This window comes from Stenotrophomonas sepilia, from assembly GCF_003244875.1.
GTDB lineage: Bacteria > Pseudomonadota > Gammaproteobacteria > Xanthomonadales > Xanthomonadaceae > Stenotrophomonas > Stenotrophomonas sepilia.
In genome coordinates, this window is record NZ_LXXZ01000083.1 from 1 (window position 1) to 56,167 (window position 56,167).

Here is a 56,167-nt window from a genome sequence, read left to right on the forward strand (position 1 = left end):
CCAGCACGTGGCTGCAGCGTAAAATTTTTATAAGAACCAGCTCCCGCAACAGGACCCACACCGCCTTCGACAGTTTTCCGCGATCTGTTGGAAATTCTCTTGGGGTCAGATCGATTTTGATGTCTGACAGATGTGTCGACCAAGGTCGACACCTACCAACAGCCGCGACGATCTGTCAGAGGTGGGGCGGTGTCGGAGTGCGGGGTGTCAGCCGCATGGATGCGGCTGCCAAGCCTACAGGGACGTACTTGCGGCGTCCCCGCACTCCGACACCGTCCCGCCACCTCACGGAATGCACGCTGTTGCTGTTGCTTCGGCTGTTGCCGTCGCGTCTGCAGGTGCAGGGCTGCAAGCCCTGCCGAACCCCCTCAAATGTCTGTGGGAGCCAGCCCGTACTGCTCGGCGAAGCGCTTGCTGAAACTGGCCGCAGACCGGTAGCCCGCGCGTGCGGCCACGGTCTTCAGCGGCAGGTCGGTGGTGTAGAGCAACTGCATGCCATGCGCCAGCCGGGCCTCGGTGAGCAGCTGGCGCAGGCTGGTGTCCTCGGCGGCGAGCCGACGGCGCAGGGTCGCGCCGCTCAGCGCGAACAGCGCTTCCACATCACGCGATTGCCAGTCGCGAGCCGGTTCGGCGGCGATGCGGTCGCGGATCTGTTCGCCCAGGCTCGGCGCCTGCGGCAGCAGCAGGTTGCCGTGGCCCTGCCGGCACAGGGTCAGTACCAACGAGGCCAGGGCCAGCCGCGCTTCGCTGTAACGGCCGTCCTGCAGTGATTGCCGCCACTGGCGCAGCACCACGCCATGATCGATCAACGGCAGTCGCGCCATCGCATGACCGGCGGCGGGAAGCTCCCCGCTCCACAGCGTACGTGCGGCCGCCAGCACTTCGGCACACAGCGGCACGATGGCGCTGAGGTAGCGGCCACTGCGTGGGTCGGGGGTGTTGACCACATCGATGCGGCAGCGCTGGGTCAGCAGCAGGATGTCGCCGGGGATGAACTCCAGCGACTGGTGCGCGGTACGCACCTGCTTGCGGCCTTCCAGCAGGATCGCGAACTGCGGTTGTGGAATCTCCACCGAGCTGGCGCCATGTTCGCGCCGAGCGGTGATGCACGCATAACCTTCGGCGCGTGCGCAGCCGGCCAGGCTGGCCATCTCGGCCAGCAGTGCGGTGGCCGGTGGCAGCATGGCGGTCATGACACGTGGGCACCGAACAGGCGACCGACGCCGGCCGCCGCGGCCATCGCCAATGCGCCCCAGAACATCACCCGGATCGCGCCGCGAACCGGCGGTGCGCCGCCGGCCCTGGCCGCCACTGCGCCGGTCAGGCACAGGCCGAGCAGGGTACTGGCCGTGGTCATCAGTGCGACCCTGTCGACCGGTGCGAGCAGGGCGGTCAGCACAGGCAGCACCGCGCCGCAGGTGAACGCACCGGCCGAGGCCAGCGCTGCCTGCAGCGGGCGGGCGCGCAGGGTATCGGTGATGCCCAGTTCGTCGCGGGCGTGGGCACCCAGCGCATCATGGGCGGTGAGCTGTTCGGCCACCTGCCGTGCCAGCGCAGGCTCCAGGCCGCGGTGGCGGTAGATCGAAGCCAGCTCCTCCAGCTCGCTGTGCGGATTTTCGCGCAGCTCGCGCCTTTCCATTGCCAGGTCTGCGTCCTCGGTGTCGGCCTGGGTCTGTACCGAGACGTACTCGCCGGCGGCCATCGACATCGCGCCGGCCACGGTGCCGGCCACGCCGGTGGCGAGGATGGTGGTAGCGGAGGCGCCGCCGGCGGCCACGCCGACCACCAGGCCGGCCACCGAGACGATGCCATCATTGGCGCCCAGCACGGCGGCACGCAGCCAGCCGACGCGCTCGGAGCGGTGCAGTTCGGGGTGTCGTGAATGGCGGCTCATGACGTTGAGTGTACGAGGGTCAAGAGGGCGTCGGTAGGATGCTGAAACCCGTCACCGTCGCATGACGCAACGAGGTGCCACGCTATAGTGCGCCCTTGCGATGGAAGGCCGCGAGCCCCACATCCCCCGCCACCGTCCAGCGAGCCTTCCCCTTGTCGAGCCCCAGCCACGTCGCCGATACCCCCATTACCGACCGCTCGCAGCTGGTGGAGGTGATCGCCTCCGGCGAGAAGCCCCGCGCGCAGTGGCGCATCGGCACCGAGCACGAGAAGTTCGGGTTCCGCCTGGATGACCTGCGACCGCCGACCTTCGAGGGGGAGCGCGGCATCGAAGCACTGCTCAACGGCCTGGTCCGCTTCGGCTGGGAGCCGGTACAGGAGAATGGCTGCACCATCGCCCTGCTGCGCGATGGGGCCTCGGTGACGCTGGAACCGGCCGGCCAGCTGGAGCTGTCAGGTGCGGCGCTGGAGACCATCCACCAGACCTGCGTGGAGACCGGCACCCACCTCAACGAAGTGGCGCAGGTGGCCGGCGAATTGCAGCTGGGCTTCCTCGGCATGGGCTTCCAGCCGAAGTGGAAGCGCGATGAAATGCCGTGGATGCCGAAGGGCCGCTACAAGATCATGCGCGCGTACATGCCCAAGGTCGGTTCGCTGGGCCTGGACATGATGACCCGTACCTGCACGGTGCAGGTGAACCTGGACTACGCCACCGAAGCGGACATGGTGAAGAAGTTCCGCGTGTCCCTGGCGCTGCAGCCGATCGCCACCGCGCTGTTCGCCGATTCGCCGTTCACCGAAGGCAAGCCGAACGGCTACCTGAGCTATCGCTCGCACATCTGGACCGATACCGACGCCGACCGCACCGGCATGCTCGACTTCGTGTTCGAGGATGGATTCGGCTACGAGCGCTATGTCGATTACCTGCTCGACGTGCCGATGTACTTCTCCTATCGCGACGGCACCTACCACGACGCCAGCGGGCAGAGTTTCCGCCACTTCATGCAGGGCAAGCTGCCGGTGCTGCCGGGCGCGTTGCCGACACTGCGCGACTGGTCGGACCACATGACCACCGCGTTTCCGGAAGTGCGCCTGAAGAAGTACCTGGAAATGCGCGGCGCCGATGGTGGCCCGTGGAGCCGCCTGTGTGCGCTGCCGGCGTTCTGGGTGGGCCTGCTGTACGACGACACTGCGCTGGACGCTGCCTGGGACCTGGTGCGTGACTTCACCCTGGCCGAGCGCCATGCGCTGCGTGACGGCGTGCCGAAGCATGCAATGAACCTGCCGTTCCGCAACGGCACGGTGCGCGACCTGGCCCGGGAAGCGGTCAGGATTTCCGTGGAAGGCCTCAAGCGCCGTGCTGCGCGCAATGCCGATGGCCAGGACGAGAGCAAGTTCCTGGACGTACTGCAGGAGATCGTCGAATCCGGCCTGACCCCGGCCGAGCGCAAGCTGGCGCTGTTCCATGGCCGCTGGCATGGTGACGTCGATCCGGTGTTCCGCGAGTTCGCGTACTGACCGTCATGCGGGGTTGCCGGCCAGCGGCCGGCACTACCAGAAGAAAAACCCCGGCATTGCCGGGGTTTTTCATTTCCACATCTGCCTTGGCTCAGGCCGCGTTCTTCAACGTCGCCATGTCGATCACGAAGCGGTAGCGCACATCGTTCTTCGCCATGCGCTCCCAGGCTTCGTTGACGTTCCTGATGTCGATCATCTCCACATCGCTGACGATGCCGTGCTCGGCACAGAAGTCCATCATTTCCTGGGTTTCGGCCATGCCGCCGATCGCCGAGCCGGTCAGGTGCTTGCGGCCGAAGATCACGCTGCCGCCGGTCAACGGCGGGTCCAGTTCGGTCAGCACGCCCACCAGGCACATGGTGGCTTCGCGCTTGAGCAGGCCCATGTACGGATTGGTGTCATGGCTGACCGGGATGGTATTGAGCAGGAAGTCGAAGCTGCCGGCGTGCGCCTTCATCTGCGCCGCATCGCGCGAGACCAGCACCTCATCGGCGCCCAGGCGCTTGGCATCGGCGCCCTTTTCCGGGGTGGTGGTGATCATCACCACGTGCGCACCGAGCGCCTTGGCGAACTTCACGCCCATGTGGCCGAGGCCGCCGAGGCCGATCACGCCGACCTTCTGGCCCGGGCCGACCTTCCAATGGCGCAGCGGCGACCACGTGGTAATGCCGGCGCACAGCAGCGGTGCGGCCGCCTTCAGGTCGAGGGTGTCGGAGACCTTCACCACGAAGCGCTGCTCTACCACCACGTGGTCGGAATAGCCGCCGTAGGTCGGTGCGCCGCTTTCGCGTTCACGGCCGTTGTAGGTCCAGGTCGCGCCCTCGGCGCAGTACTGCTCCAGGTCGTGCTGGCAGGCGTCGCAGTGGCGGCAGGAGTCGACCATGCAACCCACGCCGGCGTGGTCGCCGACCTTGAAGCGGGTGACGTTGCTGCCGACCTCGGTGACGCGGCCGATGATCTCGTGGCCCGGCACCATCGGGTAGATCGAGCCACCCCAGTCATCGCGGGCCTGGTGCAGGTCGGAGTGGCAGATGCCGCTGTAGAGGATCTCGATGCGCACATCGTCGGGACCGACCGCACGGCGTTCGAACTCATAGGGGACCAGCGGAGCAGTATGGGAATGGGCGGCGTAACCACGGGCGAGGGACATGGGGAATCCTTGGCAGGGTTTATCGAAAGGCGCTTTACAATACGCCGCGTTCCCAATGGCAAGAAGCGTGGATATCGGCATGATTCATCAAGTGAAACTGCACAATCATGGCCACTGACAACCTTTCCCACCTGGCCGCGTTCGCGGCGGTTGCCCGCCACCGCAGCTTCCGCCGCGCTGGCGCCGAGCTGGCGCTGTCGACCTCGGCGGTGAGCTATGCGATCCGCGCGCTGGAAGAACGACTGGGCGTGGGCCTGTTCCACCGCACCACGCGCAGCGTGGCCCTGACCGAGGCCGGGCAGCGCCTGCTGGAGCGCTTGCAGCCGGCGCTGGGGCAGGTGCATGACGCGTTGGAAGAAATGAACCACTTCCGCGCCGCCCCGGCCGGCCTGCTGCGCATCAACGCCACCCGCGCGGCGGTGGCGACCCAGCTGCGGCCTCGGCTGGCGCGCTTCCTGCACGCTCATCCCGACGTGCGGGTGGAGCTGACCGAAAATGATGGGCTGGTCGATATCGTCGCCGAGGGCTACGACGCGGGCGTGCGCCTGCACGAGTTCGTGCCCGAGGACATGGTGGCGGTGCCGATGGGGCCACCGCTGCGCGGGCTGATCGTCGGCTCGCCGGATTACCTGCGGCGGCATCCGGCGCCGCTGCATCCGCGCGACCTGGCCGCGCATGAATGCATCCGCTTCCGCTTTGCCAGCGGGCATCTGTACAAGTGGCAGTTCGAGCGCGGTGGGCAGGCGCTGGAAATCGACGTGCCCGGACGGCTGACGCTGAGCGAGCAGGGCACCGTGGTCGGCGCGGTGCTTGATGGCATCGGCCTGGCCTACGTGCTGGAAGACACCGCGCGGCCGTACATCGAATCGGGGCAGATGGTGGCGGTGCTGGAAGACTGGAGCGAACCGTTCGCCGGGTTTGCGCTGTACTACCCGAAGCAACGGCAGATGCCCGGTGCGTTGCGTGCGTTCGTGGATATGTTGCGGGAGTGAGGTGCTGCAGGAGTGCCGACCAACGGTCGGCATCTACCGGATGGCGTCCACCAGGACCAGACCAGTAGATCCGCGCCATGCGTGGATTGGCGCCCGCAATGCAGACGGCAATTCATTCGACCAGCGCGTCGTAGCCTTCGCCACTGAACTGGATCAGGCAGAAGCCGTGCCCGAACGGATCGGCCAGCACGGCGATACGGCCCCAGCGGCGCTCGCGCACCGGTTGCTCGAGCATCGCCCCGGCCGCGACCGCACGCATCAACGCGGCGTCGATGTCCTCCACCACCCAGTCCAGGTGCAGCGGGGTCCAGTGGCGCTCGTAGTCACGCACGTCGCCGTCTTCGGTGGCGGCGCTGCCGGCGTCGTTCTGCAGTAGGTACAGTGGCGTGGGTCCACCGAGCAGTTCCACCGCGCCGGGGCCGAGCCGACGACCGATGCGCAATCCAAACGCGGCCAGGTAGAACGTTTCGGCGGCGGCCAGGTCGGGCACGTCGATGTTGATGATGAAGTTGCGGGCAGTGGCGTTCATGGCAGTGATTTCCTGCATCCGGTGGTTGCAGTCTAGTCCCGCCACCTGTTGCTGCCGGTTCATCTCCTGCGAGGATTCGGGCAAGCTGGGCGACCTCTATCGACAAGGACTTCCATGAGCGCACTCTCTGACATCGAACAGGCCACCGGGCAGGCCTTCCCCCCTTTGTTCAAGCAGTTGCAGACAGCAGGCCGATTGAGCTGGGGCAGTCCGCATCCGGATTGGTCCGAGGTGGTGTTCCCGACGCTGCAGGCGGATCCACCGGTGTTGCTATACGCCCAGGATTACGAGCCGTTGGAACACGACGAGCTGCTGGAGGCGTGGCAGGAGCTGACCGCCGAGGACCACTACAATCCCCTGCGCACAGACCTGCAGCTGCTGCCGTTCGCGCGGACCGGCGGCGGCGACAGCTACTGCTTCTGGAGCAACGCGCCCGATTCTGCCGAGCCGCCCGTCGTGCTCGTGTGGCATGACGATGATCGTGCCGATGTGCTGGCCGCCAACTACCAGGATTTCCTGTTCCGCAAGATGGTCGAAGCCGTTGCCGACTACCAAGCGCCGTATACGCTGCTGTCGCACGGCGAGCTGGCCGGCAATCTGCAGCGCTGGCTGCAGAGCCACCAGTCGTTCCTGCGCGGCGACCAGTTCGCGGCGTTGCAGCGGTTGTTCGCCCGCGTTGACGATATTGAAGAAGGAAACATCAGCGAAGACGACGCACAGGCCATCGTCGCTGATGTGATCGGCTTCGAGCGGTTGGACGAGTCGTTCGCTTACGTGCGCGAGGAGGCCTGAACCCGGTAGGCCGGAGCGCCGCCATCGGTCGTGCTCCAGCTACCTATCATCGAACGACCAGATGGCATGGGCCGGCGGCAGCTGGGCCAGCTCGCGGCGGATGACGTGCATCTAGGACAGTGCGGTGGCTGCATCTGGTTTCTGCAGGCACCCGGCGTAGAGCTGCCAAGCAGCCTATTGCGTCAACCCCTCTGCTTTTTGCATATATACTATCCCCCAGTATAGTTCAGAGGTGGCCTCGCCATGCCGCACTCCCCCGAAGAGAAGAAGAAGGTCCTGGCCCGCGTGCGCCGCATCCGCGGCCAGTGCGATGCGCTGGACCGCGCGCTGGAAGCCGGCGCCGACTGCGGGCCGGTGCTGCAGCAGATCGCCGCCATCCGTGGCGCGGTCAACGGCCTGATGTCCGAGGTGATGGAGGCCCATCTGCGCGAGGAATTCGGCCAGCCCGCCGCCTCCGACGAACAACGCGCCGAACGCGTGCGCGACATGAGCGCGTTGATCCGCTCGTACCTGAAATAACGACGGCGCGACGTCGCGCCGCTCACGCTGTATCCCATTTCCGCCTGATCCTGGAGAAGCCATCATGAAGTCACGTGCCGCCGTCGCCTTTGGTCCCGGCCAGCCGCTGCAGATCGTCGAGATCGACGTCGCCCCGCCGAAGAAGGGCGAAGTGCTGGTGAAGATTACCCACACCGGTGTCTGCCACACCGATGCGTTCACCCTGTCCGGGGATGACCCGGAAGGCCTGTTCCCGGTGGTGCTGGGCCATGAAGGTGCGGGCATCGTGGTGGAAGTGGGCGAGGGCGTGACCAGCGTCAAGCCGGGCGACCACGTGATTCCGCTGTATACCGCCGAGTGTGGCGAATGCCTGTTCTGCAAGAGCGGCAAGACCAACCTGTGCGTGTCGGTGCGCGCCACCCAGGGCAAGGGCGTGATGCCCGATGGTACCAGCCGCTTCAGCTACAACGGCGAGCCGCTGTACCACTACATGGGCTGCTCGACCTTCAGCGAGTACACCGTTGTGGCCGAAGTCTCGCTGGCGAAGATCAATCCGGACGCCAACCCGGAACACGTCTGCCTGCTCGGCTGCGGTGTCACCACCGGCATCGGCGCGGTGCACAACACCGCCAAGGTGCAGGAAGGCGACAGCGTGGCGGTGTTCGGCCTGGGTGGCATCGGCCTGGCGGTGATCCAGGGTGCGCGCCAGGCCAAGGCCGGCCGCATCATCGCGGTGGACACCAATCCGTCCAAGTTCGAACTGGCGCGCGAATTCGGCGCCACCGACTGCATCAACCCGAAGGACTTCGACAAGCCGATCCAGCAGGTCATCGTGGAAATGACCACCTGGGGTGTGGACCACAGCTTCGAGTGCATCGGCAACGTCAACGTGATGCGCGCGGCGCTGGAATGCGCGCACCGTGGCTGGGGCCAGAGCGTGGTGATCGGCGTGGCCGGTGCCGGGCAGGAGATCTCCACCCGCCCGTTCCAGCTGGTAACCGGCCGCAAGTGGATGGGCACTGCCTTCGGTGGCGTGAAGGGCCGCAGCCAGCTGCCGGGCATGGTCGAGGACGCGATGAAGGGCGACATCGAACTGGCCCCGTTCGTTACCCATACCATGGACCTGGACAGGATCAACGACGCCTTCGACCTGATGCATGAAGGCAAGTCGATCCGTTCGGTGGTCCACTACTGAGGCGCGTCATGGGCTGGCTGGATGCCCTTCGCAGGCCGCGTGCGGAAGATCCGCGCGCGGCCCTGGTCGACCCGATCGAGCAGGCGTTGCGTGCGCTAGGCTGGGTCGACGGCGAGGTGGGGCCACCGCGTGCGGTGACTTCGGCCTTCGGCATCGACGATGGCATGCCGTTCGAGCACTGGCTTGCGCAGGTATTCCTGCCGCGCCTGCACGAAGCCCGCGCTGACGGCCAATGGCCACCGCGCAGCGACGTGGCGGTGGCGGCGTACCGCAATCTGGATGGCCAGCCTGGCGTCGAATCGCTTCTGCGCCTGCTGTCGCAGCTGGATGAGTTGATCAACACACGTGACGGCTGACGCCGCCGCGCAGGAGAGCACCATGGAATGCATTGAACACCGCGCCTGTTTCGGCGGCTGGCAGGACGTCTACCGGCACCATTCCACCACGCTGGGCTGCGACATGCAGTTCGCCGTGTACCTGCCGCCGCAGGCGGAAACGCAGAAGCTGCCGGTGCTGTATTGGCTGAGCGGCCTGACCTGCACCGAGCAGAATTTCATCACCAAGGCCGGCGCGCAGCGCTATGCGGCCGAGCACGGTGTGATCATCGTCGCGCCGGATACCAGCCCGCGCGGTGATGACGTGGCCGATGCCGAAGGCTACGACCTGGGCAAGGGGGCAGGCTTCTACCTCAATGCCACCCGTGCTCCGTGGGCGAAGCACTACCGCATGCACGACTACGTGGCGCAGGAACTGCCGGCGCTGATCGAGGCGAACTTCGCGGTGACCGATGCACGCGCGATCAGCGGCCATTCGATGGGCGGCCATGGTGCGCTGGTGATCGCGCTGCGCAACCCGGGGCGCTACCGCAGTGTGTCGGCGTTCTCGCCGATCGTCGCGCCCAGCCACGTACCGTGGGGGCAGAAGGCGTTCACGGCTTATCTGGGCGACAACCCAGCCGACTGGGCGCAGTGGGACGCGTGTGCGTTGCTGGCGACGGCCAGCGAGCGCCTGCCGTTGCTGGTCGACCAGGGCGAGGCGGACGAGTTCCTGCAGACCCAGCTGCAGCCGCAGCGCCTGCAGCAGGCCTGCGGCGCAGCCGGCCATCCGCTGACCCTGCGCCTGCAGCCGGGCTACGACCACAGCTACTATTTCATCGCCAGCTTCATCGGCGAGCACGTCGCCCACCACGCCCGCGCCCTGCACGCCTGAGGGCTTTCCGGTAGTGCCGGCCGCTGGCCGGCAACCTGCCGCCGCGTGATTCCCACGGATGCCGGCCAGCGGCCGGCACGACCCTGGCGATGCACGCGGAGCGTCGTTTCGCCGCAGTGGATCACGCCGCTGTGGCGTGCCGGTCCATCACCCCCACGCGCTCCACGCCTGAGGCCTTTCCGGTAGTGCCGGCCGCTGGCCGGCAACCTGCCGCCGCGTGATTCCCACGGATGCCGGCCAGCGGCCGGCACGACCCTGGCGATGCACGCGGAGCGTCGTTTCGCCGCAGTGGATCACGCCGCTGTGGCGTGCCGGTCCATCACCCCCACGCGCTCCACGCCTGAGGGCTTTCCGGTAGTGCCGGCCGCTGGCCGGCAACCCGCAGCCCTGCAATTCCCTGGGATTGCCGGCCAGCGGCCGGCACTACCATGGTGATGCACGCGGAGTGTCGTTTTGCCGCAGTGGATCACGCCGCTGTGGCGTGCCGGCGCGCTATCGTGCGCTCAGACGGCCTTGCGGATCGGGGGGATGCATGCCGGTAGTGCTGGCGCTGCTGTACGTGCTCTGCCATGGGCTGGCCGTGGCGTTCTGGCCGAGCCCGGCGGGCGTGGGTTCTTTCCTGTTCCTGACCGGCGCACCGCTGCTGGCCGCCGCCGCGTGCCTGCTGCGGGCGCAACGTGACCGCGCCGCTCTGGGCTGGCGTTCTACCGCGATGGCACTGCTGCTGTGGGCCGGTGGCATGACGTTCAACATGGTGGATGCGCTGGGTGCCGGCCGGGCTGACTTCACCCCACGCGTCAGCCTGTTGTTGTACGTGCTGTATGGCGTGCCGCTGGTGTTCATCCTGGCCCGGGCACGCCGCGAGCGCCCGAGCATCAGCCTGATCGACGCGGCGATGGCGGCGCTGCTGGGTGTGCTGTTCTTCGTGCACACCGCATCGTTCGCCGCCCGTGTCGAGGTCGACGCCCATGCCATGTCCAACATGCAGCGCATGTTCGACATCCAGAACCTGTGTATCGCCGCGTTCGCCGTGGTGCGATGGCTGGCCGGCGACGTGCCCGAACGGCGCAGGTTCTTCCGTGCACTGGCGCTGTACGCACTGGCCTATCTGCTGGTGGCCTACTACATCAACCACTACACCTCCGATGATGCATTCGGTGCGTTCAACGACCTGCTGATCGACGTACCTTTTCTGCTGATCGCCTGCATGGCGCTGGACACGGCGCCGGACACAGGCACCACGGCACACCCGCGGCTGGCGAGGACGGTGCAGGCCGCCGGTCCGATCATCCTGCCGTTGCTGCTGCTGGTGGTCGGCACGCTGGTGGTCGATCATGCGCGGCCGTTGGCCGTCGCGGGCTTCGTCGTAGCCACCCTTGGTTTCGGCCTGCGCAGCGTCCTGCTGCAGACCGATCTGCTGGAGCGTCAGGCGGCGCTGGATCAACTGGCGCGGCAGGATGGCCTCACCGGCGTGGCCAATCGCCGCGAGTTCGACGCGCGGCTGACCTCCGAGTGGAATCGCGCGCGGCGCAGCGGCACCGAGCTGGGCCTGCTGCTGGTGGATATCGACCACTTCAAGGCCTTCAACGACCGGCACGGCCATCCGGCCGGTGATCGTTGCCTGCAGGCGGTGGCCGGGGTGCTGAAGGGCGTCGCAGGTCGCGGCAGTGACAGCGTTGCGCGTTATGGCGGTGAAGAATTCGCTGTCATTGTGCCTGGAAGCCCACTGTCGGGCGTGCTGGCGCTGGCCGAGCGCCTGCGCGAAGCGGTCGAAGCGCTGCCATTGCCGGAAGGCCCGGTCAGCATCAGCGTCGGCGTGGGCTACCTGCACCCACCGGCGCTGGCCAGTGCCGACCAGCTGCTGGCCGATGCCGATGCCGGCCTGTATGCCGCAAAGCGTGCCGGCCGCAACCGGGTGGTCCTGCATGCGCGCGTGCTGGATGACGAGGGCAACGCGCACGGCACCATGGACTGTTGAGCGGACCAGCCCATGGCGTGTCGCCCGTCCAGGGACATCGCACTGGGTAGTGCCGGCCGCTGGCCGGCATCACCTCGGTTGCCGGCCAGCGGCCGGCACTACCACGGCGTGGCCTCAACGCACGTCGCGCAGTTCCCAGTGGTGGCCGGCCAGCAGGCGCAGGCGCTGCTTGAACACGTCACTGTCGATACGGGTGGTGGCGACCAGGTTGATGCGCAGGTCCTTCTGCTCGCCGGTCACGGTGGCGTCCGGATCGGTCACGCCCCACTGCGGTTCCACCGCATCCGGGTCGGGTTGCTTGGCTTTCCAGCGCTCGAACAGCGTGCCGCTGCGCAGGGCGTCCTGCAGCTCTTCGGCGAAACCGGCGGCGCCCTGCGAATGGAAGGACAGGTCAGGGTCGTTGCCGCGGGCCTTGGACGGGTCGGGCAGGCTGATGTGGTACTGCGCAGGCATGAAGTTCTCCTTGAAGTGCGGCAAGGCTGGCACAACCGTGGTGGAATCGATGTGCAGATTCCAGCCACGGTCGGCCTTCATTCAAACCGATGTGGCCCATCGGCGAAACCCACCGTGACCGCGCCCTTGCCGACATTGACCATGCCGGTCAGGCTCATCACCGATTCGTACACGGTCACGCCATGGCCGGCGCAGACCTCCTTCATCTGTGCGTAGCCGGGCAGGCTGCGCAGCTCATCCAGCTCACCGCCGTAGCTGACGCATACCGTCGGCGTCATCAGCCCGGCACGCACGCGCTGGCTGACCACCGCGAACAGCTTCTGCACGGCACTGTCGAAGCCCTTGATCTTGGCCACCGGCCCGGTCTGGCCACGGTAGCCGTGCAGCACCGGCTTGATGTCCAGCGCGCTGCCCAGTGCGGCGCTGAGCAGGCCGACGCTGCGGTCACCCTTGTGTCGTGCACGCGCGCGCATGTAGTACAGGTCGCGGGTGATCATGTAGCCGTGCACATTGCCGGCCAGTTCTTCCAGCCGTTCGCGGATCTGCTGCACGCTGGCACCACTGTCACGCAGGCGAACCGCCTCCACTGCGGTCACGGCCTGCGCAGCGAACAGGTTCTGGGTATCGAGCACGCGCAGCGCGAACGGCGAGTTGTAGCCCGCTGCCTGCCGCACCGGCTTGTAATCGTTGAGGATGGCGAAGCTGGCCTGCAGCGCATTGTCGTGGATCGGGCTGCGGGTCTTGGTGATGGTCATGCAGAACACGTGGTCGTAATCGATCACCAGCTGCTGCAGGAACAGGTCGCGGATCTGGTTGACACTGAAGGGGATGGTCTCCGCCTCGGCACCGTGCTCGGCCACGTGTGCATGCAGGAAACTCAGCGTGGCCTGCTCATCGCGATGATCGGCCAGAACCGCTTCACCGATTCGTACGGTGATCGGCAGCAGCACGATGTTGTGCTCGGCAATGAAGTCCTGCGGCAGGTCGCAGGCCGAGTCGACGACGATTCCGATGCGCATCCGCGGCTCCCCCTCCAGGGCGGTTGTAGGTTCGGAAACGTGAAATCTATCTCAAATTCTGGCGTGGCGCGCGAGGGAAACGCGCCAGGCCCTGTTCAGCGACTGCGCTGCACGGCCACCGGAAGTTCGGCCAGGCGCTGCCATTCGGGCTGCTGCAGCAGGGCGGGATCGGCCAGCACGGCGGCCATCAACGGATGGGCGTCGTTGCCCCAGAACAGTTCGTCATCGATGACCAGGGTCGGTACGCCGAACACGCCGGCAGCAATGGCGGCCTCGGTGTTCCTCCGCAGCTGCTCCTTGACCGCGGGGGCCGCGATGGCGCTGGCGACATCCTCGATCCCCAGCCGCGCAGCCGGTTCGCGCAGGGCCTCGGCGCTATCGGCGGCATTGCCGTCGCGCCAGATCCAGTCGAACAGCACGTCCACCGCCTGCACGCTGCCACCGGCGGCCAGGCACAGCCGCAGGGCAGACAACGGGTTGAACGGGTGGCCCGGCGGGAACCGCAGCGGTGTTCCTTCGGCCTGCGCAGTCCACAGCAGCTGGCGGTACATGAAGCGGCGCTTGGCCGGAATCTCGGCCGGCCCGAGGTTGCCCAGGTGATGCAGCACGGCACCGAAGGCGATCGGCACGGTCTGGATCTGTGCGAACTGGGGTAGCTGCTTCAGCTTCTGCCAATGCAGGTAGGAATAGGGCGAGACGAAGTCGAAGTACCAGCGCAGGGTGGCCATGCAGGTTTCCTTGGATAACGAGGTCAGGGCTGCGCGTTGCGCTGCAGGTAGCGGTCGCGCAGTTCGGTCTGGCGCGAGCGCATCGGCATCGCCCGGCCGCCCAGCCAGACCTGTTCGGCATAGTGCGCCACGTCCAGCGGGTCGCCCTCCCACAGCACCAGGTCGGCACGCTTGCCCGGCTCGATGCTGCCGATCTGGTCGGCCACGCCGAACGCCTGCGCCGGCACCCGGGTCAGGCCGGCCAGGCCGTCGGCCCAGGGCAAACCGTTGGCCACGGCATTGCCGGCCAGCTGGCGCATCTTGCGGGCGTTGTGCGAGGCGTCGCCACGCTGCACGAACGAGACCGCCACGCCGGAACGTTGCAGGCGTGCCGCATTTTCCAGCGTGGCGCCGATCTGGTCGAAGCTGGCCGGCAGGTTGGACAACACATCGACGAACACCGGTACCTGTGCGGCGGCCAGCTCCGGCGCCAGCTGCCAGGCTTCGCTGCCACCGGCGATGGCGATCTTCACCTTTTCGCGGGCGGCCCAGCGCAGCAGCTGGCGAATGTCCGCAGCGCGGTCCACCTCCACCACGATGCGGCCGTGCCCGGCCAGGTAGCGGCTGAGCGTGCGGCGCCCGGCCGGCGTCAGCAGCGCGTGCGGTGAGTCCGCGGCAACCTGGCCACGCGCCTCGTCCACCATCTGCTGCAACAGCATCCATTGCGCGGCACGCGACTGCCCGGTCAGCTCCACTGCGGCCGACCCCAGGCGCAGGAACAGCGCGCGCGGCCCGAGGGGATCGGCGCTGCCGTCCAGCCGCATCACGCCACCCTGGCCTGCAACGAAGCCGCCACCGGTGGCCGCCCCCAGGGCGGTGAAGCCGATGCCGTCCAGGCGTGCCACCGGGATCAGCACCGAGGCCGGGTTGTACGCCAGGGTGACATCGAACTCGGGGCGCAACGGTTGTTCGCCGATCTTCAACGTGCTGTCGACCGTGCTCGCTTCACCGGAGACCTCTTCGATGCCGATCTCGGTGATGCCCCCGAACAGCGCCGGTGTCAGCGGACGGCCATCGGCCTCGACCACGCTGGCCCCGGCCGGGGCGGACAGCCCGCTGCCGACGGCGCGGATGATCCCGCCCTGCACCAGCACATCGGCGTGCTGCAGGCTGCCGCGCGCGCTGGCCGTATGTACGGTCGCGTTGCGCACCAGCAGGTCCTGCGCCTGCACGGATGCGGAGAGGCAGGCCAGCACCATGACCGTAGCGCCGAGCAATGCCCGGCGACGCTTGTTCAACGCGCCCATCAGTGCACCTCCTGGCCAAGCTGGAAGTCGGAACGTGGCGTGGCCGCAGGTGCGCTGCGGTCGTACAGGCGGCGGCCGTCGATGAAGACCTGCTCGGCCAGCGCGTACGAGCTGAAGGGGTTGCCGTTCCACACCACCACGTCGGCCATCTTGCCGGCCTCCAGGGTGCCGGTCTGGCCTTCAATCCCCAGCGCCCTGGCGGCGTTGGCGGTCATCCAGGTGATGGCGTGTTCGGGGGGGATCTCCGGCATGCGTGCGCGGCGCGCGGCGGCAATCACCTTGGCCGCTTCCTGGTTCAGGCGCTGGATGCCTTCGGGGGAGTCGGAATGGACGATGGCGCAGCTGTTCTTCGGCCGATCGACCAATGCGATGTTCTCCGGAATGCCGTCGAAGGCTTCCATCTTGAAGCCCCACCAGTCGGCCCACAGCGCGCCGCAGACGCCGTCGGCGGCCAGCCGGTCGGCCAGCTTGTAGGCCTCCACGCCGTGGTGGAAGGCGGCCACCTTGAAGCCGAATTCCTTGGCCAGGTCGAGCATGGTGGCCATCTCGTCGGCGCGGTAGCAATGGATATGCACGCGGATGTCGCCCTCGATCGCACCGGCCAGCGTGTCCAGCTTGAGATCGCGCTTGCCACCAGCATCACCGGCGCTGTCGCCCTTGTCGCTGCCGAACCAGCTCCTGCGCTTGGCCGGCTTCGGTTTGTTCTTGGCGATGTAGTCGGCGGCATCGATGAAGGCGGCGCGGTAGCCGGCAACGTTGCCCATCCGCGTGGCCGGAGCGACGCCCTTGCCTCCGCCGTACACCCGCTTCGGGTTCTCGCCGCAGGCCATCTTCAGCCCCCACGGTGCGCCGGGAAACTTCATCGCCTGGTAGGTGATGGCGGGGACGTTCTTCAGGGTCACACCACGGCCACCGACCAGGTTGGCCGAGCCCGGCAGCACCTGCATGCTGGTCACGCCGCCGGCCAGTGCGGTGGCGAAACCCGGGTCCTGCGGCCACACCGAGTGCTCGGCCCAGACGTTGGCGGTGACCGGTGCGGTCATCTCGTTGCCGTCGCTGTGCGCACCGACACCCGGGCTGGGATACACGCCCAGGTGCGAATGCACGTCGATCAGGCCCGGAGTGACCCACTTGCCCTGTGCATCAATGCGGGTGACAGCGGCATCGGCCTGCAGCTGGCGGCCGACGGCAACGATGCGGCCCTCGCGCAGCAGCACGTCGGCGTTGTCCAGGCGCTGGCCGGTGCCGGTCAGCACGGTGGCGTTCTGGATCAGCACCGGTGCATCGGGGTGTGCCTGGTAGGTGCTGGGGTAGGGATCGGCGACGAAGCGCGAGGCGCCCACCGCCGGTGTCGTGCTCAATGAAAGCAGCGCCAGTGCCACCCCGGTGCGCAACAACGTCGATGCCATGCAGTTCCCCTCGCAGCGTGATCCAGCCGCCGACGCTAGCCGGGCGATGGCGGGCTTGCCAAGTGACCTTCTTCACAGGCCTGCCGACGGTCGCTCGACGGCACCGGCCGGGTGGCTGAAAATATCCGGCCCCCACGCCGTACCGGACCGCCCATGAAGAGCAAGCAGGAAATCGTCGACAACTGGCTGCCGCGCTACACCGGCGTGCCGCTGGACCAGTTCGGCCAGCACATCCTGCTGACCAACTTCGGCGGCTACCTGCACACCTTTTCCGAGCTGACCGGTGCGCCCATCATCGGCCTGGACCGGCCGATGGCCAGTGCCACCATCGACGGCATCACCATGATCAACTTCGGCATGGGCAGCCCCAATGCCGCGATCATCATGGACCTGCTGTCGGCAGTGATGCCCAAGGCGGTACTGTTCCTGGGCAAGTGCGGTGGCCTCAAGCGCAAGAACCAGCTGGGTGACCTGGTGCTGCCGATCGCGGCGATCCGCGGCGAAGGTACGTCGGGCGACTACCTGCCGCCGGAAGTGCCAGCCTTGCCGGCGTTTGCGCTGCAGCGTGCAGTCTCGACCATGATCCGCGACCTCGGCCACGACTACTGGACCGGCACCGTCTACACCACCAACCGCCGGGTCTGGGAGCACGACGAGGCCTTCAAGGAGCGGCTGCGGGCGATGCGCTGCATGGCCATCGACATGGAAACCGCCACCGTGTTCGCGGCCGGTTTCGCCAACCACATTCCCAGTGGCGCGCTGCTGCTGGTCTCGGACCAGCCGATGATCCCCGACGGGGTCAAGACCGAGGCTTCCGATGCCAAGGTCAGCTCCCAGTTCGTGGAAAACCATATCCAGATCGGTATCGAGGCGCTTAAGCTTATCCGGCGCAACGGCAAGTCGGTCCGCCACCTGCGCTTCGATGAATGATGATGACGGCCTGGCGCGGCGCGCCGGCCCTGGGGAGTAGGTGATGGACGTTGCCGCGCAAGTGGTGGATTTCTGGAAAGAAGCGGGCCCTGCGAAGTGGTTCGCCCGCGACGATGCGTTCGACGCGCAGTTCCGCCAGTTGTTCCTGGATGAGCATTTCGCCGCCGCTTCGCGTGGGCGTGAACACTGGCTGGGCAGTGCCGAGGGCGCACTGGCGCTGATGCTGCTGCTGGACCAGTTCCCGCGCAACTGCTTCCGCGGTACTGCCCATTCCTATGCCACCGATGGCCTGGCCCGGCACTACGCCATGCGCGCCATCGAGGAAGGCCTGGACCTGCAGCTGGTGCCGAAGCTGCGCGCCTTCATCTACCTGCCGTTCGAGCACTCCGAGGACCCGTTGGACCAGGACCGTTCGGTGGCGATGTTCGATGTGCTGGGCGACAAGGAATACCTGCAGTACGCCGAGCTGCACCGCGACATCATCCGCCGCTTCGGCCGTTTCCCGCACCGCAACGCAGTGCTGGGGCGCATTCCCTCGCCGGAGGAACTGGACTACCTGGCCGAAGGCGGTTTCGCCGGCTGAAAAAAGGGGACGGAGGGGATTAAGTCGTTTGTGGTATAAACGACTTAATCCCCTCCGTCCTCTTTTTTCGGGGGCCAGATCCGCTTTCCGCAGGAAAGGGCGCTGACCCCGCGCCGTCAATCAGTACTTCGGCACGCCGTTGTCGACGTCTTCCGACCAGGCGTTGATGCCGCCGGTCACGTTGAACACCTTGGTGAAACCCAGGGCGCGGAACTGCTCGGCGGCCTGCGCGCTGCGGCCACCGTGGTGGCACATGAAGGCCAGTGCAGTGTCCTTCGGCAGGGCTTCCAGCGCGGCACGGCCGTTGCCGTCGAAGGTCTTGAACGGCACGCCGACGGCGGCGATCTCACGTTCGTCGGCGGGGCGCACGTCGACCAGGGTGATGTTGCCGGCACGCACCAGGTCGTCGGCATCGCGCACGCTGATTTCCTGCACCGGCTTGGGCGCATTCGGGTTGTCGATGGCCAGGCCCTTGCCGCGGATGTCGTCCACCCAGTCGATGGTGATGCCGTTGGCGCGACGGGCACTGGCCAGGTCGAACTGCACGCGCAGGCCATTGGACTCGGCAGCGATGGCGCCTTCGTCGTGCGGGGCCAGCTGGAAGTTCGGCTGGAAACCGGCGTCGATGGACAGCTGCAGGGCCGCGCCCGGGGCATCGGCCAGCGCGCCCTTGAGCATTTCCACGGCGGCCGGGGTGACGGTGATGCTCGGCGGGGTACGGTCCGGCGCAGCCAGGCCCAGCACGCTGCTCAGCTCGCCGCTGGCGGCCATCTGCAGCACGATGTCGCTGCCGCCGACCAGTTCGCCGTCGATGTACAGCTGCGGGATGGTCGGCCAGTCGCCATAGGCCTTGATGCCTTCACGGATTTCCTGGTCGGCCAGCACGTTGACGTGGGCGAACTCGACACCCAGGTCCTGCAGGGCGCCCACGGCCTTGGCCGAGAAACCGCACTGCGGCATCGACGGCTGGCCCTTCATGAACAGCACGACGCGGTTGGCGTTGAGGATGGATTCGATGCGCGAACGCAGGGCGGGATCGAGGGACATGGACGTCGGGGTTCCGGGAATTCGAACCATCGATTCTACCCCTCATGGCATCATGGGGGATGAGCAACGCAGGAACATTGCATCGCATTCCGACCCGGCCCTGGCGCTGGCTGCCCTGGCTGGTGGCGTCGCAGCTGCTGGTGATCCTGGTCTGGGCCCTGGCGGGCTGGCACTGGGGGGTGCCGCTGATGGTGGCCAGCCACGCACTGTTCTTGGTGCCGGTGTTCCTGCCCAACAGTCGCTTCTATGCGCCGGTGCTGAGCCGGTTGCCGGATGCCGGCAACAGCGTCTGGCTGACCATTGATGACGGTCCTGGCCCGGAAACCCGTGCCGTGCTCGACCTGCTGGACCGCCACCAGGCCCATGCCACCTTTTTCCTGGTGGGCGAGCGCGCGCTGGCGCAGCCGGAACTGGTGCAGGAGATCCTGCGCCGCGGCCACGACCTGGGCAACCACAGCCACAGCCATCCGCAGGCGCGCTTCTGGCGGCTGGGCCCGGCGGCGATGCGCGCCGAGATCGAGGGCTGCCAGCACGCGCTGCAGGCGGTAAGCGGTCGCCCGGTGCGCTGGTACCGCTCGGTGGTGGGCATGACCAATCCGTTCGTGGCGCCGGTGCTGCAGCGGCTGGGCCTGGTCCGGGTCGGCTGGAGCGCGCGCGGCTTCGACGGCATCGGTTGCACGGCGCAGGGGGTGCTCGACCGCCTGCTGCCGGATCTGCGACCGGGGGCCATCGTGCTGCTGCATGAGGGGGCCGCCCACGGCCACAACCTGGCGATCATTGAGGGCGTGCTGAAGGCACTGGACGAGCGCGGGCTGAAAGCGCGGCTGCCGGTCCCGTAACGCCGGCCCTGGTAATGTAGAGCAGCCGGGCATGGGCTCGGCTCTACAAGGGGGGCGCTACTGTAGCGCCCGAGCCGATGCTCGGGCGGCGGTGCGCAGCACCGGAAAAACGTCGCAGCGCAGCTCTACAGCGCGGGGCGTTGGGCCACCAGCAACCAGCTGTTGAATGGCGTGCGCCCATGCAGGGGACGCGGCGCCGTCACCTGCAATCCGGCCTCGGCCAGTGTCGCTTGCAGCACGTGCGGGTCGGGGTAGTGGCGCGGCCGCGTGCCCATCCAGCCGACCAGCCAGGCCAACCGGTCCGCCACCCGCGTGGTGCGGTCGCGACCATCGCCGGTGGCCAGTGGCGTGCGCAGCAGCAGGCGGCCACCGGCGGCCACCCGCGCGCTGGCCGCACGCAGCAGTGCCAGTTGTGGGCCCGCGTCCAGGTACTGCAACACATCCAGCAACAGGACGTGTCCGGGCTGCGCCGGCAGTGGCGCCTGCACGTCCAGGCAGTCGAAGCGCACAGCGTGCAGGCCGGTGGCGGCACGCTGGGCACGGGTGATCTTGCTGGCATCCACGTCCACGCCGAGGTAGGGGTGGGTGCCGCCGCGCTGGCGCAGCACATGGGCGAACAGCCCCAACCCGCAGCCCAGGTCCAGCACCGGCTGCCCGTCGTCGCGCAGATGCTGCAGCACGCCGTCATACAGAGGGTCGCTGCCGAGCTTGCCGCGGGTGTAGTAGTAGTCGCGACGGCTGCCCCAGGCCCGTGCCGGGCGGAACGCTTCGGCGATCGCGCGGGCCTGCGGGGCGGTCAGCGGTGTGCAGGGCAGCGGCGGGCCGTTCCGTGGCTTACCATCCATCGTATCAGTCCGTTCCACCGAGCAGGCGTGCGGCGACCGGCAGCGCGCGCGCGCTCCACAATGCGTACATCCGCGCCGACGGGTGCAGGCCGTCTTCGGCGATCATTGCCGGGTTGCCGCCCTGGTCACGGCTGATGTCGGTGATGTCGACGAAGGCCACGCCCTGCTGGGTGCTGATCACCTCGGCAGCTGCGTTGAACTCGTCGGTCTCGATCTCGATGGTGGCCAGGTCGCGGCCGCTGCCGGCACCGAACGGCGTCGCGCCCCAGTCGGGGAAGGACAGCACCAGCACGCGCCCGGGGCGGCCCCCGGCAAAGCCGATCGCCCGCTGCAGCAGGGCCTGGAACTGTACGCGGTACTCGTCCAGCGGCCGGCCGCGGTACTGGTTGTTGACGCCGATCAGCAGGCTGACGAAATCGAACGGGCCCTGGGGTGCAGCCGCATCGATGCCGGCGTCCAGCTCGTCGGTGGTCCAGCCGGTGGTGGCGATGGTCTGCGGGTCGGCCAGCGCCACATCCTGCGCACGCAGGGCGGCGGCCAGCTGGTGCGGCCAGCGGCCTTCGACAGCAACGGCTTCTCCGACGGTGTACGAGTCGCCCAGCGCCAGGTAGGACAGCGCCACCGCTCAGGCCACCGAACGGCGCGGCTTCAGCGGCACGACCTTGGTCGCGTCCTCGGCACGCCGGGCCAGCACGCGGTCGATGCGGGCGAACACATCGCGCATCACCGAGGCTTCCGGCAACAGGGTCACGCGGAAATGGTGGCGGTAGGGCACGTTGAAGCTGGAACCCGGTACCACCAGCACGCCTTCGTTGTTCATCAGGTCCAGCGCGAAGGTGTGGTCGTCAAAGCTCTTGGCAGCGGCACCGACCACGGCCGGGAACGCATACAGCGCACCGGCTGGCGCGACCAGCGACAGGTGCTCGCTGGCTTCGCAGGCGTCGATCACCGCGCGGCGGGTTTCATACAGGCGGCCGCCCGGGGTGCACAGTTCGGAGATGGTGTCCGGGCCGTTCACTGCGGCCTCGATGGCGTACTGGCCCGGCACGTTGGCGCACAGGCGCAGCGCGCCCAGCAGGTCCAGCGCGGCGCGGAAGTCGCCCAGGCGCGCGTCGTCGCCGCTGAGGTGGGCCCAGCCCACGCGCCAGCCGCAGGCACGGTGCACCTTGCTCAGGCCGCTGAAGGTCAGGCACGGATGGTCGCCGGCCAGCGGCGCGACCGGCTGGAACACCGCATCGTCGTACAGGATCTGGTCGTAGATCTCATCGACCAGCAACAGCAGGTTGTGGCGTCGTGCGATCTCGACCACGCGCTCAAGCAGTTCGCGCGGGTAGCTGGCGCCGCTGGGATTGTTCGGGTTGATCAGCACGATGGCGCGGGTGCGTGACGACACCAGTGTCTCGATCTCGCTCGGGTCCGGCTGGAAGCCGTTTTCGGCGGCGCAGCGGTAGTACACCGGTCGGCCATCGTTGAGGATGGTGGAGGCCGACCACAGTGGGTAGTCCGGCGACGGCACCAGCACCTCATCGCCCGGATTGAGCAGTGCGCGCAGCGACAGGTCGATCAGCTCGCTGACACCGTTGCCGACGAACACGCGGTCCGGGTGTGCATCCGGTGCGCCGCGGCGGGCGTAGTAATCGGCGATGGCTTCACGCGCCACCGGCAGGCCCTGCTGGTGGGTGTACGGGTCGGTGCGGCCCATGTCGTCGGCGATTGCGCGCTGCAGATGCTCGGGTGCGCGGAAACCGAAGTTGCCCGGGTTGCCGATGTTGAGCTTGATCAGCTTGCGGCCCTGCGCCTCCAGCTCCCGCGCTCGCCGGGCCAGTTCTCCGCGGATTTCGTAGCGCACTTCGGAAAGGCGCTCGCGGATGGCCAGGGGCTTGGGCGAGATGGTGGACATGAGGCTGGGCCGTCAAAAGGCATGGGGATTCCATCCTACCGGAATTGCTGCAGTGCATGGCAATGGCTCCGGGCCTGCTATTGCTGGGCTGGCCGGGGGCCGTCACAGGTAGAATGGCGGCGATGACCCAGACCCCCGATTTCATCGCCCTGCAGACCATCGGCTGGCCCTGGCCGGGCCCGGCGCAGCAGGCCGACTGGCAGGCCGTGATGGCCGCACACCCGCAGGCCCGCCCGGCGCGGGTGATCGAGCAGCACCGGACCCATTACGTGGTGGCCGATGGCCCGGATGCGGCGATCAAGGCCGAGTCACTGCCGGAATGGCAGCGCCCGCGCTTTCCCAGCCACGAGCGGCCGGCCGTGGGCGACTGGGTGCTGCTGGACGGCATCCGCATCGTTGCGCTGCTGCCGCGTCGCACCGCGATCAAGCGTGGCGCGGCGGGCGAGCACTACCACCAGCAGGTGATCGCAGCGAACATCGATACGGTGTTCATCGTTTGTGGCCTGGATGCCGACTTCAATCCGCGCCGCATCGAGCGCTACCTGCTGCTGGTCGGCGGTGGCGGCGCCGAACCGGTGGTGGTGCTGACCAAGGCCGACCAGACCGAGTACAGCGAGGATGCGCTGGCGGTGCTGGAAGAACTGGAGATGCAGGGCATCGCGTTGCATGCGATCAACGGCCTGGATGCCGACAGTGTGGCGGTGCTGCAACCGTGGCTGGGCCCGGGCCGCACGGTGGTGCTGGTGGGCTCCTCCGGTGCCGGCAAATCCACGCTGACCAACACCCTGCTCGGCGAGCAGCGGATGAAGACCAACGCGGTGCGTGCCAACGATTCGCGCGGCCGCCACACCACCACCCATCGCGCGTTGATGCCGCTTCCGACCGGCGCCTGCCTGATCGACACCCCCGGCATGCGCGAGCTGAAACCGACCGGCGAAGAAACGCTGTCCGAAGGTGGCTTCGCCGACATCGAAGCGCTGGCCACGCAGTGCCGTTTCAACGACTGCAAGCACCAGCAGGAACCGGGCTGTGCTGTCCGCGCAGCGATCGACGCTGGCGAGATCGAAGAGAGCCGGCTGCTGAACTATTTCAAGCTGAAGGAAGAAGTGGCCGCCGCTGCCGCCAAGCTGGCGGTGCGCCAGGCCGAGACCGCGCAGGAACGTGGCGGCAAGAAGGGCAAAGGCCAGCAGTTCCGCCCGGCCGGAAAGCCGCGTAGGCGCTGACAGTGCAGCCGAGCGTGGGCTCGGCTCTACAAGAGATGCATCCCGGGACACCCTGTAGCGCCCGAGCCAACGCTCGGGCGGCGGCGCGCAGCGCCGGACATGGCAGGGCGCTATAGTCCGCGCATGGAACCGACCGCGACGCTGGACCGTGAGGTGGCCCACCATGCAGCGCTCGATGCGCGCCTGGTCGAGGCCGTGGGAGGCATCCGCCTGCTGGGGCTGACCAGCTGGCCGGCCACGCTGCAGGCACCGTTCCTGGACAGCGTGGCACGTGGCCAGCCGGTGCTGCCGAAGGTGGATTACCCACGGCTGGACTTCAGCGAAGAACGTCGCGCGCTGGCTGTGATCGCCGCTGACTGCGATGACAGCCATCCGCTGGGCCACTACGTGCGGCAGTCGGCACAGAGCTGGGACCTGGCCGCGCAGCTGCTTGAGGGGCTGGGCACTGCCGCCGTCGATACCTGTTCGGTGCAGCTGTTCGGCGCGCCCGAGCAGCCGTTGCCAGGCAATGGCCCGAGCACGCGCGACGCGGCGCGTCACTTCATCCAGATTGCTGCCGAACTCGATCACGAACTGCTGGCGCCGGAAGAGCAGGTGCCGGTCTCGGCCATTGCCCTGCAGCTGCAGCTGCAGAATGACCTGGATGCGTTCTTCGAATCGCGCATCATCCAGGTGCAGCTGGATCCGGAGCTGGTGTCCAAGGCGGCTGCCGGCCCGACCCGTATTCGACTGCGCACCAGTGCCCGCTTCAGCGCCTACGACCGCGCGCAGCTGTTCCACCACGAAGCGCTGGTGCATTCGCTGACCGCATTGAACGGCCGCGAACAACCGGTGTTGCCCAGCCTGGCGTTGTCGTCGCCGCGGGTGACGGCCACCCAGGAAGGGCTGGCGACGTTTGCCGAGCAGATCACCGGCAGCATCGACATCGAGCGCCTCAAGCGCATCAGCCTGCGTACCGAAGCGATTGCGATGGCACGCGAAGGCGCCGATTTCATCGAAGTGTTCCGCTATTTCTGCGATGCGGGGCAGAACGCAGAGGAGAGTTTCGCCTCGGCACAGCGCGTGTTCCGCGGCGTGCCGCCGAATGGCGGCCTGGCCTTCACCAAGGACACGGTGTACCTGCGCGGCCTGGTGTCGGTGCACACCTTCTTCCGGCACATGCTGGCCGAGGACCGCCTGCAGGTCTGCCGCTGGTTGTTCGCCGGCAAGATGAGCTTGACCGATGCGATCACGTTCGCGCCGCTGTTCGAGGCGGGCGTGTTGAAGCCGCCGCGCTGGCTGCCGCACTGGGTGAGCCGGGCGAACGGCCTGGCCGGCATGCTGGCGTTTTCGCTGTTTGCCAACCGGATACGGATGGACCAGCTGGCGCCGGAATGAAATGCGTTGGCGGTTTGTGGCGTCTTGATTGATATCGGATAGAGCGGGGGGCTTGCGCTGGCCAGGACACGCCGCAAGTACGTCCCTGTAGGCTCGGCCACGGCATCCATGCCGTGGACGGTCCTGGCCAGCACAAGCCCCCCGCTCTGAACAATTTCCGCGAGACGGCCAGCAATCCACCAGAGGGATTGCGTTTGAAAAGCTTGAAAAGCAAAGCGCCGGGCACTGCCCGGCGCTTTGCTTCTGCTCTTGCTTTCCATTGCCTCCGCGCCGGCGCAGGGGATTGTCGAGCGAGGTGGGACGGGCCGAGGCAGGACCGTGAGGCGCATGGATGCGCCGACCGAGCCTACATGGACGTACTTGCGGCGTGTCCTGCCTCGGCCCGTCCCACCTCGCCCCGCTGCGGTACTGATGCGCCGCAGCGCCCGCTTTTGACTTAGAACTCCGCCGCCACCGTCATGAACAGCTGCCGCGGTGCGCTCGCATGGATCGCATAGCGCGTGCCCTTCGGATCGGTCGGTGCGAACGAGCTCAGCTGGCCGGCGTAGCGCTTGTTGGTCAGGTTGGTCGCATTCAACGACACCCGAATGTTGCGCAGGCCCAGGCCCGGGCCGAAGTCGTAGCCTGCACCGGCGTCGAAGGTGGTCACGCCCGGCACCGACTGGTCGTTGGTGTAGGTGTAGTAGCGTTTGCCGGTGTACTTGGCACGCAGGCTGGCGAAGAAGCCATCGCGATTCCAGCTGATCTCGCTGGAGGCCATGCGCTGCGGCGTATCCACCGTGATCTTGCCGGCCACCGGCACGATCGCGCCGCCCGAGGTGTAGTCATCCTCGTAGGTGGTCTTGTTCCAGGACAGCGCGTTGTACCACTGCAGGCCGTCGATCGGCTCGAGGATGAAGGTCAGTTCCGCGCCGTGGCTCTTTACCGAACCGACGTTGATGAAGCGCGTCACGCACTCCGGACGCGTGCCGACTTCGATGCTCGAGCACGGGTTCAGCGACAGCAGGCGGTTGTCGAATTTCACGTTGTAGGCGGCGATCGAGGCCTGGTACTTCTCGCCGAAGGTACGGAAGCCGGCTTCCAGGCTCTTGGACTTCTCCGGTTCCAGCCCGGCGCTGGCCGCGAACGATTCCGGCGACACCTGCAACGGGCCACCGCTGCCGCCACCGACAAAGGCGGCGATGTTCTCGGCGTACGAGGCGAACAGTTCATTGTTGGCGTTGAGCTTGAAACCCAGGCCTACCTGCGGCAGCACCGACTTCTTGGCGGTCAGCGTGCCCGAGGCGATGCTGGTTTCCACGCCCGGCTGGGCGGTGGCGCGCATGCGGGTGTTCGGGCTCTTGATGCCCACGTCCACGGTCAGGCGCTGGTCCAGGAAGCGCATGCGGTCCTGCACGTAGAACTGGCGCGTGCGGATGTCGAAATCCTGGTTGAACAGCAGGCGGTCCGGGTTCTTCAGGTACAGGTCGTCCAGGAACGGGCCGCTGATGTAGTAGAAGTTGCGCGACACGTTGTGGTCGTTCTGCTCGTACCACAGGCCCGCCTCCAGTTCGTGGATGCTCACCGTCCACGACAGCGCGGCGGTCACACCATCGCGGTTGATCGTGTAGTTGGTGCTGCGGATCGAAATCGGCAGCATCCTGTCGGTGCCCGGGTAGGACGGCTGGCCCGGTGCCCACCAGTGGCCCTGGCCACGGTTGTCGTGGTGGTAGGCCAGCAGCTTCAGGCGGCCCTGCTCGCCCAGGCGCAGGTCGGCATCGACCGAATAAAGGTTGTCGTCGCGCAGTGCACGGCTCTGGTAGTACGCATCGTCGATGCTGTTGACGCCGCCGCTGAACCTGCAGCGCGCCTTGTTGTAGGTGCCCGGCGCGCAGTACGCGGCGGCGACGGCGCGATCCCAGTCCGGCGCGTAGATGTTCCAGTCATAACCCAGGCCGCGGGCCAGCATGTCCTTGGACAGGTAGGCGTAGTTGGCCTGGCTGGCGCGCGAGGTCGCCACGAACGCACCGAAACGGTGGTCGCCGACATTCCACACGGCCTTGGCGTTGAACTGGCGGGTGGTCTGGTTCTGGTACGGCGCGGCCCACATGTCCTGGTCCTGGTGCACGCCGGACACATAGGCCGAGAAGCCGTTGAGGTCGCCGGTATCCACGCGCAGGTAGCCACGGCGCTGGTTGTTGTCGCCGACGGTGACGCTGGCACGGCCACCGAATTCAGTGGACGGGTCCATCGAGAAATACTGGATGGTGCCGCCCAGGTTGCTGGTCGAAGCCACGCCCAGCGAACCGATGCCCTGCGACAGCTCGGCACCGGCCAGGTTCTCGGCAATGATCGCGCGGGCAATGCTCAGGCCGTTGTAGTTGCCGTAGCTGTTGTCACCCAACGGGATGCCGTCCAGCGTATAGCCGAGGCGGCTCTTGTCGAAGCCGCGCAGGCTGATGGTCTGCGATTCTTCGTTGGCGCCGAAGGCATCGTTGGACTGCACCGACACGCCCGGGAGGCGGTCGAGGATTTTCTGGCCACTGGTGCCCGGCGGCAGCACCTGCTTGTCGACGGTGGCGATGCGCTGCACCTGGCGGGTCTCGCCCTGGCCGATCACGGAGACGGTATCCAGCGTCTGCGCGCTCAGCGCGGCATCGGTGCTGGCGCCGGTATCGGCGGCGGTGGCGGCATGGGCGCTGGTGGCGGCGGAGAGCGCGATCGCCACGGCGATCGTCAGGTGTCGGGTCTGCATGGTGGTCCGTTGCATGGGGGATGGTCACCGGCACACGTGCGCGGTGCATGGCCACTATGCGAACGGAACATGAAACCTTCTTTACGAGAAACCAACGAACGACGCAGGCCCCCGTGCGTGTCCTGCAACCCGATAGAAAAAGGGGCCGGATCCCCCTCGCGAACGAAGATTCACCGGCCCCGCGCACTCCGTGGGGGAGGGCTCAACCCATGTACAGGCCACCGTTGACCGGATAGTCGGCACCGGTCACGTACGAGGCTTCATCCGAGGCCAGCCACGCGCACAGGCCGGCCACTTCCTCGGGCCGACCCAGCCGGCGCACCGGCACCGAGGCGGCCAGCCGATCCAGTACATCCGGCGGGAAGCTGCTGATCGCCTGGCTGGCGATGTAGCCTGGCGACAGCGTGTTGACAGTGACCCCGCGCGAGGCCACTTCGGCGGCCAGTGCACGGCTGAAACCGTGCATCGCGGCCTTGGCGGTGGCGTAGTTCACCTGGCCGATCTGGCCCTTGTGGGCGCTGACCGAACCGATGTTGATGATGCGGCCCCAGCCGCGCGTGGCCATGCCATCGACCACCTGCTTGGTCAGGTTGAACAGCGCATTGAGGTTGGAGGCGATCACCGCGTTCCAGTCTTCCACCGTCATCTGCCGGAAAAGAAGGTCGCGGCTGCCGCCGGAGTTGTTGACCAGCACGTCCACTTCACCGACTTCTGCACGGACCTTGGCGAACGCGGCGCTGGTCGAGGCCCAGTCGGTGGCGTTGCCTTCGGAGGCGATGAAGTCGAAGCCCTGTTCGCGCTGCTCGCGCAGCCAGTTGGCCTTGCGCGGCGAGTTGGGCGCGCAGCCGGCGACCACGGTGTGGCCGCTGCGGGCCAGGCTCTGGCAGATGGCAGTACCGACACTGCCCATTCCACTGGTGACGTAAGCGATTCGAAGCGTCATTGCAGAAGGCTCCTTGGCAAAGGGTCAGGCGGCGAGGGGATACAGGCCGAACAGCAGGCTGCCGATCATCAGCAGCATCGAAATGGCGATGGCCCACTTCAGGGTGAACTTCTGGTGGTCGGCGAATTCGACCTTGGCCAGGCCCACCAGCAGGTAGGTGGAGGGCACCAGCGGGCTGAGCAGGTGCACCGGCTGGCCGGCCAGCGAGGCGCGCGCCATTTCCACCGGGGTGATGCCGTAGTTGCCGGCGGCCTCGGACAGGATCGGCAGCACGCCGAAGTAGAACGCGTCGTTGGACATGAAGAAGGTGAACGGCATCGACGCCACGGCGGTGATCACCGCCAGGTACGGGCCCCACGACTCCGGAATCACCGCCAGGAAGCTGTGTGACATCGCCTCGACCATGCCGGTGTTGTTGAGGATGCCGGTGAAGATGCCCGCGGCGAAGATCAGCGACACCACCGACAGCACGTTGCCGGCGTGGTTGACCACGCGGCGGCGTTGCTCGGCCAGGTTCGGGTAGTTGATCACCAGGGCGATGGCGAAGCCGACCATGAACAGCACCGGCATCGGCAGCACGCCGATGATCAGCGCGGTCATCAGCGCCACGGTCAGGGCCAGGTTGACCCACAGCAGCTTCGGACGCTTGATGTCCTCGGCGTCTTCCACGGTCGGCAGCGGGTTGCTGTCGTCGGACACGCTGTTGTCCACCCAGCTGCCGCCCTTGGGCAGGGTCACCACGCCAAGGCGACGGCGTTCCTTCAGGCCCAGGTACCAGGCCAGCAGCAGCACGCCGGCACAGGCGATCACCATCGACGGGATCAGCGGCACGAACACATCGGCCGGGTCCACGTGCAGCGCGGTGGCCGCGCGTGCGGTCGGGCCGCCCCACGGGGTCAGGTTCATCACGCCGCCGGCCAGGATGGTCACGCAGGTCATGTTCAGCGCGTTCATGCCGAGGCGCTGGTACAGCGGCAGCATCGCCGAGACGGTGATCATGTAGGTGGTCGAACCGTCGCCATCGAGCGAGATCAGCATCGCCAGCACCGCGGTGCCGAGCACGATCTTCATCGGGTCGCCCTTGACGAAGCGCAGGATCACCCGTACCAGCGGATCGAACAGGCCGGCGTCGATCATCACCCCGAAGTAGAGGATGGCGAACATCAGCATCACGCCGGTCGGCGCGATCTTCTTGATGCCCTCCAGCATCATCTCGTCGATGCCGGCACCGAAGCCGCCGATCAGCGCGAACAGGATGGGGATGGTGATCAGGGCCACCAGCGGCGACAACCGCTTGCTCATGATCAAGTACATGAACGTAATGACCATGCCAAAGCCGAGGATGCTCAGCATCATCTGCGGACTCCTTGCGAAAACAGGATGTGGGGGAGTGGAAGGGGGCCGGGTGGTTTGCCCGGCACAGCTGGCTTAGAAGTCGTACTGCAGGCGGCCGGTGACCGCGCGCGTGCGGTCCACCGTGACCCCGGCCAGGCGGTCGCGATTGCGGCTTTCGATCACGTTGAGCATGAAGCGCAGGTTGTCGCGCAGGTACCAGTTGCCACCCAGCGTCCACGCTTCAGTGCTGCCACGGCGCAGGTCCGGCGCGCCATCGAGGTGCTGCGCGCCCCACATCTGGTCGTAACGCAGCGCCACTTCGAAGGCCCCAGCCTTGTGGCGGATGTCCTTGACCCGTGCGAAGCGGCCGGTCTTGCGGTCGTAGGCACGGCTTTCGCCGGTGACGAACCAGCTGAGCATGCCGTAGGCCGCCATCACGTCGCCGCGCTGGGCGCCATCATCGAAGGTGGCGCCACTGAACTCGCCCTGCCACGACAACGGGCCGCGCACCTGCGCGTATTCCAGCGACCACTTGTTGACGTCGGTATCGCGGCCGGCGGAGAAGTCGACCAGGGTCAGGCGGCTGTTGTCGGACAGGTGGCCGGCCGGGCGCGGGCGGATACGCAGGCCGGGCACGCCGTTGGCCCCCGGGTTGTCGTAGGCCTCGCGGGCCAGCGACAGGCCCAGGTGCAGCACGTCACCGTCGCTGGGCGAGGGCGCCCAGGTGACGCGACCACCCGCCGCGCGGCCCTTCACCTGCCAGGCGTCGATGCTCTCCAGGCTGTAGATGCTGGCCGCCCAGGTGAAGTCACCCGGGTTGGCCTGCCAGGACGCACCCAGGCGGTACAGCGGCGCCAGCGTGGTGCCGGCGTTGCCGCGCTCCAGGAAGCTGCCGTAGTTGGAGCTGGTACGGTCATCCAGCGAGAAGTACTGCTTGAACTGGCCCACGGTCAGCTTGCCGGCCTTGCCGAAGCTGCGTGCCAGATAGACATCCTTGGCCTCGACGCGGTCGCCGGAGAAATCGGCTTCCAGCTTGTAGTCGACCACGAAGAACCTGCCGGACACGTCCAGCCAGGCGCGGCGGACCTCGGTGTCGTCCTTGTTCGGGGTGCCGCGGTTGTCGTTGTCGAAGGTGGCGAAGTCCAGGTGCAGGCGGCCACCGAGGATGGCGGTGACCGGGCGGTCGTCTTCGGCAGCGAAGGCCGGCGCCGACAGGGCAGCCAGCGCCATCATGGCGGCAGGACGCCGCCAGGCAAACGTGAATTCCACAAACCCTCCCAGGTGCGCGCCAGGCGCGCGGCAATCGTGGGCACCGGACGGTGCGCGGCCGCAGTCTGGGTCGGGCAAGCTGTCATCGTCCTGTCAGCGGTTTGTGCGGTGCAGCGAAAAGCGTGTCGTCGATCTCGCCGTGCCGTGCCCGGCAAGCGCGGCGGCGGCATGCGGTAGCATTCGGTTCCCCTCCCACCCGTGTGCCCATGCGCCTGCTGCTGGTCGAAGACAACCCGGATCTGGCCGATGCGATCATCCGCCGGATGCGCCGTAGCGGGCACGCTGTGGACTGGCAGGCTGATGGCCTGGCCGCCGCCAGCGTGCTGCGCTACCAGAGCTTCGACCTGGTGGTGCTGGACATCGGCCTGCCCAAGCTCGATGGCCTGCGCGTGCTGGCCGGCATGCGCGAGCGCGGTGACAGCACGCCGGTGCTGATGCTGACCGCGCGCGATGGCATCGAGGATCGCGTGCAGGCGCTGGATGTCGGTGCCGACGATTACCTGGGCAAGCCATTCGATTTTCGCGAGTTCGAAGCGCGCTGCCGTGTGCTGCTGCGGCGTGCGCGTGGCCAGGCCAGCGAAGTGGTGCAGATCGGCGGCTTCCAGTTCGACAACGCTGCGCACCGGGTCAGCCTCGACGGCGAACCGATCGAACTGCCCAACCGCGAGTACCGCCTGCTGGAGATCCTGGTCGGGCGCCTCGGCCAAGTGGTCGGCAAGGATGAGATCGGCAACGGCCTGTTCGGTTTCGATGACGAAGCGGGCCCGAATGCCATCGAGTTGTATGTTGGCCGCCTGAGAAAGAAGCTGGCGGGCGCACCGCTGCGCATCACCACGGTGCGCGGTGTCGGCTATCTGCTGGAGGCCAGCGATACCCATGCCGACGCCGATGGCTGACGCGCGCGCTGCGACTGCGGCGCCGGGTTCGCTGCGGCGAACGCTGCTGCTCTATCTCGGCGTGCTGCTGGCGGTGTTCGCAGTGGCCCTGCTGTTCGCCGCGCGCGATTACGGCCAGCGCGCCGCCAATCGATCCTACGATCACCTGCTGGTGTCCTCGGCGCTGTCCATTGCCGATTCGGTGGCCCTGGTCGATGGCCAGTGGCAGGTCGATCTGCCGTATGCGGCGCTGGACCTGCTGGCGATGGCGCCCGAGGACCGCGTGTTCTATCGCGTGGCCGACAGCCGCGGCACCCTGATCACCGGCTACGGCGACCTGCCGGCACCGCCGCGCCGGCCCGGTACCCAGCCGCAGCTGTTCGATGCCACCTACAGCGGCGAGACCGTGCGCTTCGTGGTGGTCAGCCGCAGCTTCGCCGCCGCCTCGGCGCAGGGCGAGGTGCAGGTCCAGGTCGGCCAGACCCGGCGTGCGCGTGAAGCGGTCGCGCAGGACATGGTCAATCGCGCGTTGCTGGCGATCGGCGTGCTGTCCGGGCTGCTGCTGGCACTGGTGGCGTTCGGCGTGCATCGCGCATTCCGGCCGCTGGTGCGGGTGGAGCGCGAGCTGTCGCGACGGGAGCCGTCCGACCTGAAGCCGCTGGATGCCCGCGTTCCGCGCGAGATGGACCAGATGGTGGCGGCGCTGAACCGCTTCATGGAACGCCTGTCCAGCAGCAACGAGACACTGCGCGCGTTCATGGCCGAGGCTGCGCACCAGATGCGCACGCCACTGGCTGCGTTGCGCGCACAGGCACAGCTGGCGCTGGATGATGACGATCCGGAGGACATGCGGCGCAGCCTGCAGGCGATCGAGCGCAACGCCACCCATATGAGCCGGCTGCTGAACCAGCTGCTCAGCGATGCCAGCGTGATCCATCGTTCGCATCTGCAGCGCTTTGCAGCGGTGGACCTGGCCGAGACCGTGCACCAGGCCTTGCATGAAGCGCTGCCGCAGGCCGGTCCGGCGCCGCGCGTGCAGTTGGCGATGACCGCCGAACCGGCACTGGTGCACGGCGATGCGCTGCTGCTGCGCGAGGCGATCAAGAACCTGGTCGACAACGCACTGAAGTACGGCGGTGACGGCGACTTGCAGATTGCCCTTACCGTGGAAGGCGAGCAGGCCGTGCTGACCATCGCCGACCACGGCGCAGGCATCGCCCCGGCCGATGCCGAGCGCGTATTCGAGCGTTTCGCCCGTGGCGAAGGCGCGCCCTCAGGTGGTGCGGGGCTGGGCCTGGCCATCGTCAAGCGCGTGGTCGACAGCCATGGCGGCCGCATTGACCTCAGCAACCGCCCGCAGGGCGGGCTGGTCGCCACCATCCGCCTGCCCCGGAGCAGTCCATGATCCGCTTGTTCGCGACGGCCGTTGCCCTGCTGCTGGCCCTGCCGGTGTTGGCCGCGCCCGGCGATGTGCGCCGTTTTCCCGCACAGGGAGCGGCCACCGCTCAGCTGCGCATCCACGGCACCACCGACATCGAAGTGTTCGCGGTGGTCATCGCCGACTACCAGCGCCTTCACCCCGGCACCGAAGTGGTGTACGAGGACATCATCACCCAGGACCTGTACGCGCGTTACCTGCACGACCGTGGCGGGCCGGCATCACCGGACCTGCTGATCTCCAGCGGCATGGACCTGCAGACCAAGCTGGTCAACGATGGCCATGCGCTGCCGCACCGCTCGGCGCAGACTGCGGCGCTGCCGGCGTGGGCGCAATGGCGCAACGAGGCATTCGGCATCAGCTACGAGCCGGTGGTGATGGTCTACAACACCCGCGCACTGCCGGCAGCGAAGGTGCCGCACACGCGCCGCCAGCTGCTCGACCGGCTGCGTGCTGAAGGTGCACCGCTGCGCGGCAAGGTCGGCACCTATGACATCGAGCGCAGCAGTGTCGGCTACCTGCTGGCCACCCAGGACGCGCAGCGCGGCAGCATTGCCGGTGCGCTGCTGGGCGCGCTCGGCGACAACGACGTGGTGCGCGAGGAGCGTACTGGCGTGCTGCTGGACCAGGTGGCCAGTGGCCAGCTGTCGCTGGTCTACAACGTGCTCGGCTCCTACGCGCAGGCACGTGTCGATGCCGGCGCGCCACTGGCCATCATCGAGCCCGAGGACTACACGCTGGTGGTGCTGCGCACCGCAGTCATCCCGCGCACCGGCCCACACCCGGAAGAAGCGCGGCGCTTCCTCGATTACCTGCTGTCGCCGCGTGGCCAGCAGGTGCTGTCGCGCGAAGCGCGGCTGATGCCGATTGTGACCGGCAACGCACGCGGTGACGATGCGCCCGGCCGCAGCCGCCGTCCGATCCAGCTCGGCCCGGGCCTGCTGGTGTACCTGGACGCGCTCAAGCGTCGCCAGTTCCTCGATGCCTGGCGCAGCAGCGTCGAGCCGGCCGGGCGCTGAGGCGGCGACCTGCCCGTACAATGGCGGTATGAGCGAATACACCATCCTGATCGCCGATGACCACCCGCTGCTGCGTTCGGCGGTGGTGCAGTCCTTGCGGCAGAGCCTGCCATTGGCACAGGTGCGCGAGGTTGCGAGCGCCGAGGCATTGGCCGAGACGCTCGACGCGCAGCCGGACGTGGACCTGGTGCTGCTCGACCTGACCATGCCTGGCGCGCACGGCTTTTCCGCGCTGCTGCACGTGCGTGGCTCGCATCCGGACATTCCGGTGGTGATCCTCTCGTCCAACGACCACCCGCGGGTGATCCGCCGTGCCCAGCAGTTCGGCGCGGCCGGTTTCATCCCGAAGTCGGCCCCGGCCGAGACCATCGGCGAGGCCGTGCAGGCGGTGCTCGACGGCGGCCTGTGGTTCCCGGCAATGGCCGCCGAGCGCTCGGAGGCCGATGCGCTGCTGGCCAGCCGCCTGGCCCAGCTGACCCCGCAGCAGTTCCGCGTGCTGCTCTGCCTGGCCGATGGCCTGCTCAACAAGCAGATCGCCTACACGCTGGGGCTGGCTGAGAACACGGTGAAGGTGCATGTCACCGCCATCCTGAAAAAACTCGAGTGCCATAGCCGCACCCAGGCCGCGGTGCTGGTGAAGGCGCTGGAGCCTGAAGGCGACGCCGGCATCGGGCTGTAATTTCCAGCCAACGGCACAGCCCCTCGTGGGTGGACACGTAGAGCAGTTCATGGGAGAGGCTGGGCAGGTTCCGGGCGCGTCCACCCACGGAAGAGAAAAGAGGATCAAAAGCAAAGGCAGCCTGGCAGGCCGCTTTTTGTAGAGCCGAGCCCACGCTCGGCTGCTTTGCGGCCGGTCCGCGAAGCCGAGCATGGGCTCGGCTCTACACAAGCAAGCGCAGCGCGCGACCCGCTTTTGATCTTCTTTTTCTTCTCCGTGGGTGGACGCGCACGGCACGTGTCCGTGGCCGGGTAGATGGGCTGCACAGGGGCGTGAGCCGCATGGATGCGGCGACTGAGCTTACAGGGACGTACTTGCAGCGCCCCCTGTGCAGCCCATCTACCCGGCCCCACCGATGAACTGCTTTGCGCGACCACCCACGAGGGGCTGCGCCGTTGGCTGGAAACTACCCGCGATGCCGGATCAACAACTGACTCATCAGCGCCCGCAGCGCCGGCGGCTTTACCGGCTTGGCCATCATTCCCCAGCCGCGCTCGGCGGCCATCTCACGCAATCCCGCATCGCGCTCTGCAGTGACCAGCACCACCGGTGGGCGTGCCTGCCACAACTCCGCCAGCGTCTCGTACAGCACCGGCCCGTGGTGATCGCCCATGCGCACATCCAGCAGCACCAGCTCCGGAACCGTCTCGGCACTGGCCAACTGCAGCGCCGCCTGTGGCCCATCGGCCAGCGCCACCTCGCAGCCCCAGCGCTCCAGCAGCGCACGGCTGGCCGCACACACGTGCGGATCGTCGTCGATCACCCACACCCGACGCCCACGCAGCGGGTTGTCCGCGCCCGGTTCCTGCGCCAGTACCGGCGCAGGCGCGGTGGCCGGAATCGCGCTGGCTTCGCCGAACGGTACGCCTACCGCGAACACGCTGCCCCGGCCCAGCTGCGAGCGCAGCCGGATCGGATGGCCGAGGAGGCGGCCGATGCGGTCGACAATGGCCAGGCCAAGGCCGGCGCCGCGCTGCTGGCCGTCGTGCAGGCGACGGAACTCCTCGAAGATCTCGCCCTGCAACGCATCGGGAATACCCGGGCCCTGGTCGTGCACTTCGATCCACAGCAGTCCTTCACGGCGGCGGCAGCCAAGCAGCACGCGACCGCGTTCGCTGTAGCGCAGCGCGTTGGACAGGAAGTTCTGCAGGATGCGGCGCAGCAGCGCTTCATCGCTGACCACCACGGCATGGCTATCGACCCAGTCCACCACCAGCCCGCGTGACTGCGCGGCGATGCCGAACTCGCGCGCCAGTGTCTGCAGCAGGGGGCCCAGCCGGAACGCCTGTACGCGGGTGGGCAGGCTGCCTGATTCCAGCCGCGCGATATCCAGCAGGCTGTTGAGGATCGCGTCCTGCGCCGCCAGCGCGGCATCGATATGATCGGCAGTCTGCTGCTGCACCGGGTCGCCCAGCTTGCCGCGCAGCACTGAGACGAACATGCGCGCAGCGTTGAGCGGCTGCAGCAGGTCGTGCACTGCCGAGGCGACGAAGCGGGTCTTGTAGCGGTTGGCCTGCTCGGCCTCGCGCCGCGCCTCGTCCAGGTCACGGGTGCGCTCGGCGATGCGGTGTTCCAGCGCATCGGCCAGCGAGCGCAGTTCGCGCGCCGCATTCTTGTAGCTGGTGATGTCCGCATAGCTGGTGACGAAGCCGCCATCAGGCAGGGGATTGCCGCGGATCTCCAGCACCGTGCCGTCGTCCTTTTCGCTCTCGCGCATGTGCGGGCGGCCACTGCGCAGGTGGTTCAGGCGGCGCTCGATGGCCTCGTCCACCGGGCCGGGACCGAGCAGGCCACGACGGGCATTGAAACGGAACAGTTCCTCGATCGGCCGGCCGACGCGCACCAGGTCTGCCGGGAACCGGAACAGTTCCAGATAGCGCGAATTCCACGCGACCAGGCGCAGGTCGCGGTCGATCACCACAACACCCTGCGGCAGGTGTTCGAGGCTGCGGCTGAGACCACTGTCGGCGTCGGTGGCGGCCTGCAGCAGGCCATCCTGTGCGGTGCGCAGCTCCTGTGCGTGCTGCTTGAGCAGGGTTTCCAGTTCGCGGCGGCTGCGCAGGCGATGCTTGGCCAGGCGCCTGCGTTGCTGCACGAACAGCACCAGGAAGCCCAAGGCCAGCCACGCGGCACCGCCGGTCAGGGCGGCCGCGCGACCTGCTGCAGTAGCGGCGCCGGCGTCGTGCAGCAGGTGCAGGTTCCAGCCCTCGGCGGGCAGCGCCAGGCTTTGCCACAGCCTCGGCTGCGGCAGCGCAGGATCCAGCAGCCGCACCATGCGGCCGCCATCGGACAGCACGTCTTCGGTACGTGCACGCAAGGGCTGCAGGGCACGGTCGGCGTACTGACGTGCATCGAGCATTTCGCGGCGCTCACCGGCACGCAGCGGACGCAGCAGCCGGTAGCGCCAGCTGTCCCGGTTGGACAGGAATACGACGTCATGGTCGTCGCTGGCCAGCACCACGTCCGGGCTGCTCAACCATTCCTGTTCCAGCGCGGACAGCTCGACCTTGATCACCACCACGCCGAGCCGCTTGCCGTCAGCCTCGATGGCCTGCGAAAGGTAATAGCCGGGCACGCCGGTGGTCATGCCGATGCCGTAGAAGCGGCCACGGCCCTGCGCCAGCGCCTGGCGGTAGTAGGGGCGGTAGCTGTAGTTCTCGCCGACGTTGCTGGTCGGTTGGTCCCAGTTGCTGGCCGCCACCGCCACACCATCGTGGCCGACCAGGGTCAGGGTCGAGGCCCGGGTGACTTCATTGGCACGTTGCAGCTTGAGGTTCAGTCGCTGACGTTCGCCGGGCGAGGGCGGCACACGCAGTGCGTGCAGCAGATCCGGATCCAGCGCCATGACCTGCGGCAAGGTGCCGAAGCGGTCGATGCGCTGTTGCAGGCCCTGGCCATACAGCTGCAGCTGGCGTTGCACCTGGCTGCTTTCGTCGCCGAGCGCGCGCCGCCAGGCGTAATGGCCAGCGGCGACCGCGCACAGCACGGTGCCACCGACCATCACCAGGATGGTCAGCAACAGCATCCGGTGGCGGCTGAGCCAATACATGGCGGCAGTCTACGCAGGGCCGGCGGGCGCGGCGTGCACGCCCGCCGGGGTCTGACGTGGAAGGGGTCAGAAGTGCATCTGCGCGCGCAATTCGAAGATCTCCGGCGTGCTGTGCACGCCACGACGGCTGGCGTCGACCTTCACGTAGTTGGCCTGGAACTTGAAGTGGCTGGTCAGGTACCAGTTCGCACCCAACGTCAGGTCGTGCTGGCGGCCACCCAGGATGTCACCATCGTCGAGGTCCAGGCGGCTGTAACGCGCCACCAGTTCGACCGCACCGTAGTTGTGCGCCGGCTTGATGTTGGCCACCGCGCCGGCGTTGTACGGCCGCGATTCGCCGGTCAGCACCCAGCTGGCCATCGCGTACTGGCCGCTGCCGGTGAAGTCGGGCTTGCCGTCATGGCGGGTGACCGTGGCGCGCAGCGCTTCGGCCTGCAGCGAGAACGGGCCGCGGATCCAGATGCCTTCCAGGCCGGTGCGGCGGATCTGGTCGGCGGTGACCAGCGCGCCGGAATCGACGTAGCGGATGTCGGTCAGGCCGGCTTCCGGGCGCGCGCGCAGGCGGGCGCTGGCCTCGTGGTGCACGTCGCGGCCGTCGCTGTAGCCGCGTGGGTTCTCCTGCGAGTAGGCCAGGCCCAGGTGGATAACGTCACCCGGTGCCTTCACCGGCGTCCACACCGCCCGCACCGCCTGGGTGGTTCCGGGGTTGTCGCCCTGCAGGTCCTTGCCGCCATAGGCGCCTGCCTGCAGCAGGTACTGCGGGCGCTCCAGCACCCATTCCACACCGGTACGGCGGCCTTCGTAGAAGGCCTGCACCGGCAGCGAGGTTTCCAGGAAGCTGCCGGCACGCGAAGAGGTGTTCGCATCTAGGCCGACCGGGGTCTTCATGTAGCCGAAGCGGAAGCGGCCGACGTCACGGCCGAAGAAGGCCTTGCTCTCGAAGCGCACGAACACGTCCAGCCAGGTATCGGCCTGGAAGTCGTAGTAGACCATCGCGTCGTACACGCCCTTCTTCTTCAGCGTCGCACCGAATTCCTTGCGCCGCACGGCGTCGTCGTCCTCGAGGCCGCTGGCCGAGGAGAAGTCGTTGTAGTCGTAGGCGATGTTGGCGGTGGCCGCCAGCTCGGTGCCATCGCCGAAGGTGTACTTGGTCGGCCAGTTGTCGAAATCGGCGGCCGAGGCGAAGGCGGGAAGGGCGGCCAGCGACAGGGCCAGCAAGGTGGGATTCGGGCGCATGTTGGGTGCGGCTCTCTCAGATTGCGTGTGGACAGGACATCAACGGCCGCAGGGGCCGAAACTTTCGCAGGGACATGCCCAGCCGTTCAGCCCGGGCCACCGGCCTTCCCGTTTCCGGGCGGTGCGGCGCCAGTGTAGGCACCTGTGCCACCTGAACCGGGGGGCTAGTACCAATAGGTTATCTGCGCCGGCGTGCCTGGCGCGTACAAAGGCGTCCATTGGTCGCACCCCCTGTGCGTGCAGTACAGGGCCTGCGATCAGTTTCCACGGTAACGGCTCCCGTGCAGTCCCGGGGCCGTACGTGCCTGAAAACGCCCCTTCCGGAGTCCGCCATGCACATCCCGACCGCAGCACCGGTGCCTGCAAAGCCGTTGCCGATCTATCGCCAGCTGTACTTCCAGGTGATCGTGGCGATCGTCCTGGGTGCCATCCTCGGCCACTACGAACCGCTGGTCGGCGAGAAGATGAAGCCGCTCGGCGATGCCTTCATCAACCTGGTGAAGATGATCATCGCGCCGGTGATCTTCCTCACCATCGTCACCGGCATCGCCAGCATGACCCACCTGCGCACGGTGGGCCGGGTGTTCGCCAAGGCGATGGCGTACTTCCTGTTCTTCTCCACGCTGGCGCTGATTGTCGGCATGATTGTGGCGCACGTGGTGCAGCCCGGCGCGGGCATGAACATCAACCCGGCCGAGCTGGACCAGACCGCAGTGCACAGCTACGTCGAGAAGTCGCATGACCTGACCCTGGTCGGCTTCCTGATGGACATCATCCCGAAGACGCTGCTCAGCGCTTTTGTCGATGGCAACATCCTGCAGGTGCTGTTCGTGGCCGTGCTGTTCGGCATCGCGCTGGCGATGGTGGGCGAGAAGGGCAAGCCGGTGCTGAACTTCCTGGAGGCGCTGGTCGCCCCGGTGTTCAAGCTGGTGCACATCCTGATGAAGGCCGCCCCGATCGGTGCCTTCGGTGCGATCGCCTTCACCATCGGCAAGTACGGCGTCGGCTCGCTGATCAACCTGGCCTGGCTGGTGGGCTCGTTCTACCTCACCGCGTTCCTGTTCGTGGCGGTGATCCTCGGTGTGGTCTGCCGCCTGTGCGGGTTCTCGGTGTTCAAGCTGGCGCGCTACCTGAAGGCCGAACTGCTGCTGGTGCTCGGCACCTCCTCGTCGGAGTCGGCGCTGCCGTCGCTGATGGAGAAGATGGAACGCGCCGGCTGCAGCAAGTCGGTGGTGGGCCTGGTGGTCCCGACCGGCTACTCGTTCAACCTGGACGGCACCAACATCTACATGACCCTGGCGGCACTGTTCATCGCCCAGGCCACCAACACCGAACTGACCCTGGGCCACCAGATCGCCCTGCTGCTGGTCGCCATGCTCAGCTCCAAGGGCGCGGCCGGAGTCACCGGCGCCGGTTTCATCACCCTGGCCGCCACCCTGGCCGTGGTGCCGGAGGTGCCGGTGGCTGGTATGGCGCTGATCCTGGGCGTGGACCGGTTCATGAGCGAATGCCGCTCGCTGACCAATTTCATCGGCAATGCGGTGGCCACCGTGGTGGTCTCGCGCTGGGAAGGCGCGCTGGACCGCAACCGCCTGCAGCTGGCGCTGGATGGCCGCGAGAGCGAACTGCCGCCGCCGGTCGATGCGCTGCCCGAGGCGCTGCCGGCCAAGGGCTGATCCAGGTGTGTGGTACCGCGGGGCCGATCACGTCAGTGGTACGGCCCCGCGGCGTTTCAGGGCGTCCCATGGCTGTCATGGGCAGCGCCGAAGCTGGTATCGCGGTACCGTCGCATACGGCACGGAATTGTGCGGTCGCAGCATGCTTGCGACAGGATTGCGACAGGTCCGGACGCTCCAACGGGGGTATCATCCCCTGTCCCTTCTGCCCATTCATGTAACCCACATCGATGTCCAACGAAGATTTCAAACAGGCCGCCCTCGATTACCACCGGATGTCCCCGCCGGGAAAGATCAAGGTTTCCGCTACCAAGCCCATGCTGACCCAGCGCGACCTGTCGCTGGCGTATTCGCCGGGCGTGGCGTACGCCTGTGAAGCGATCAAGGCCGACCCGCAGCAGGCCAGCGAGCTGACCGCCCGCGGCAACCTGGTGGCGGTGATCTCCAACGGCACCGCGGTGCTGGGCCTGGGCAACATCGGCGCGCTGGCCGGCAAGCCGGTGATGGAAGGCAAGGGCGTGCTGTTCCAGAAGTTCGCCGGCATCGATGTGTTCGACATCGAAGTGGATGAGACCGACCCGGACAAGCTGGTCGACATCATCGCCTCGCTGGAACCGACCTTCGGCGGCATCAACCTGGAGGACATCAAGGCGCCGGAATGCTTCGTGGTCGAGCGCAAGCTGCGCGAGCGCATGAAGATCCCGGTATTCCATGACGACCAGCACGGCACGGCGATCATCGTCGGCGCGGCCGTGCTCAACGCGATGGCGATCACCGGCAAGAAGATCGAGGAAGTGAAGCTGGCGACCACGGGCATGGGCGCGGCCGGCATTTCCTGCGTGAACATGCTGGTGCAGCTGGGCCTGAAGCCGGAGAACATCCTGGCCTTCGATCGCGAGGGCGTGATCCACACCGGTCGTACCGACCTGGACCCGGAAAAGCAGCGCTATGCGCGCGACACCGACAAGCGCACCCTGGCCGAGATCGTCGACGGCGCGGACATTTTCCTGGGCCTGTCGGCACCGGGCATCCTGACCGCCGACATGGTCAAGACCATGGCGCCGGATCCGGTGATCTTCGCGCTGGCCAACCCGACCCCGGAAATTATGCCGGAGGTGGCGCGCGCTGCGCGTCCGGACGCGATCATCGGCACCGGCCGTTCGGACTACCCGAACCAGGTCAACAACGTGCTGTGCTTCCCCTACCTGTTCCGTGGTGCGCTGGACGTGGGCGCCACCGCGATCAACGAGGAAATGAAGATCGCCTGCGTGCGCGCCATCGCTGCACTGGCACGCCGTGCAGCCACCGACATGGGCTCGGCCTACGGCGGCGAGACCCCGAGCTTCGGCCGTGAATACCTGATCCCGCGCCCGTTCGACCGCCGCCTGCTGGTGGAACTGTCGGCCGCCGTGGCCCAGGCCGCGATGGATTCGGGCGTGGCCTCGCGCCCGATCGAGGACATGGGCGCCTACCGCGACAAGCTGGCCCAGTTCGTCTACCGCACCAGCCTGATGATGAAGCCGGTGTACGACCGCGCGCGCAGCGACAAGCAGCGCGTGGTGTACGCCGAGGGCGAAGAGGAAGTGGTGCTGCAGGCAGTGCAGAACGTGGTCGATGACGGCCTGGCGCATCCGATCCTGATCGGTCGCCCGGAAGTGATCGAGTCGCGCATCGAGCGCCTCGGCCTGCGCCTGAAGATCGGCGAGAACGTTGAAGTCACCAACATCAACGACGACCCGCGCTTCAACGAATACTGGCAGTACTACCACGGCCTGACCGGCCGTCGCGGCGTGACCGTGGCCGCGGCGAAGAACCTGATGCGTTCGCGCCCGACCCTGATCGCAGCGGTGATGGTCGCCCGTGGCGAAGCCGATGCGATGCTGACCGGCATCGTCGGCCGCTTCCACAAGAAGCTGGGCTACGTGCGCAGCGTGCTGCCGCTGGAGCCGAAGGTCACCTCGACCTCGGCGATGACCGGCGTGATCAACCAGCAGGGCGTGTTCTTCTTCGTCGATACCCACGTGCAGGAAGACCCGACCGCCGAGCAGCTGTGCGAGGCGACCCTGCAGGCGGCCTATCGCATGAAGCTGTTCGGCATCGAGCCGAAGGTGGCGCTGCTGTCACACTCCAACTTCGGCAGCCATGATTCGAAGGATGCGCTGAAGATGCGCCAGGTGCGCGAGCTGCTGCTCAAGCGCAACCCGCGCCTGAACGTGGATGGCGAAATGCAGGGCGACACCGCATGGGATGAAGCGCTGCGCCAGAAGCTGCTGCCGGGCTCGACCCTGCAGGGCCGCGCCAACCTGTTCGTGCTGCCGAACCTGGAAGCGGCCAACATCGCCTACAACCTGGTGCGCGTGTTCACCGACGGCGTGGCGATCGGTCCGATCCTGATGGGCGTGAACAAGCCGGTGCACATCCTGACCACCAGCGCGACCTCGCGCCGGATCCTGAACATGACCGCCATTGCGGCGGTCGATGCGCAGATCAGGAAGCAGCTGGAAGCGGAAAAGAAGGCATAAGCCTTCTTTCCAGCGACAGCTGCGGAAACGGGTAGTGCCGGCCGCTGGCCGGCAACCTCAATCATGTCCAGATACACGACGACAGCCGGCCAGCGGCCGGTTCTACCCCGGGCTGTGCCACACGCGCTACGCAACCCGGTCATTTCCCTGCAACGCCGCTGCGGCCCAATACGCCCACGCGGCCCGGCCGTGGGAAGGGACCGGACCGGCCTTCCCACCCTGGGCCCGACCAACTTCCCATCGGCGAGGGTGTCATGCGCAATCGAGTGACGCGGCGGTACTTCCAGCAGCTGTTCGCGCTGTACGCCGGTTTCGTGCAGTCGCGCTGAGGCGCCGGCGACAGCGTGGGCGTCAGCGCCGCTTGCCGCGGCGTGCAGGGGCCGGCGGCGGAGCGTCGGAACGCGGCTTGGCGTACTGCGCCCACAGCGCCGGCAGTGCCTTGCCGGTGTGCTTCTGCCACAGCGCCGGTGCATAGCGGCCGTCGCGCAGGGCCTTGTCCAGTGCCAGCACCAGGCCTGGATGTTCGGCGTCGGCCCATTTCAGGAACGCACCGGTGACACGGTAGCCGCTGTCGAAGTTCTGCCCCTTCTCGACCTTGCCCGGAAGTGCCCAGCCCGCGGCGGCATTGTCCATGCCGTAGCGGTCGCGTGCGTAGTCGGCGATGCCCTCCACCAGCCAACCCGGCACCCGTGCGTCGCCATAGCCCGGATAGCCCTGCACGATGTGCATGGCCTCATGGGTGACCACGTCGATGTCGTTGGGGTGCTGCGCCAGCCAACCCGGGTTGATGGTGATCGTTGCGGCCTGGTCCTTGTCACCGACGAAGGCGATCCCGGTGTAGGCCGGGTCGATCACGATGCGCACCATCGACGGCGCGGCCGGGTGGAAGTCCGCACGTTCGCGCAGGTAGGCGAAGTAGAACGTATCGATCACCCGCTTGCGCTGCGGCGCGGCCAGGGCGCCACGGGCGTCCTGGTAGTTCAGCGTCACGCCGTCGCGGATCAGCTGCGCATCAAAGGCCTGGGTCTGGCCGAAGCTGGAGAAGGAAAGGGCAACAAGGGCCAGAGGCAGCAGACGGTAGCGCATGGGGCTCATTGTACGGCGCTGGGCGCCAACAGTTCGATCTCCGCCAGCGGCAGCCGGCCCGGTGCGGCCAGGCGCAGCCGATACTCGCTGTAACGACCGGGTTTGGCGATGTGGAACGGTCGGGTCTGGCGGGCAGACTCGAAGGCTTCGCCGCTGCGCTGGTCGAGCACGATCCAGCGGCCGTTGCCGCTGCGCGCTTCCAGCGTCCATTCGCCGCCCTGGATGCGGCCGTCACCGCTGGTGAGCGTGTACATGGTCGGCACGCCGTCGCCCAGGCCGGTCAGTGCGATGGTTGCGCCGCCGCCCAGGCCGACGGTCGTGGCGGCATCGTCGTCGACCAGCGCTGGCAGGGCGCGACCATCGGCCAGCGTCGCCTTGGCGCCACTGCCGAGCAGGTCGTGCAGCAGCTGCGGGCGCTGGCCCCGCGCGGTCAGCGAGCGCGGCACATCGTCCACGCCGCTGCCCCAGCGCGACGGCTGCGGCCCCATCACGAAGTCCAGCGTCGCGCCCTTGGCGATCAGCTCGTGCGGCACCCAGGTCTTCGTCCACGGCTTGCCATTGATCTTCAGCGACTGCACGTAGACGTTCTCGCGTGAGTTGTTGGCCGCGTTCACGGTCAGCACCGCACCGCCCTGCAGTTCCACCCTCGCATGTTCGAACGCCGGTGAACCGATCACGTACTCCGGGGCGCCCATGCGCAGCGGATACAGGCCCAGCGAAGCCAGCACGTACCACGCGGAGGTCTCGCCGTTGTCCTCGTCGCCCGGATAGCCCTGGCCGATCTCGCTGCCCACATACAGCCGCGACAGGATCTCGCGCACGTGCTGCTGGGTCTTCCACGGCTGCCCGGCGTACAGGTACATCCATGGGATGTGGTGCGCCGGCTGGTTGCTGTGCGCGTACATGCCCATGCGCACATCGCGCGCTTCGGTCATCTCGTGGATGGTGCCGCCGTAGGATCCGGCAAACGCGGGGTCGGCGGTTTCCGGGGTGGAGAAGAAGGCATCCAGCTTCGCTGCCAGCTTGTCACGGCCACCATAGAGCGCGGCGAGTCCTTCGCCATCGTGGGCGGCGGTGAAGGCGAAGGTCCAGCCATTGGATTCGGTGTAGTCGTGGCCCCACACGCGCGGGTCGTAGGCCCTGGCGTCCACGCGCCACTGGCCATCGGCCTTGCGGCCCTGGAAGAAGCCGGCGGCCGGATCGAACATCGTCGCGTAGCTGGCGGCGCGATGGCGGAAGTAGTCGGCCTCGGTGCTGTAACGCTCGCGTGCCGCCGCCGTGGTCGCGCGCTTGGCCAGGGCCTCGGCCATGTTGGCGATGCCGAAGTCATTCAGTGCGCCTTCCATCGTCCACGACATGCCTTCGTGCACGTCCGCGCTGGCGTAGCCACGGAAGGTCGAACGGTCCATGCCCTTGCGGCCGACATGGCGGTCGGGGGGTACCACGGTCGCGTTCTTCAGCGCGGCGGCGTAGGCCTCGGCCGGATCGAAGCCGCCGATGCCCTTCAGCCACGCATCGGCGAAGGCCACGTCCGAACTGGTGCCGACCATCAGGTCGGCGTAGCCCGGCGACGACCAGCGTGCGATCCAGCCACCGGCACGGTACTGCTCGATGAAGCCCTGCACCATCTGCCCGGCATCGTCGGGCGTGAACAGCGCATAGGCTGGCCAGGTAGTGCGGAAGGTGTCCCAGAAGCCGTTGTTGACGAATACCTTGCCATCGCGCACGCCGGTGAAGCTGCGGTTCGCGCTGCCCTCGGTGTTGTCGTCGCTGGCGCTGGCCTGGTTGGCGTAGCGCCAGTCAGGCGCGGCCGCGCTGCCGGCATTCTCGTGGCCGGAGTTGGGATACAGGTACAGCCGGTACAGGCTGGAATACAAGGTGGTCTTCTGGTCGTCAGTGGCATCGCCGATGTCGAAGCGGGCCAGGCGCGCGTCCCATGCATCCTGCGCACGGCCGGCCACGCTTTCCAGCGTGTCGGCGGCGGCGATTTCCAGCGCCAGGTTGTGACGCGCCTGTTCCACCGAGATCAGCGAGGTGGCGATACGCATCGTCACCTGCCGGTCGCTGCCGGCATCGAACTTGATGTAACCGGTCGGGCGGCCGGTGTCGAGGCGGCCGCTGCTGCGCCACGGCTTGTCGAAGCTGGCCACCACGTACATGCGGCTGGCGCCGTTGGACAGGCCACTGCGCGTATCGGTGTAGCCGCTGAGGGTCTGCGTGGCCGTGTCCAGGGTCAGGCCGCCACGCGCATCGACATTGTCGAACAGCAGGTTGGCGTCGCCGCCCTCGGGGAACTGGAAGCGGAACAGCGCGGCATGGTCGGTCGGTGCGATGGCAGCAGCGATGCCATTGTCGAAGCGCACGTCGTAGCGGTAGGGGCGCGCGCTTTCATGACCGCGGTCGAACGACAGCGCGCGCTTGCGGCGGTCGGCGTCCGGCACGCCACGGCTGGCCGAGGGCATCACCTGGAAGGTCTGGCGGTCGCCCATCCACGGGCTGGGCTGGTGGCTCAGTGCCAGTGCCTGCAGCTGCGGGCGGTTCTGCGCATCGTTCTGTTCGTTCCAGCGGTACAGCCAGTTCAGTGCGCCGGCGTCGGTCACCGGGGTCCAGAAGTTGAACCCGTGCGGCACCGCCGTGGCCGGGAAATTGTTGCCGCGCGAGAAGGTGCCGTTGGCCTGGGTGCCGCGGGTGGTCAGCACCCAGTCGGAGACGCGCTGCGGCCGCTGCCGCGGTTGGGCATCCAGGCGCACGTCATCAATCCAGCCAGAGACCGGCGCACCCTCGGCGCTGGCCACCTCCAGCTCGATCGCCACCACGCGGCGGCCCTTCAGCGTGGGCACGTCGCCCAGCCGCACCGCCTTGCGGGCCCACTGTTGCGGGTACAGCGTCTTCGATTCGCCCTGCGCGCGCGCGCCGATCGCCACGCCATGCTGGTCGCGTGCCGCACCGGCCGAAACGCGGCTGCCATCGTCCAGCAGCAGGTCCAGCGATACATAGGTCGAGGCGACGGTGTCCTTGCCGACGATTTCCGGCAGCACCAGCCACGACAGCGTGGTATCGGCCTCGATGGGCAGGTCGGCCTTGAACAGTTCGCGCCGCGCGCTGCCGCCTTCGCTGCTGTAGCGCAGCGCATGCAGGCCGCTGTAGCCGGCATTGCGCTTGGCGGCGTAGGGCGCGGCCGGTCCATTGCCGATCGTGACCTGAAGCGCACCGGTGGCCTGCGCCGGGACAGGTTCGCCCGGTTCGAACGAGGTCTGCAGCCCCTGCGCCCGCGCCGGCATCGCAGTGGTCGCACAGGCCAGGGCCAGGGCGAGCGGAAGCAGGGCGCGGCGCGGATCGGACAGGGTCATGCAAGGGTCTCCCGGAAGGGCTGGCGGCGGGCGAACCCGCATCGGCGGACACCACGGACAGCATCGCTCCGCCCGCCAGGCTGGCAGTGGAAGAGGCGATGCCGGTCCGGTGGGGGCGGGCCATGCGATCGGGTTGGATTGGGTGGGTCGAGGTGCGACCTGGCCCGATCCTGCAACAGCCGCCGCGCGCTGGCAAGTGCCATTTAGTTCGATCCAAATGCGGGAAATATCGCTGGAGCCGATTCTGGCGAGCGAACCTGCCGGAACGACCGCGAAATCCCCGGAATCACCGCCGCCCGGCGTGCGGCGGGGAGATGCGAGGCATCGTCGGCGGCGTGCAAAGGCCCGTTGCGGGGCAATGTCGTTGCGGCCCAGATGCTAGAATCACAGGCCTCGCAACCCGTTCACCGAATCCGCCATGAGCCATACCGCCACCGCGCCCGCCAACGCCGAGAAGCGCTACACCGTGCACCGCAGCGATCTGCCGTTGAGCTGCCCGACCCCGGAAATGGCGCTGTGGAACTCGCATCCGCGCGTGTACCTGCCGATCGAGGACGAGCCCAACGGCGAAGCGCAGTGCCCGTACTGCGGGTCCGTGTTCGTGCTGGCCGACTAAACGGCGGCCCCTTCGATGCGCCGATTGACCGTGGTGCAGTTGCTGCCGGCGCTGCACTCCGGTGGTGTCGAGCGCTCGACCCTGGAAATCGCTGCGGCCCTGGTTGCCGCCGGCCATCGCGCGCTGGTGGTGTCTGCCGGCGGCCGCCTGGTGCAGCCGCTGCTGGACAGCGGTGCCGAGCACCTCACCCTGGATATCGGCCGCAAGTCGCTGCTGACCCTGCGCCATCTGCCGACCCTGCGCCGGCTGTTTGCCGAAGTTGGTGCGGACATCGTGCATGCCCGTTCGCGGCTGCCGGCCTGGTTGGGCCTGTACGCGATCCGCGCCATGCCCGCCGCACAGCGCCCGCATTGGGTGACCACCGTGCACGGGTTGAACTCGCCCAGCCGCTACAGCGCGGTGATGACCAGTGGCGAACGCGTGATCTGCGTGTCCAACACCGTGCGTGCCTACGTGCAACGCCATTACCCGACGGTGCCGGAAGAAAAACTGCGGGTCGTACCGAGAGGTGTCGACGTCAACCAGTTCCCGCGCGTGGCGCGCGCCGACCGCCGCCCGCGGCTGGCCCTGGCGGCCGACTACCCTTGGCTGGCGCAGGTTGAGGGCCCGCTGCTGCTGCTGCCGGGGCGCGGCACCCGGCTGAAGGGCCACGCCCACGCGCTGCAGCTGCTGGCCGACGTGCGTGCCGCCGGCGTGCCTGCCCAGCTGTGGATGCTGGGCACCGACGAACCCGGGCGCGAGGCCTACGTGGCTGGCCTGCGCCGCCAGGCCGCGGCGCTGGGCGTGGCCGAGGCCGTACAGATCAGCACGCCTACCGTCCGCATCGCCCAGGCCTACGCCGCCAGCGATCTGGTGCTGCAGCTGTCGGACAAGCCGGAAGCCTTTGGCCGCACCGTGCTCGAGGCGCTGTCGGTCGGCCGCCCGGTGCTGGGCTGGGACCACGGTGGCGTCGGCGAACTGCTGCAGCAGCTGCAGCCCAGCGGTGCGGTGCCGCTGGGCGACGCGCACGCGCTGGGTGAACGTGCGCTGGCCCTGCTGGCGCAGCCGCCGTCCCTGCCGACCCGCATCCCGTTTACCCTGCAGGCCATGCAGCGCGACACCCTCCGCCTCTATGCCGATCTCGCCGGCTGACCCCGCTGCCATCGTGCGCGACGACCGTGCCGGGCGCTGGGCGCCCTGGTGGGTGCTGGCGTACGTGGCGATGTGGCCGCTGCCGGGCATTGCCGAAACCGTGCTGGGCCTTGGCGCGGTCTATGCTGCCGCGCGCATGGTGATGCGCCGGCTGCAGCGCCGCCCGCACCTGTTGAGCACGGCGGCGTGGGCGCTGACCTCGATCCTGTTCCTCGGCTACTGGCTGCCGCAGGCGATTTCGGCCATCGATGCGATCGACCCTTCGGCCTCGTGGACCAAGGCGGCCGCCGGACTGCGCTACCTGCCCTTCATGTGGCTGGTGGCGATCGCGGTGGCCACGCCGGAACGGCGGCGCTTGACCTTCGGTGGCCTGGCGCTGATCACCGGCGTGTGGACGCTGGACGCGCTGGTGCAGGCGCTGGCTGGCACCAGCCCGTGGTTCTGGTCGCTGGAACACCTGAAGCTGGCCGTGAGTGGCCACGCGTTGTGCCCGGCCGACGAAGCCGCACTGGCCGACCGCCTCAGTGGCGCGCTTGGGCCCTGCAATCTGAAATTCGGCCAGGTGCTGGCCAGCCTGTCACCGTTCCTGCTGCTGCCGATGGCGCGGCGTTTCGGCAATGCAGGGTGGCTGCTGGCCGCTGCAACACTGGGGTGCGTGCTGCTGCTGGCAGGTTCGCGCGCCTCGTGGATCACCTTCGTGCTGGTGCTGGCCTACAGCGGCGTGCGCCAGTTCGGCTGGAAGCGGCTGCTGCTGCTGGCCCTGGTGGCAGCGCTGGGTACGGCCGCACTGACAGCGGGCGTGCCGCAGCTGCGCGAGCGTGTCGCGCGCACGGCGCAGGCATGGAACGAAGACGGGCAGGGCGTTGACGAGGCGCTTTCGGGGCGCGCGCGCATCTGGACCGCGGCGGTGTGCATGATCGAGGAGCATCCGGTCAACGGTGTCGGTGCGCGCGGCTTCCGCGATGCGTATCCGGCCTGCGTGTCAGATGAGGGCCCCGCCGTGTGGGGCAACCAACCGGCGTTGCACGCCCACCAGATCGTGCTGGAAATCCTTGCCGAGACCGGCGTTCTGGGCCTGCTGCTGTGGTTGGCGGCGGTGGCGCAGGCCTGGCGGGCCTGGCGCTATGCCCCGGCGGCTGCGCGTGATCGCGCCCGGCCGGCGATGCTGGCGCTGGCGGTCACGGTGTTCCCGCTCAATACGCACCTGGCGTTCTATTCCGCTTTCTGGGGTGGCCTGACGGTGCTGCTGGCAGCCCTGTTCGCCGGCAGCCTGCTGGCGCGGGACGCGGACGACACGCCGACGGTGCTCTGATCGTCCATCCACGCATGGCGCGGCTCTACTGCATGTACCGAACGGAGCGTGCTTTGGTAGATCCACGCCATGCGTGGATGGAGCATTCCCGACGCGAATACCGGTCAACCACCACTACCGGTGTTTCCATGCGTATCGCACGCTGGAGGCATGGCCAGCCCCAGACTTCGCTACGGTCGGTATTCCCGATCCGGCAACGTGTACTCATTGACCACAGCAACCCTCGGCCGCGAACCGTTGTTCGCCGATGCGGCAAACGTTGCGATCCTTATCGACACACTGCGCTTCGTAGAGCGCAAGGGCTTCAGCCATAGCCTCGCCTGGGTGGTCATGCCCGACCATCTGCACTGGCTGATGGAGCTGCGCGGAGGAACCCTGGCCGAGTGTATGGCCCTGCTCAAATCACGCAGCAGCCGTCTGTTGAACCGGCGATTGGAGCGACAAGGGCCGCTGTGGCAGCGCGGTTACCACGATCACGCCGTACGCAGCGATGAATCCCTTCATGAGAAGGCGATGTACATCATGGCCAATCCGGTCCGTGCGGGCCTGGCCAGCACGTTGGGTGAGTACCCGCACGCATGGTGCCGTTGGCCGTTGTAGGTGCCGCCATCCGGATGTAGAGCATCCACGCAAGGCGTGGATCTACTTCAGAATGCTCCGCGTCATCAAATCCACGCCATGCGTGGATGAAACCCTCCCGCCGCACCGCTATTTGTAGAAATCACTCCGGCCGCCGGGCTGGCGCTTGAAGCGGCGGTGGATCCACAGGTACTGGTCGGGAGCCTCTCGCACCATCGCTTCGATGGCCTGGTTGACCCGGGTGGTATCGGCTTCCACATCCTCGCTGGGGAAGTTCTCCAGCGGCGCGCCGATCTTCAGGAAGTACTTTCCGCCTTCGCGCCGGTGGAAGTACGGAATCACCGCACAGCCGGTCATGCGCGCCAGCTGATGGGTGGCGGTGATGGTCGAAGCGGTGTGGCCGAAGAACGGCACGAATACCGTGTCCTTGCCTCGCATGTCCTGGTCTGGCGCGTACCAGAGGAAACCGCCCTTCTTCAGGTGGCGCACGGTCGCGCGGATGTCCTCGTTGGCGAACATCGCCTTGGCATAGCGCAGGCGGCCGAACTTGACCGCCCACTCGTACACCGGGTTCTTGTGCTTGCGGTACATGCCGGAAAGATCGACGTAGTCGCACAGCAGGCGGCCGCACATCTCCAGGGTCATGAAGTGGCCGGAGACCAGCAGGACGCCGCGGCCTTCGGCCTGCATCTGCCGCAGGTGTTCCAGGCCTTCGACCCGTACCTGCGGGCGGATGCTGTCGATGCTGCCCCACCAGGCGCGGATGCACTCGAACACGCCGACGCCCAGCGCATCGAAACTGTCGCGCACCAGGCGCTGCCGCCACGCTTCGTCCTTCTCGGGGAAGCACAGCTGCAGGTTGACCTCGGCGGCGCGGCGGCGGCTGCCGAGCAGGCGCCAGGTGATCCAGCCGACGCCCCGGCCCAGCGCGCGCTGCAGCATCCACGGCAGGCGGGCGATGGCGAAGGCGCCGAACATGGCGGCGAACATCGGCCAGTTGCGCGGATCGCGCAGCGACGGGCGGACGGCGGTGGAGGCATCTGACATGGGGCCATTCTACCAAGGCGGCCGCGTGTCTTTCCCGGGGGGCTCCCGTATCCTTGCCGCATGCGTAAAGACCCTGTCGAATGGATCCTGCGCGGCCTGTACTCGGTCGTGCTCTATATCCTGCTGCCGATCACCGTGTACCACCTGGTCTGGCGCGGTTTCCGGGTCCGTGAGTACTTCCGGCGCTGGGACGAACGCTACGCCTCCTATCCGCAGCCGACCGGCCAGCCACGGGTGTGGCTGCACGCGGTCTCGGTGGGCGAGGTCAATGCCGCCGCGCCGCTGGTCAATGCCCTGCGCCAGCAGCGCCCGGACATCCGCTGGGTCATCACCACCATCACTCCGACCGGCTCCGAGCGCGTGCGTGCGCTCTGGGGCGACGCGCTGGACCATGTCTACCTGCCGTACGACGTGCCGGGCAGCGTCAACCGCTTCCTCGGCCATTTCCAGCCCAGCCTGGCGCTGATCCTGGAAACCGAGTTGTGGCCGAACATGCTGTTCGGCTGCCGTGACCGTGGTGTTCCGGTCTACATCCTCAATGCCCGCTTGTCGGCGCGTTCGCTGCGCGGCTACCGGCTGCTGGCCGCATTGATCCGCCGCGCCCTGCGCACCGTCACCTGCGTGGCCGCGCAGTCGCAGGACGATGCCGAGCGCTTCGTGCAGCTGGGGGCGGAGCCCGGCCAGGTGCAGGCACTGGGCAACCTGAAGTTCGACATCACCACGCCGGACGTGCAGGGCTTCGTCGAACAGTTCCATGCACGGGTGCCGGGCGCGCGCCCGGTATGGATCGCCGCCAGTACCCATGACGGCGAAGAGCAGGCGGTGATCGACCTGCACCGCCGCCTGCGCCAGCAGCATCCGGATCTGCTGCTGCTGTGGGCACCGCGCCATCCCGAACGTTTCCCCAAGGTGGAAGCGCTGGCGCGCGAACAGGGCTGGAGCGTGGCGACCCGCCGCGTGGACCAGTGGCCGCACGCCGCCACAGACGTGTTCGTCATCGATACCCTCGGCGAGCTGATGCCGTTCTACGCCTGCGCCCAGGTCGCCTTCGTCGGCGGCAGCCTGCAGGCCATCGGTGGCCACAACCTGCTGGAGCCCGCTGCGATGGGAACCGCGGCGGTGACCGGCCCGCACCTGCACAACTTCGCGGAAATCTCCCGGCGCATGCGCGAGGCCGGTGCGCTGCTGATCGGCGAAGATGCGCAGGCGGTGGGCGACCTGCTGCAGCATCTGCTTGAAGATGCGCAGGCCCGCGAAGACATGGCGCGTGCGGGCTGCACGTTGGTCAGCAATGGCCGTGGCGCGCTGCAGCGCACGCTTGCGCTGGTCGCACCGCACCTGCCACCGCCACGCGAGTGATCCCGGCGTTGCGGCGTCGGCGGCGCTGCGCTGCGTTGTCGTGATCAACTTCATCAATTCTGCTTAGCGACGATTTTTCTGTCGTTGCTGGACCGACCCTGCCGATGGCAGCGTGCCTGCCATCACATCGTGGCGCACGCAGCACCGATTCCGATTCCGCAGGACGACGCAGGCTGCCAGCCTGCTGTCGACCGCGCTTGGGCGGATATCAAGGGAACTTGCGATGGACGGCGACAGGGGCAGGGACGGCACCGGTGGGGCGCGCTTGGGGATGGACCACCTGGCTGTGGTGGCACTGACGCTGCTGGTGGGCGGCAGCGTGATCGCGCTGGTGGGCCAGCACACGGCGGCACAGGCGGGCCCCGCCATCGTACTGAGCCTGTTGCTGGCCGCACTGGGGGCTGGCCTGGTGCTGTGCTGCCTGCAGGATCTGGTGCTGCGACTGCCGGCGGCCGATGGCCTGTACGGGCTGCTGGCCGCCAGCTGGGGGCCACGGGTGGCCGTCGTTCTGGGCACGATCCTGTTGCTTGAGCTGACGGCGACCACAGCGGGCGCGGCACAGTCCATGGCCCGCCATGTACATGCGGTGCTGGCTACCGGAGGCCTCCATGCCAACGACTGGCTGCCCGTGCAGATAGCGGCGGCCGTGGGCCTGCTGACGTTGAGCGCGCTCGCGTTGCTGCCGCCGCGGGGTGTGGCCCTGGCGGCCTGTGCGCTGCTGACGGTGAAGATCGGTGTGGGGGTGTTGCTGCTGGCGCTGGCGGCACGTCACGTGCACTACGGGCATTGGATTCCCTGGCTGCCTCCGGCGACCGCGCCGTATCGCTTCGGGCTGGGGGGCGTGCTGGCGGCTGCGGTGCCGCTGCTGGGCATATTTGCCAGCGTGGGCCTGGCACTGGGCTTTCCTGCGCTGCGCCGCCAGGGCGCGATGTGGCAGCCGGCGGTGCTGGCGCTGGTCTCGTTGCTGGCGATGCTGCTGCTGATCGTGCTGGCAGCATTGCAGGCCGGGCTGGTCGAGTTTTCCGCGCTCGCCAGTACCCGGCCACTGGCGGTGGCGCTGCAGGTGCACCCCGAGCTGCAGTGGATGCTGCCATTGTTGCCCCTGGCCGGGGCAGCGGGCCTGGCCGCCCTGCAGTTGGTGCTGCTGATGCTGGCCGTCCGGTTGGCCACATCGTTGTGGCTCCGCGCAGCTGACGCGGCGGGACGATCCCGCACGCGCCTGAGCGCAATGGTGGTTGCGCTGCCGGCGGTGATGCTGGTGTTGTGGCTGCCGCAGGGCACCTTGCCGGCGCTGCCGGGTCCGGCAACGCTGGCGGTGATGGCGGCGCTGTGCCTGGCGGTGCTGCGGCGGCGTCGGGATGACACCCGGCAAGGCGCAGCCGGCTGCGGGCTGATGATGTCGATGCTGGCCCCTTTGGCAGCCGCGCTGTGCGTGCTTGCGGCGTTGGAACGCCTGCGCGCGTGGCCGGGCTGACGGTTC

General features: G+C 67.7%; 47 protein-coding genes. 25 read left to right on the forward strand and 22 right to left on the reverse strand.

Annotated elements, in window-relative coordinates; all coding sequences use genetic code 11:
• Nucleotides 1–368 precede the first annotated feature (368 nt).
• A complete protein-coding gene (locus A7X97_RS16815) occupies nucleotides 369–1,193 on the reverse strand; it encodes a helix-turn-helix transcriptional regulator (RefSeq protein ID WP_061479605.1) in 825 nt (274 codons plus the stop codon).
• Nucleotides 1,190–1,894, reverse strand: a complete 705-nt coding sequence (locus tag A7X97_RS16820; protein WP_072167623.1) for a VIT1/CCC1 transporter family protein — start codon at nucleotides 1,892–1,894, stop codon at nucleotides 1,190–1,192. Before A7X97_RS16820 ends, A7X97_RS16815 begins: the two co-directional genes overlap by 4 nt.
• A gap of 152 nt (nucleotides 1,895–2,046) precedes the next feature.
• Between A7X97_RS16820 and A7X97_RS16825 the strand changes: the two genes are divergently transcribed.
• Nucleotides 2,047–3,411 carry a glutamate--cysteine ligase gene (locus A7X97_RS16825; protein ID WP_072167622.1) on the forward strand — a complete coding sequence of 455 codons (1,365 nt, stop codon included), beginning with the start codon at nucleotides 2,047–2,049 and terminating at the stop codon, nucleotides 3,409–3,411.
• 91 nt (nucleotides 3,412–3,502) lie between these two features.
• Here A7X97_RS16825 and A7X97_RS16830 read toward each other — a convergent pair whose 3' ends face one another.
• A complete protein-coding gene (locus A7X97_RS16830; RefSeq protein WP_061479602.1) occupies nucleotides 3,503–4,561 on the reverse strand; it encodes an NAD(P)-dependent alcohol dehydrogenase in 1,059 nt (352 codons plus the stop codon).
• A 107-nt stretch (nucleotides 4,562–4,668) separates the two neighbouring features.
• On the opposite strand from A7X97_RS16830, the gene A7X97_RS16835 reads away from it, so the two are divergent.
• Entirely contained in the window at nucleotides 4,669–5,553 is an 885-nt protein-coding gene (locus tag A7X97_RS16835; RefSeq protein ID WP_061479601.1) for a LysR family transcriptional regulator, read from the forward strand.
• Nucleotides 5,554–5,665: 112 nt separating this feature from the next.
• Here the strand turns inward: A7X97_RS16835 and A7X97_RS16840 are convergent, their stop codons facing one another.
• Nucleotides 5,666–6,082: a VOC family protein gene (locus A7X97_RS16840; RefSeq protein ID WP_088497890.1), complete on the reverse strand. Its 417-nt coding sequence runs from the start codon at nucleotides 6,080–6,082 to the stop codon at nucleotides 5,666–5,668.
• Between the two features lie 114 nt (nucleotides 6,083–6,196).
• Here A7X97_RS16840 and A7X97_RS16845 point away from each other — a divergent pair, with 114 nt between their 5' ends.
• The 6 genes from A7X97_RS16845 (at nucleotide 6,197) to A7X97_RS16870 (ending at nucleotide 11,754) form a co-directional block, all read left to right on the forward strand.
• Nucleotides 6,197–6,874, forward strand: coding sequence for an SMI1/KNR4 family protein (locus A7X97_RS16845; protein WP_111008225.1), 678 nt, complete (start codon nucleotides 6,197–6,199; stop codon nucleotides 6,872–6,874).
• A 243-nt stretch (nucleotides 6,875–7,117) separates the two neighbouring features.
• On the forward strand, nucleotides 7,118–7,393 hold the full coding sequence (gene frmR, locus A7X97_RS16850) for a formaldehyde-responsive transcriptional repressor FrmR (protein ID WP_005411009.1): 276 nt from the start codon (nucleotides 7,118–7,120) through the stop codon (nucleotides 7,391–7,393).
• Nucleotides 7,394–7,457: 64 nt separating this feature from the next.
• Nucleotides 7,458–8,567: an S-(hydroxymethyl)glutathione dehydrogenase/class III alcohol dehydrogenase gene (locus tag A7X97_RS16855; protein WP_061479597.1), complete on the forward strand. Its 1,110-nt coding sequence runs from the start codon at nucleotides 7,458–7,460 to the stop codon at nucleotides 8,565–8,567.
• 8 nt (nucleotides 8,568–8,575) lie between these two features.
• Nucleotides 8,576–8,923 carry a YqcC family protein gene (locus tag A7X97_RS16860; RefSeq protein ID WP_111008226.1) on the forward strand — a complete coding sequence of 116 codons (348 nt, stop codon included), beginning with the start codon at nucleotides 8,576–8,578 and terminating at the stop codon, nucleotides 8,921–8,923.
• A gap of 22 nt (nucleotides 8,924–8,945) precedes the next feature.
• On the forward strand, nucleotides 8,946–9,776 hold the full coding sequence (gene fghA, locus A7X97_RS16865) for an S-formylglutathione hydrolase (RefSeq protein WP_111008227.1): 831 nt from the start codon (nucleotides 8,946–8,948) through the stop codon (nucleotides 9,774–9,776).
• Between the two features lie 532 nt (nucleotides 9,777–10,308).
• Nucleotides 10,309–11,754 carry a GGDEF domain-containing protein gene (locus A7X97_RS16870; protein ID WP_111008228.1) on the forward strand — a complete coding sequence of 482 codons (1,446 nt, stop codon included), beginning with the start codon at nucleotides 10,309–10,311 and terminating at the stop codon, nucleotides 11,752–11,754.
• A 114-nt stretch (nucleotides 11,755–11,868) separates the two neighbouring features.
• Here A7X97_RS16870 and A7X97_RS16875 read toward each other — a convergent pair whose 3' ends face one another.
• From A7X97_RS16875 to A7X97_RS16895, 5 genes are all read right to left on the reverse strand, one after another.
• Nucleotides 11,869–12,207: a hypothetical protein gene (locus tag A7X97_RS16875; protein WP_006469105.1), complete on the reverse strand. Its 339-nt coding sequence runs from the start codon at nucleotides 12,205–12,207 to the stop codon at nucleotides 11,869–11,871.
• A gap of 77 nt (nucleotides 12,208–12,284) precedes the next feature.
• On the reverse strand, nucleotides 12,285–13,226 hold the full coding sequence (locus A7X97_RS16880) for a DegV family protein (protein ID WP_053501128.1): 942 nt from the start codon (nucleotides 13,224–13,226) through the stop codon (nucleotides 12,285–12,287).
• A gap of 95 nt (nucleotides 13,227–13,321) precedes the next feature.
• A complete protein-coding gene (locus A7X97_RS16885) occupies nucleotides 13,322–13,954 on the reverse strand; it encodes a 2-hydroxychromene-2-carboxylate isomerase (RefSeq protein ID WP_111008229.1) in 633 nt (210 codons plus the stop codon).
• A 23-nt stretch (nucleotides 13,955–13,977) separates the two neighbouring features.
• Complete coding sequence (locus A7X97_RS16890) at nucleotides 13,978–15,240, reverse strand: amidohydrolase family protein (protein WP_072167616.1); 1,263 nt, start codon at nucleotides 15,238–15,240, stop codon at nucleotides 13,978–13,980.
• The gene (locus A7X97_RS16895) at nucleotides 15,240–16,649 is read right to left on the reverse strand and encodes an amidohydrolase (protein ID WP_111008230.1); all 1,410 of its coding nucleotides are present in this window, start codon (nucleotides 16,647–16,649) and stop codon (nucleotides 15,240–15,242) included. Before A7X97_RS16895 ends, A7X97_RS16890 begins: the two co-directional genes overlap by 1 nt.
• A gap of 153 nt (nucleotides 16,650–16,802) precedes the next feature.
• Between A7X97_RS16895 and A7X97_RS16900 the strand changes: the two genes are divergently transcribed.
• Nucleotides 16,803–17,579, forward strand: coding sequence for an AMP nucleosidase (locus tag A7X97_RS16900; RefSeq protein WP_049415280.1), 777 nt, complete (start codon nucleotides 16,803–16,805; stop codon nucleotides 17,577–17,579).
• A gap of 43 nt (nucleotides 17,580–17,622) precedes the next feature.
• Nucleotides 17,623–18,162: a DUF924 family protein gene (locus A7X97_RS16905; protein WP_005419210.1), complete on the forward strand. Its 540-nt coding sequence runs from the start codon at nucleotides 17,623–17,625 to the stop codon at nucleotides 18,160–18,162.
• Between the two features lie 120 nt (nucleotides 18,163–18,282).
• Here A7X97_RS16905 and grxD read toward each other — a convergent pair whose 3' ends face one another.
• On the reverse strand, nucleotides 18,283–19,209 hold the full coding sequence (gene grxD, locus A7X97_RS16910) for a Grx4 family monothiol glutaredoxin (protein ID WP_032956577.1): 927 nt from the start codon (nucleotides 19,207–19,209) through the stop codon (nucleotides 18,283–18,285).
• Nucleotides 19,210–19,268: 59 nt separating this feature from the next.
• On the opposite strand from grxD, the gene A7X97_RS16915 reads away from it, so the two are divergent.
• Nucleotides 19,269–20,048, forward strand: a complete 780-nt coding sequence (locus A7X97_RS16915; RefSeq protein ID WP_065196458.1) for a polysaccharide deacetylase family protein — start codon at nucleotides 19,269–19,271, stop codon at nucleotides 20,046–20,048.
• A 125-nt stretch (nucleotides 20,049–20,173) separates the two neighbouring features.
• Here the strand turns inward: A7X97_RS16915 and A7X97_RS16920 are convergent, their stop codons facing one another.
• Genes A7X97_RS16920 through A7X97_RS16930 form a run of 3 tightly spaced genes read right to left on the reverse strand, consistent with a single transcriptional unit; the run spans nucleotide 20,174 to nucleotide 22,793 of the window.
• Complete coding sequence (locus tag A7X97_RS16920) at nucleotides 20,174–20,893, reverse strand: class I SAM-dependent methyltransferase (protein ID WP_072167611.1); 720 nt, start codon at nucleotides 20,891–20,893, stop codon at nucleotides 20,174–20,176.
• A gap of 4 nt (nucleotides 20,894–20,897) precedes the next feature.
• Nucleotides 20,898–21,515 carry an SGNH/GDSL hydrolase family protein gene (locus A7X97_RS16925; RefSeq protein WP_065196456.1) on the reverse strand — a complete coding sequence of 206 codons (618 nt, stop codon included), beginning with the start codon at nucleotides 21,513–21,515 and terminating at the stop codon, nucleotides 20,898–20,900.
• Between the two features lie 3 nt (nucleotides 21,516–21,518).
• Nucleotides 21,519–22,793, reverse strand: a complete 1,275-nt coding sequence (locus A7X97_RS16930) for a pyridoxal phosphate-dependent aminotransferase (RefSeq protein ID WP_072167610.1) — start codon at nucleotides 22,791–22,793, stop codon at nucleotides 21,519–21,521.
• Nucleotides 22,794–22,906: 113 nt separating this feature from the next.
• Between A7X97_RS16930 and rsgA the strand changes: the two genes are divergently transcribed.
• Both rsgA and A7X97_RS16940 read left to right on the forward strand, forming a co-directional pair.
• Nucleotides 22,907–24,016, forward strand: a complete 1,110-nt coding sequence (gene rsgA / locus A7X97_RS16935; RefSeq protein ID WP_111008231.1) for a ribosome small subunit-dependent GTPase A — start codon at nucleotides 22,907–22,909, stop codon at nucleotides 24,014–24,016.
• Nucleotides 24,017–24,139: 123 nt separating this feature from the next.
• Nucleotides 24,140–25,393 carry a flavohemoglobin expression-modulating QEGLA motif protein gene (locus tag A7X97_RS16940; RefSeq protein ID WP_111008232.1) on the forward strand — a complete coding sequence of 418 codons (1,254 nt, stop codon included), beginning with the start codon at nucleotides 24,140–24,142 and terminating at the stop codon, nucleotides 25,391–25,393.
• Between the two features lie 436 nt (nucleotides 25,394–25,829).
• On the opposite strand, the gene A7X97_RS16945 is transcribed toward A7X97_RS16940, so the two are convergent.
• The 4 genes from A7X97_RS16945 to A7X97_RS16960 all read right to left on the reverse strand — a co-directional run bounded on the left by A7X97_RS16945 (nucleotide 25,830) and on the right by A7X97_RS16960 (nucleotide 31,638).
• Nucleotides 25,830–28,127, reverse strand: coding sequence for a TonB-dependent receptor (locus tag A7X97_RS16945; protein WP_088497413.1), 2,298 nt, complete (start codon nucleotides 28,125–28,127; stop codon nucleotides 25,830–25,832).
• 202 nt (nucleotides 28,128–28,329) lie between these two features.
• Complete coding sequence (phbB, locus tag A7X97_RS16950; RefSeq protein ID WP_005419193.1) at nucleotides 28,330–29,070, reverse strand: acetoacetyl-CoA reductase; 741 nt, start codon at nucleotides 29,068–29,070, stop codon at nucleotides 28,330–28,332.
• A 24-nt stretch (nucleotides 29,071–29,094) separates the two neighbouring features.
• Complete coding sequence (locus A7X97_RS16955; protein ID WP_088497414.1) at nucleotides 29,095–30,423, reverse strand: CitMHS family transporter; 1,329 nt, start codon at nucleotides 30,421–30,423, stop codon at nucleotides 29,095–29,097.
• A 75-nt stretch (nucleotides 30,424–30,498) separates the two neighbouring features.
• Complete coding sequence (locus A7X97_RS16960) at nucleotides 30,499–31,638, reverse strand: OprO/OprP family phosphate-selective porin (protein WP_088497404.1); 1,140 nt, start codon at nucleotides 31,636–31,638, stop codon at nucleotides 30,499–30,501.
• 242 nt (nucleotides 31,639–31,880) lie between these two features.
• On the opposite strand from A7X97_RS16960, the gene A7X97_RS16965 reads away from it, so the two are divergent.
• From A7X97_RS16965 to A7X97_RS16980, 4 genes are read left to right on the forward strand one after another with little or no spacing between them, the layout of a single operon-like run.
• Complete coding sequence (locus A7X97_RS16965; RefSeq protein ID WP_005419188.1) at nucleotides 31,881–32,570, forward strand: response regulator transcription factor; 690 nt, start codon at nucleotides 31,881–31,883, stop codon at nucleotides 32,568–32,570.
• Nucleotides 32,563–33,954 carry a sensor histidine kinase gene (locus A7X97_RS16970; RefSeq protein WP_088497405.1) on the forward strand — a complete coding sequence of 464 codons (1,392 nt, stop codon included), beginning with the start codon at nucleotides 32,563–32,565 and terminating at the stop codon, nucleotides 33,952–33,954. Before A7X97_RS16965 ends, A7X97_RS16970 begins: the two co-directional genes overlap by 8 nt.
• Nucleotides 33,951–35,006 carry an ABC transporter substrate-binding protein gene (locus tag A7X97_RS16975; protein ID WP_111008233.1) on the forward strand — a complete coding sequence of 352 codons (1,056 nt, stop codon included), beginning with the start codon at nucleotides 33,951–33,953 and terminating at the stop codon, nucleotides 35,004–35,006. The genes A7X97_RS16970 and A7X97_RS16975 overlap by 4 nt, the downstream gene beginning before the upstream one ends.
• Nucleotides 35,007–35,034: 28 nt before the next feature.
• Entirely contained in the window at nucleotides 35,035–35,685 is a 651-nt protein-coding gene (locus A7X97_RS16980; RefSeq protein WP_065185360.1) for a response regulator, read from the forward strand.
• Between the two features lie 445 nt (nucleotides 35,686–36,130).
• Here A7X97_RS16980 and A7X97_RS16985 read toward each other — a convergent pair whose 3' ends face one another.
• The gene (locus A7X97_RS16985; RefSeq protein ID WP_072167604.1) at nucleotides 36,131–38,773 is read right to left on the reverse strand and encodes a hybrid sensor histidine kinase/response regulator; all 2,643 of its coding nucleotides are present in this window, start codon (nucleotides 38,771–38,773) and stop codon (nucleotides 36,131–36,133) included.
• Nucleotides 38,774–38,839: 66 nt separating this feature from the next.
• Nucleotides 38,840–40,009 carry an OprO/OprP family phosphate-selective porin gene (locus A7X97_RS16990; RefSeq protein ID WP_072167603.1) on the reverse strand — a complete coding sequence of 390 codons (1,170 nt, stop codon included), beginning with the start codon at nucleotides 40,007–40,009 and terminating at the stop codon, nucleotides 38,840–38,842.
• Between the two features lie 332 nt (nucleotides 40,010–40,341).
• Between A7X97_RS16990 and A7X97_RS16995 the strand changes: the two genes are divergently transcribed.
• Nucleotides 40,342–41,685, forward strand: coding sequence for a dicarboxylate/amino acid:cation symporter (locus A7X97_RS16995; RefSeq protein ID WP_072167602.1), 1,344 nt, complete (start codon nucleotides 40,342–40,344; stop codon nucleotides 41,683–41,685).
• Between the two features lie 230 nt (nucleotides 41,686–41,915).
• A complete protein-coding gene (locus A7X97_RS17000) occupies nucleotides 41,916–44,207 on the forward strand; it encodes an NADP-dependent malic enzyme (protein WP_005419150.1) in 2,292 nt (763 codons plus the stop codon).
• Nucleotides 44,208–44,558: 351 nt separating this feature from the next.
• Here the strand turns inward: A7X97_RS17000 and A7X97_RS17005 are convergent, their stop codons facing one another.
• Both A7X97_RS17005 and A7X97_RS17010 read right to left on the reverse strand, forming a co-directional pair.
• On the reverse strand, nucleotides 44,559–45,302 hold the full coding sequence (locus A7X97_RS17005) for a basic secretory protein-like protein (RefSeq protein ID WP_088497408.1): 744 nt from the start codon (nucleotides 45,300–45,302) through the stop codon (nucleotides 44,559–44,561).
• On the reverse strand, nucleotides 45,299–48,643 hold the full coding sequence (locus tag A7X97_RS17010; protein WP_072167600.1) for a GH92 family glycosyl hydrolase: 3,345 nt from the start codon (nucleotides 48,641–48,643) through the stop codon (nucleotides 45,299–45,301). Before A7X97_RS17010 ends, A7X97_RS17005 begins: the two co-directional genes overlap by 4 nt.
• A 418-nt stretch (nucleotides 48,644–49,061) precedes the next feature.
• On the opposite strand from A7X97_RS17010, the gene A7X97_RS17015 reads away from it, so the two are divergent.
• The 4 genes from A7X97_RS17015 (at nucleotide 49,062) to A7X97_RS17030 (ending at nucleotide 52,302) form a co-directional block, all read left to right on the forward strand.
• Nucleotides 49,062–49,259 carry a zinc-finger domain-containing protein gene (locus A7X97_RS17015; RefSeq protein ID WP_005410967.1) on the forward strand — a complete coding sequence of 66 codons (198 nt, stop codon included), beginning with the start codon at nucleotides 49,062–49,064 and terminating at the stop codon, nucleotides 49,257–49,259.
• A gap of 15 nt (nucleotides 49,260–49,274) precedes the next feature.
• Nucleotides 49,275–50,390: a glycosyltransferase gene (locus tag A7X97_RS17020; RefSeq protein ID WP_061479571.1), complete on the forward strand. Its 1,116-nt coding sequence runs from the start codon at nucleotides 49,275–49,277 to the stop codon at nucleotides 50,388–50,390.
• Complete coding sequence (locus A7X97_RS17025; RefSeq protein ID WP_072167599.1) at nucleotides 50,371–51,702, forward strand: O-antigen ligase family protein; 1,332 nt, start codon at nucleotides 50,371–50,373, stop codon at nucleotides 51,700–51,702. Before A7X97_RS17020 ends, A7X97_RS17025 begins: the two co-directional genes overlap by 20 nt.
• A 150-nt stretch (nucleotides 51,703–51,852) precedes the next feature.
• Nucleotides 51,853–52,302 carry an REP-associated tyrosine transposase gene (locus A7X97_RS17030; protein WP_072167598.1) on the forward strand — a complete coding sequence of 150 codons (450 nt, stop codon included), beginning with the start codon at nucleotides 51,853–51,855 and terminating at the stop codon, nucleotides 52,300–52,302.
• 108 nt (nucleotides 52,303–52,410) lie between these two features.
• Here A7X97_RS17030 and A7X97_RS17035 read toward each other — a convergent pair whose 3' ends face one another.
• Nucleotides 52,411–53,328, reverse strand: a complete 918-nt coding sequence (locus A7X97_RS17035) for an LpxL/LpxP family Kdo(2)-lipid IV(A) lauroyl/palmitoleoyl acyltransferase (RefSeq protein WP_061479569.1) — start codon at nucleotides 53,326–53,328, stop codon at nucleotides 52,411–52,413.
• Nucleotides 53,329–53,388: 60 nt separating this feature from the next.
• Between A7X97_RS17035 and waaA the strand changes: the two genes are divergently transcribed.
• Nucleotides 53,389–54,687 (forward strand): lipid IV(A) 3-deoxy-D-manno-octulosonic acid transferase, encoded by a 1,299-nt coding sequence (gene waaA, locus A7X97_RS17040; RefSeq protein ID WP_065178339.1) that lies wholly within the window; start codon nucleotides 53,389–53,391, stop codon nucleotides 54,685–54,687.
• Between the two features lie 223 nt (nucleotides 54,688–54,910).
• Nucleotides 54,911–56,161 carry an amino acid transporter gene (locus A7X97_RS17045; protein WP_088497409.1) on the forward strand — a complete coding sequence of 417 codons (1,251 nt, stop codon included), beginning with the start codon at nucleotides 54,911–54,913 and terminating at the stop codon, nucleotides 56,159–56,161.
• Nucleotides 56,162–56,167 lie beyond the last annotated feature (6 nt).

Coding starts and splice junctions, on each gene's coding strand:
- A7X97_RS16815 (WP_061479605.1), bottom strand. CDS start 1,193: ATGACCGCCATGCTGCCACCGGCCACCGCACTGCTGGCCGAGATGGCC.
- A7X97_RS16820 (WP_072167623.1), bottom strand. CDS start 1,894: ATGAGCCGCCATTCACGACACCCCGAACTGCACCGCTCCGAGCGCGTC.
- A7X97_RS16830 (WP_061479602.1), bottom strand. CDS start 4,561: ATGTCCCTCGCCCGTGGTTACGCCGCCCATTCCCATACTGCTCCGCTG.
- A7X97_RS16835 (WP_061479601.1), top strand. CDS start 4,669: ATGGCCACTGACAACCTTTCCCACCTGGCCGCGTTCGCGGCGGTTGCC.
- A7X97_RS16840 (WP_088497890.1), bottom strand. CDS start 6,082: ATGAACGCCACTGCCCGCAACTTCATCATCAACATCGACGTGCCCGAC.
- A7X97_RS16845 (WP_111008225.1), top strand. CDS start 6,197: ATGAGCGCACTCTCTGACATCGAACAGGCCACCGGGCAGGCCTTCCCC.
- frmR (WP_005411009.1), top strand. CDS start 7,118: ATGCCGCACTCCCCCGAAGAGAAGAAGAAGGTCCTGGCCCGCGTGCGC.
- A7X97_RS16855 (WP_061479597.1), top strand. CDS start 7,458: ATGAAGTCACGTGCCGCCGTCGCCTTTGGTCCCGGCCAGCCGCTGCAG.
- A7X97_RS16860 (WP_111008226.1), top strand. CDS start 8,576: ATGGGCTGGCTGGATGCCCTTCGCAGGCCGCGTGCGGAAGATCCGCGC.
- fghA (WP_111008227.1), top strand. CDS start 8,946: ATGGAATGCATTGAACACCGCGCCTGTTTCGGCGGCTGGCAGGACGTC.
- A7X97_RS16870 (WP_111008228.1), top strand. CDS start 10,309: ATGCCGGTAGTGCTGGCGCTGCTGTACGTGCTCTGCCATGGGCTGGCC.
- A7X97_RS16875 (WP_006469105.1), bottom strand. CDS start 12,207: ATGCCTGCGCAGTACCACATCAGCCTGCCCGACCCGTCCAAGGCCCGC.
- A7X97_RS16880 (WP_053501128.1), bottom strand. CDS start 13,226: ATGCGCATCGGAATCGTCGTCGACTCGGCCTGCGACCTGCCGCAGGAC.
- A7X97_RS16885 (WP_111008229.1), bottom strand. CDS start 13,954: ATGGCCACCCTGCGCTGGTACTTCGACTTCGTCTCGCCCTATTCCTAC.
- A7X97_RS16890 (WP_072167616.1), bottom strand. CDS start 15,240: ATGGGCGCGTTGAACAAGCGTCGCCGGGCATTGCTCGGCGCTACGGTC.
- A7X97_RS16895 (WP_111008230.1), bottom strand. CDS start 16,649: ATGGCATCGACGTTGTTGCGCACCGGGGTGGCACTGGCGCTGCTTTCA.
- A7X97_RS16900 (WP_049415280.1), top strand. CDS start 16,803: ATGAAGAGCAAGCAGGAAATCGTCGACAACTGGCTGCCGCGCTACACC.
- A7X97_RS16905 (WP_005419210.1), top strand. CDS start 17,623: ATGGACGTTGCCGCGCAAGTGGTGGATTTCTGGAAAGAAGCGGGCCCT.
- grxD (WP_032956577.1), bottom strand. CDS start 19,209: ATGTCCCTCGATCCCGCCCTGCGTTCGCGCATCGAATCCATCCTCAAC.
- A7X97_RS16915 (WP_065196458.1), top strand. CDS start 19,269: ATGAGCAACGCAGGAACATTGCATCGCATTCCGACCCGGCCCTGGCGC.
- A7X97_RS16920 (WP_072167611.1), bottom strand. CDS start 20,893: ATGGATGGTAAGCCACGGAACGGCCCGCCGCTGCCCTGCACACCGCTG.
- A7X97_RS16930 (WP_072167610.1), bottom strand. CDS start 22,793: ATGTCCACCATCTCGCCCAAGCCCCTGGCCATCCGCGAGCGCCTTTCC.
- rsgA (WP_111008231.1), top strand. CDS start 22,907: ATGGCGGCGATGACCCAGACCCCCGATTTCATCGCCCTGCAGACCATC.
- A7X97_RS16940 (WP_111008232.1), top strand. CDS start 24,140: ATGGAACCGACCGCGACGCTGGACCGTGAGGTGGCCCACCATGCAGCG.
- A7X97_RS16945 (WP_088497413.1), bottom strand. CDS start 28,127: ATGCAGACCCGACACCTGACGATCGCCGTGGCGATCGCGCTCTCCGCC.
- phbB (WP_005419193.1), bottom strand. CDS start 29,070: ATGACGCTTCGAATCGCTTACGTCACCAGTGGAATGGGCAGTGTCGGT.
- A7X97_RS16955 (WP_088497414.1), bottom strand. CDS start 30,423: ATGCTGAGCATCCTCGGCTTTGGCATGGTCATTACGTTCATGTACTTG.
- A7X97_RS16960 (WP_088497404.1), bottom strand. CDS start 31,638: ATGATGGCGCTGGCTGCCCTGTCGGCGCCGGCCTTCGCTGCCGAAGAC.
- A7X97_RS16965 (WP_005419188.1), top strand. CDS start 31,881: ATGCGCCTGCTGCTGGTCGAAGACAACCCGGATCTGGCCGATGCGATC.
- A7X97_RS16970 (WP_088497405.1), top strand. CDS start 32,563: ATGGCTGACGCGCGCGCTGCGACTGCGGCGCCGGGTTCGCTGCGGCGA.
- A7X97_RS16975 (WP_111008233.1), top strand. CDS start 33,951: ATGATCCGCTTGTTCGCGACGGCCGTTGCCCTGCTGCTGGCCCTGCCG.
- A7X97_RS16980 (WP_065185360.1), top strand. CDS start 35,035: ATGAGCGAATACACCATCCTGATCGCCGATGACCACCCGCTGCTGCGT.
- A7X97_RS16985 (WP_072167604.1), bottom strand. CDS start 38,773: ATGTATTGGCTCAGCCGCCACCGGATGCTGTTGCTGACCATCCTGGTG.
- A7X97_RS16990 (WP_072167603.1), bottom strand. CDS start 40,009: ATGCGCCCGAATCCCACCTTGCTGGCCCTGTCGCTGGCCGCCCTTCCC.
- A7X97_RS16995 (WP_072167602.1), top strand. CDS start 40,342: ATGCACATCCCGACCGCAGCACCGGTGCCTGCAAAGCCGTTGCCGATC.
- A7X97_RS17000 (WP_005419150.1), top strand. CDS start 41,916: ATGTCCAACGAAGATTTCAAACAGGCCGCCCTCGATTACCACCGGATG.
- A7X97_RS17005 (WP_088497408.1), bottom strand. CDS start 45,302: ATGAGCCCCATGCGCTACCGTCTGCTGCCTCTGGCCCTTGTTGCCCTT.
- A7X97_RS17010 (WP_072167600.1), bottom strand. CDS start 48,643: ATGACCCTGTCCGATCCGCGCCGCGCCCTGCTTCCGCTCGCCCTGGCC.
- A7X97_RS17015 (WP_005410967.1), top strand. CDS start 49,062: ATGAGCCATACCGCCACCGCGCCCGCCAACGCCGAGAAGCGCTACACC.
- A7X97_RS17020 (WP_061479571.1), top strand. CDS start 49,275: ATGCGCCGATTGACCGTGGTGCAGTTGCTGCCGGCGCTGCACTCCGGT.
- A7X97_RS17025 (WP_072167599.1), top strand. CDS start 50,371: ATGCCGATCTCGCCGGCTGACCCCGCTGCCATCGTGCGCGACGACCGT.
- A7X97_RS17030 (WP_072167598.1), top strand. CDS start 51,853: ATGGCCAGCCCCAGACTTCGCTACGGTCGGTATTCCCGATCCGGCAAC.
- A7X97_RS17035 (WP_061479569.1), bottom strand. CDS start 53,328: ATGTCAGATGCCTCCACCGCCGTCCGCCCGTCGCTGCGCGATCCGCGC.
- waaA (WP_065178339.1), top strand. CDS start 53,389: ATGCGTAAAGACCCTGTCGAATGGATCCTGCGCGGCCTGTACTCGGTC.
- A7X97_RS17045 (WP_088497409.1), top strand. CDS start 54,911: ATGGACGGCGACAGGGGCAGGGACGGCACCGGTGGGGCGCGCTTGGGG.